The 55,161-nt window shown below is 65.1% G+C and carries 58 protein-coding genes and 1 tRNA gene (1 of these 59 only partly in view); 38 read left to right on the top strand and 21 right to left on the bottom strand.

Translation table 11 applies throughout. The annotated features are described in order from the left end of the window. The 7 genes from ACU0B3_RS10045 to ACU0B3_RS10015 all read right to left on the bottom strand — a co-directional run. A protein-coding gene (locus ACU0B3_RS10045) for a 3-deoxy-D-manno-octulosonic acid transferase (protein WP_446260718.1) crosses the window boundary here: on the bottom strand, positions 1 to 499 show its start. It extends 719 nt beyond the left edge of the window; only the first 499 of its 1,218 coding nucleotides appear in the window; the start codon lies at positions 497 to 499; its stop codon lies off the left edge, out of view. A 6-nt stretch (positions 500 to 505) separates the two neighbouring features. Next, positions 506 to 748 carry a DUF4170 domain-containing protein gene (locus ACU0B3_RS10040; RefSeq protein WP_446260717.1) on the bottom strand — a complete coding sequence of 81 codons (243 nt, stop codon included), beginning with the start codon at positions 746 to 748 and terminating at the stop codon, positions 506 to 508. Between the two features lie 88 nt (positions 749 to 836). After that, positions 837 to 2,090, bottom strand: a complete 1,254-nt coding sequence (locus tag ACU0B3_RS10035) for a helix-turn-helix domain-containing protein (protein WP_446260716.1) — start codon at positions 2,088 to 2,090, stop codon at positions 837 to 839. A gap of 105 nt (positions 2,091 to 2,195) precedes the next feature. Further along, complete coding sequence (locus ACU0B3_RS10030; RefSeq protein ID WP_446260715.1) at positions 2,196 to 2,975, bottom strand: 3'(2'),5'-bisphosphate nucleotidase CysQ; 780 nt, start codon at positions 2,973 to 2,975, stop codon at positions 2,196 to 2,198. After that, entirely contained in the window at positions 2,968 to 4,314 is a 1,347-nt protein-coding gene (locus tag ACU0B3_RS10025; RefSeq protein WP_446260714.1) for a TldD/PmbA family protein, read from the bottom strand. The genes ACU0B3_RS10030 and ACU0B3_RS10025 overlap by 8 nt, the downstream gene beginning before the upstream one ends. Before the next feature lie 46 nt (positions 4,315 to 4,360). Continuing rightward, positions 4,361 to 4,930, bottom strand: coding sequence for a VOC family protein (locus ACU0B3_RS10020; protein ID WP_446260713.1), 570 nt, complete (start codon positions 4,928 to 4,930; stop codon positions 4,361 to 4,363). A 164-nt stretch (positions 4,931 to 5,094) separates the two neighbouring features. Then, entirely contained in the window at positions 5,095 to 6,621 is a 1,527-nt protein-coding gene (locus ACU0B3_RS10015) for a hypothetical protein (protein WP_446260712.1), read from the bottom strand. A 129-nt stretch (positions 6,622 to 6,750) separates the two neighbouring features. Between ACU0B3_RS10015 and ACU0B3_RS10010 the strand changes: the two genes are divergently transcribed. After that, on the top strand, positions 6,751 to 7,500 hold the full coding sequence (locus ACU0B3_RS10010; protein ID WP_446260711.1) for an SDR family oxidoreductase: 750 nt from the start codon (positions 6,751 to 6,753) through the stop codon (positions 7,498 to 7,500). Further along, the gene (locus ACU0B3_RS10005) at positions 7,497 to 8,111 is read left to right on the top strand and encodes an enoyl-CoA hydratase/isomerase family protein (RefSeq protein ID WP_446260710.1); all 615 of its coding nucleotides are present in this window, start codon (positions 7,497 to 7,499) and stop codon (positions 8,109 to 8,111) included. Before ACU0B3_RS10010 ends, ACU0B3_RS10005 begins: the two co-directional genes overlap by 4 nt. Before the next feature lie 56 nt (positions 8,112 to 8,167). Here the strand turns inward: ACU0B3_RS10005 and ACU0B3_RS10000 are convergent, their stop codons facing one another. After that, on the bottom strand, positions 8,168 to 8,485 hold the full coding sequence (locus tag ACU0B3_RS10000; RefSeq protein WP_446260709.1) for an HNH endonuclease: 318 nt from the start codon (positions 8,483 to 8,485) through the stop codon (positions 8,168 to 8,170). Positions 8,486 to 8,572: 87 nt separating this feature from the next. On the opposite strand from ACU0B3_RS10000, the gene ACU0B3_RS09995 reads away from it, so the two are divergent. Then, complete coding sequence (locus ACU0B3_RS09995; protein WP_446260708.1) at positions 8,573 to 9,913, top strand: mechanosensitive ion channel family protein; 1,341 nt, start codon at positions 8,573 to 8,575, stop codon at positions 9,911 to 9,913. A gap of 185 nt (positions 9,914 to 10,098) precedes the next feature. Here the strand turns inward: ACU0B3_RS09995 and ACU0B3_RS09990 are convergent, their stop codons facing one another. Beyond that, positions 10,099 to 11,028 carry an aminotransferase class IV gene (locus ACU0B3_RS09990; protein ID WP_446260707.1) on the bottom strand — a complete coding sequence of 310 codons (930 nt, stop codon included), beginning with the start codon at positions 11,026 to 11,028 and terminating at the stop codon, positions 10,099 to 10,101. 93 nt (positions 11,029 to 11,121) lie between these two features. On the opposite strand from ACU0B3_RS09990, the gene ACU0B3_RS09985 reads away from it, so the two are divergent. Continuing rightward, positions 11,122 to 12,282, top strand: coding sequence for a TIGR03862 family flavoprotein (locus ACU0B3_RS09985; protein WP_446260706.1), 1,161 nt, complete (start codon positions 11,122 to 11,124; stop codon positions 12,280 to 12,282). 132 nt (positions 12,283 to 12,414) lie between these two features. Here the strand turns inward: ACU0B3_RS09985 and ACU0B3_RS09980 are convergent, their stop codons facing one another. Further along, complete coding sequence (locus ACU0B3_RS09980; protein ID WP_446260705.1) at positions 12,415 to 12,633, bottom strand: DUF1127 domain-containing protein; 219 nt, start codon at positions 12,631 to 12,633, stop codon at positions 12,415 to 12,417. Positions 12,634 to 12,864: 231 nt separating this feature from the next. Between ACU0B3_RS09980 and ACU0B3_RS09975 the strand changes: the two genes are divergently transcribed. Further along, positions 12,865 to 14,193, top strand: coding sequence for an NAD(P)-dependent oxidoreductase (locus ACU0B3_RS09975; protein WP_446260704.1), 1,329 nt, complete (start codon positions 12,865 to 12,867; stop codon positions 14,191 to 14,193). Positions 14,194 to 14,242: 49 nt separating this feature from the next. Next, positions 14,243 to 15,544 (top strand): NAD-dependent dihydropyrimidine dehydrogenase subunit PreA, encoded by a 1,302-nt coding sequence (gene preA / locus ACU0B3_RS09970; protein ID WP_446260703.1) that lies wholly within the window; start codon positions 14,243 to 14,245, stop codon positions 15,542 to 15,544. A 60-nt stretch (positions 15,545 to 15,604) separates the two neighbouring features. Here preA and ACU0B3_RS09965 read toward each other — a convergent pair whose 3' ends face one another. Both ACU0B3_RS09965 and ACU0B3_RS09960 read right to left on the bottom strand, forming a co-directional pair. Beyond that, positions 15,605 to 15,844: a hypothetical protein gene (locus ACU0B3_RS09965; RefSeq protein ID WP_446260702.1), complete on the bottom strand. Its 240-nt coding sequence runs from the start codon at positions 15,842 to 15,844 to the stop codon at positions 15,605 to 15,607. Positions 15,845 to 15,878: 34 nt separating this feature from the next. Next, positions 15,879 to 16,487, bottom strand: coding sequence for a TetR family transcriptional regulator C-terminal domain-containing protein (locus ACU0B3_RS09960; protein WP_446260701.1), 609 nt, complete (start codon positions 16,485 to 16,487; stop codon positions 15,879 to 15,881). 174 nt (positions 16,488 to 16,661) lie between these two features. Between ACU0B3_RS09960 and ACU0B3_RS09955 the strand changes: the two genes are divergently transcribed. The 8 genes from ACU0B3_RS09955 to ACU0B3_RS09920 all read left to right on the top strand — a co-directional run bounded on the left by ACU0B3_RS09955 (position 16,662) and on the right by ACU0B3_RS09920 (position 24,146). After that, positions 16,662 to 17,912: a Zn-dependent hydrolase gene (locus ACU0B3_RS09955; RefSeq protein WP_446260700.1), complete on the top strand. Its 1,251-nt coding sequence runs from the start codon at positions 16,662 to 16,664 to the stop codon at positions 17,910 to 17,912. Between the two features lie 310 nt (positions 17,913 to 18,222). Beyond that, positions 18,223 to 19,680 (top strand): dihydropyrimidinase, encoded by a 1,458-nt coding sequence (gene hydA, locus ACU0B3_RS09950; protein ID WP_446260699.1) that lies wholly within the window; start codon positions 18,223 to 18,225, stop codon positions 19,678 to 19,680. 48 nt (positions 19,681 to 19,728) lie between these two features. Continuing rightward, entirely contained in the window at positions 19,729 to 20,130 is a 402-nt protein-coding gene (locus ACU0B3_RS09945) for a hypothetical protein (protein WP_446260698.1), read from the top strand. Further along, the gene (locus ACU0B3_RS09940) at positions 20,130 to 20,903 is read left to right on the top strand and encodes an ABC transporter ATP-binding protein (RefSeq protein WP_446260697.1); all 774 of its coding nucleotides are present in this window, start codon (positions 20,130 to 20,132) and stop codon (positions 20,901 to 20,903) included. The genes ACU0B3_RS09945 and ACU0B3_RS09940 overlap by 1 nt, the downstream gene beginning before the upstream one ends. Further along, on the top strand, positions 20,896 to 21,363 hold the full coding sequence (locus ACU0B3_RS09935) for a GNAT family N-acetyltransferase (protein ID WP_446260696.1): 468 nt from the start codon (positions 20,896 to 20,898) through the stop codon (positions 21,361 to 21,363). The genes ACU0B3_RS09940 and ACU0B3_RS09935 overlap by 8 nt, the downstream gene beginning before the upstream one ends. 88 nt (positions 21,364 to 21,451) lie before the next feature. Next, positions 21,452 to 22,318: an ABC transporter permease gene (locus ACU0B3_RS09930; protein WP_446260814.1), complete on the top strand. Its 867-nt coding sequence runs from the start codon at positions 21,452 to 21,454 to the stop codon at positions 22,316 to 22,318. Continuing rightward, positions 22,315 to 23,139: an ABC transporter permease gene (locus ACU0B3_RS09925; RefSeq protein WP_446260695.1), complete on the top strand. Its 825-nt coding sequence runs from the start codon at positions 22,315 to 22,317 to the stop codon at positions 23,137 to 23,139. Before ACU0B3_RS09930 ends, ACU0B3_RS09925 begins: the two co-directional genes overlap by 4 nt. Before the next feature lie 26 nt (positions 23,140 to 23,165). Beyond that, positions 23,166 to 24,146, top strand: coding sequence for an ABC transporter substrate-binding protein (locus ACU0B3_RS09920; protein WP_446260694.1), 981 nt, complete (start codon positions 23,166 to 23,168; stop codon positions 24,144 to 24,146). Positions 24,147 to 24,168: 22 nt separating this feature from the next. Here the strand turns inward: ACU0B3_RS09920 and ACU0B3_RS09915 are convergent, their stop codons facing one another. Next, positions 24,169 to 24,504 carry a DUF6525 family protein gene (locus ACU0B3_RS09915; protein WP_446260693.1) on the bottom strand — a complete coding sequence of 112 codons (336 nt, stop codon included), beginning with the start codon at positions 24,502 to 24,504 and terminating at the stop codon, positions 24,169 to 24,171. Positions 24,505 to 24,709: 205 nt separating this feature from the next. Here ACU0B3_RS09915 and ACU0B3_RS09910 point away from each other — a divergent pair, with 205 nt between their 5' ends. After that, entirely contained in the window at positions 24,710 to 25,489 is a 780-nt protein-coding gene (locus ACU0B3_RS09910; protein ID WP_446260692.1) for a transglutaminase-like domain-containing protein, read from the top strand. Positions 25,490 to 25,492: 3 nt separating this feature from the next. On the opposite strand, the gene ACU0B3_RS09905 is transcribed toward ACU0B3_RS09910, so the two are convergent. Beyond that, the gene (locus ACU0B3_RS09905) at positions 25,493 to 26,851 is read right to left on the bottom strand and encodes an MATE family efflux transporter (protein WP_446260691.1); all 1,359 of its coding nucleotides are present in this window, start codon (positions 26,849 to 26,851) and stop codon (positions 25,493 to 25,495) included. Positions 26,852 to 27,088: 237 nt separating this feature from the next. On the opposite strand from ACU0B3_RS09905, the gene ACU0B3_RS09900 reads away from it, so the two are divergent. Beyond that, complete coding sequence (locus tag ACU0B3_RS09900; RefSeq protein ID WP_446260690.1) at positions 27,089 to 30,010, top strand: error-prone DNA polymerase; 2,922 nt, start codon at positions 27,089 to 27,091, stop codon at positions 30,008 to 30,010. Between the two features lie 165 nt (positions 30,011 to 30,175). On the opposite strand, the gene ACU0B3_RS09895 is transcribed toward ACU0B3_RS09900, so the two are convergent. From ACU0B3_RS09895 to ACU0B3_RS09885, 3 genes are all read right to left on the bottom strand, one after another. Next, positions 30,176 to 31,078: a DMT family transporter gene (locus ACU0B3_RS09895; RefSeq protein ID WP_446260689.1), complete on the bottom strand. Its 903-nt coding sequence runs from the start codon at positions 31,076 to 31,078 to the stop codon at positions 30,176 to 30,178. Continuing rightward, positions 31,075 to 31,956: a LysR family transcriptional regulator gene (locus ACU0B3_RS09890; protein ID WP_446260688.1), complete on the bottom strand. Its 882-nt coding sequence runs from the start codon at positions 31,954 to 31,956 to the stop codon at positions 31,075 to 31,077. Before ACU0B3_RS09890 ends, ACU0B3_RS09895 begins: the two co-directional genes overlap by 4 nt. A gap of 241 nt (positions 31,957 to 32,197) precedes the next feature. Continuing rightward, entirely contained in the window at positions 32,198 to 32,404 is a 207-nt protein-coding gene (locus ACU0B3_RS09885; RefSeq protein WP_446260687.1) for a hypothetical protein, read from the bottom strand. A gap of 321 nt (positions 32,405 to 32,725) precedes the next feature. Between ACU0B3_RS09885 and ffh the strand changes: the two genes are divergently transcribed. From ffh to ACU0B3_RS09815, 14 genes are all read left to right on the top strand, one after another. Continuing rightward, positions 32,726 to 34,219, top strand: a complete 1,494-nt coding sequence (gene ffh, locus ACU0B3_RS09880) for a signal recognition particle protein (RefSeq protein WP_446260686.1) — start codon at positions 32,726 to 32,728, stop codon at positions 34,217 to 34,219. Positions 34,220 to 34,247: 28 nt separating this feature from the next. After that, a complete protein-coding gene (locus tag ACU0B3_RS09875; protein WP_446260813.1) occupies positions 34,248 to 34,751 on the top strand; it encodes a YeeE/YedE family protein in 504 nt (167 codons plus the stop codon). After that, positions 34,751 to 35,176, top strand: a complete 426-nt coding sequence (locus ACU0B3_RS09870) for a DUF6691 family protein (protein WP_446260685.1) — start codon at positions 34,751 to 34,753, stop codon at positions 35,174 to 35,176. Before ACU0B3_RS09875 ends, ACU0B3_RS09870 begins: the two co-directional genes overlap by 1 nt. Continuing rightward, positions 35,169 to 35,672 carry a GNAT family N-acetyltransferase gene (locus ACU0B3_RS09865; protein WP_446260684.1) on the top strand — a complete coding sequence of 168 codons (504 nt, stop codon included), beginning with the start codon at positions 35,169 to 35,171 and terminating at the stop codon, positions 35,670 to 35,672. The genes ACU0B3_RS09870 and ACU0B3_RS09865 overlap by 8 nt, the downstream gene beginning before the upstream one ends. Then, entirely contained in the window at positions 35,669 to 36,196 is a 528-nt protein-coding gene (locus tag ACU0B3_RS09860) for a GNAT family N-acetyltransferase (protein ID WP_446260683.1), read from the top strand. The genes ACU0B3_RS09865 and ACU0B3_RS09860 overlap by 4 nt, the downstream gene beginning before the upstream one ends. Next, a complete protein-coding gene (locus ACU0B3_RS09855; protein WP_446260682.1) occupies positions 36,193 to 36,489 on the top strand; it encodes a chorismate mutase in 297 nt (98 codons plus the stop codon). The genes ACU0B3_RS09860 and ACU0B3_RS09855 overlap by 4 nt, the downstream gene beginning before the upstream one ends. Positions 36,490 to 36,551: 62 nt before the next feature. Continuing rightward, positions 36,552 to 36,929, top strand: a complete 378-nt coding sequence (gene rpsP, locus ACU0B3_RS09850; protein ID WP_446260681.1) for a 30S ribosomal protein S16 — start codon at positions 36,552 to 36,554, stop codon at positions 36,927 to 36,929. An 80-nt stretch (positions 36,930 to 37,009) separates the two neighbouring features. Then, positions 37,010 to 37,546, top strand: coding sequence for a ribosome maturation factor RimM (gene rimM / locus ACU0B3_RS09845; protein WP_446260680.1), 537 nt, complete (start codon positions 37,010 to 37,012; stop codon positions 37,544 to 37,546). After that, on the top strand, positions 37,539 to 38,330 hold the full coding sequence (gene trmD / locus ACU0B3_RS09840; RefSeq protein ID WP_446260679.1) for a tRNA (guanosine(37)-N1)-methyltransferase TrmD: 792 nt from the start codon (positions 37,539 to 37,541) through the stop codon (positions 38,328 to 38,330). Before rimM ends, trmD begins: the two co-directional genes overlap by 8 nt. Next, positions 38,305 to 39,210 (top strand): ADP-ribosylglycohydrolase family protein, encoded by a 906-nt coding sequence (locus tag ACU0B3_RS09835; RefSeq protein WP_446260678.1) that lies wholly within the window; start codon positions 38,305 to 38,307, stop codon positions 39,208 to 39,210. Before trmD ends, ACU0B3_RS09835 begins: the two co-directional genes overlap by 26 nt. Before the next feature lie 211 nt (positions 39,211 to 39,421). Beyond that, positions 39,422 to 40,180: a TylF/MycF/NovP-related O-methyltransferase gene (locus ACU0B3_RS09830; RefSeq protein WP_446260677.1), complete on the top strand. Its 759-nt coding sequence runs from the start codon at positions 39,422 to 39,424 to the stop codon at positions 40,178 to 40,180. A 168-nt stretch (positions 40,181 to 40,348) separates the two neighbouring features. Further along, positions 40,349 to 40,726 carry a 50S ribosomal protein L19 gene (rplS, locus tag ACU0B3_RS09825; protein WP_446260676.1) on the top strand — a complete coding sequence of 126 codons (378 nt, stop codon included), beginning with the start codon at positions 40,349 to 40,351 and terminating at the stop codon, positions 40,724 to 40,726. Positions 40,727 to 40,740: 14 nt separating this feature from the next. After that, positions 40,741 to 40,962 (top strand): 50S ribosomal protein L31, encoded by a 222-nt coding sequence (rpmE, locus tag ACU0B3_RS09820; protein ID WP_446260675.1) that lies wholly within the window; start codon positions 40,741 to 40,743, stop codon positions 40,960 to 40,962. A 173-nt stretch (positions 40,963 to 41,135) separates the two neighbouring features. Then, the gene (locus ACU0B3_RS09815) at positions 41,136 to 41,945 is read left to right on the top strand and encodes a division plane positioning ATPase MipZ (protein WP_446260674.1); all 810 of its coding nucleotides are present in this window, start codon (positions 41,136 to 41,138) and stop codon (positions 41,943 to 41,945) included. On the opposite strand, the gene ACU0B3_RS09810 is transcribed toward ACU0B3_RS09815, so the two are convergent. Next, positions 41,905 to 42,786, bottom strand: a complete 882-nt coding sequence (locus tag ACU0B3_RS09810; RefSeq protein ID WP_446260673.1) for a DMT family transporter — start codon at positions 42,784 to 42,786, stop codon at positions 41,905 to 41,907. The genes ACU0B3_RS09815 and ACU0B3_RS09810 overlap by 41 nt on opposite strands. A 162-nt stretch (positions 42,787 to 42,948) precedes the next feature. On the opposite strand from ACU0B3_RS09810, the gene ACU0B3_RS09805 reads away from it, so the two are divergent. Continuing rightward, positions 42,949 to 44,259, top strand: coding sequence for an aminotransferase class I/II-fold pyridoxal phosphate-dependent enzyme (locus ACU0B3_RS09805; protein ID WP_446260672.1), 1,311 nt, complete (start codon positions 42,949 to 42,951; stop codon positions 44,257 to 44,259). 136 nt (positions 44,260 to 44,395) lie between these two features. Here ACU0B3_RS09805 and ACU0B3_RS09800 read toward each other — a convergent pair whose 3' ends face one another. After that, the gene (locus ACU0B3_RS09800) at positions 44,396 to 45,172 is read right to left on the bottom strand and encodes an SDR family oxidoreductase (RefSeq protein WP_446260671.1); all 777 of its coding nucleotides are present in this window, start codon (positions 45,170 to 45,172) and stop codon (positions 44,396 to 44,398) included. Between the two features lie 131 nt (positions 45,173 to 45,303). Here ACU0B3_RS09800 and ACU0B3_RS09795 point away from each other — a divergent pair, with 131 nt between their 5' ends. Next, complete coding sequence (locus tag ACU0B3_RS09795) at positions 45,304 to 46,218, top strand: LysR family transcriptional regulator (protein WP_446260670.1); 915 nt, start codon at positions 45,304 to 45,306, stop codon at positions 46,216 to 46,218. Here the strand turns inward: ACU0B3_RS09795 and ACU0B3_RS09790 are convergent. Together ACU0B3_RS09790 and ACU0B3_RS09785 are read right to left on the bottom strand one after the other, a co-directional pair. Then, entirely contained in the window at positions 46,215 to 47,732 is a 1,518-nt protein-coding gene (locus ACU0B3_RS09790; RefSeq protein WP_446260669.1) for a malonate--CoA ligase, read from the bottom strand. The two genes, ACU0B3_RS09795 and ACU0B3_RS09790, sit on opposite strands and share 4 nt — an antisense overlap. A 235-nt stretch (positions 47,733 to 47,967) precedes the next feature. Continuing rightward, positions 47,968 to 48,044, bottom strand: a tRNA-Arg gene (locus ACU0B3_RS09785). Positions 48,045 to 48,330: 286 nt separating this feature from the next. On the opposite strand from ACU0B3_RS09785, the gene ACU0B3_RS09780 reads away from it, so the two are divergent. The 6 genes from ACU0B3_RS09780 to ACU0B3_RS09755 all read left to right on the top strand — a co-directional run. After that, positions 48,331 to 50,523, top strand: a complete 2,193-nt coding sequence (locus tag ACU0B3_RS09780; protein WP_446260668.1) for a YadA-like family protein — start codon at positions 48,331 to 48,333, stop codon at positions 50,521 to 50,523. Positions 50,524 to 50,612: 89 nt separating this feature from the next. After that, positions 50,613 to 51,062, top strand: coding sequence for a hypothetical protein (locus ACU0B3_RS09775; RefSeq protein ID WP_446260667.1), 450 nt, complete (start codon positions 50,613 to 50,615; stop codon positions 51,060 to 51,062). A gap of 73 nt (positions 51,063 to 51,135) precedes the next feature. Beyond that, entirely contained in the window at positions 51,136 to 52,161 is a 1,026-nt protein-coding gene (locus ACU0B3_RS09770) for a LacI family DNA-binding transcriptional regulator (protein WP_446260666.1), read from the top strand. Beyond that, on the top strand, positions 52,158 to 53,363 hold the full coding sequence (locus ACU0B3_RS09765; RefSeq protein WP_446260665.1) for a winged helix-turn-helix domain-containing protein: 1,206 nt from the start codon (positions 52,158 to 52,160) through the stop codon (positions 53,361 to 53,363). The genes ACU0B3_RS09770 and ACU0B3_RS09765 overlap by 4 nt, the downstream gene beginning before the upstream one ends. A 147-nt stretch (positions 53,364 to 53,510) precedes the next feature. After that, complete coding sequence (locus ACU0B3_RS09760; protein WP_446260664.1) at positions 53,511 to 54,860, top strand: aminotransferase class III-fold pyridoxal phosphate-dependent enzyme; 1,350 nt, start codon at positions 53,511 to 53,513, stop codon at positions 54,858 to 54,860. Between the two features lie 218 nt (positions 54,861 to 55,078). Beyond that, positions 55,079 to 55,161, top strand: an 83-nt coding sequence (locus ACU0B3_RS09755; RefSeq protein ID WP_446260812.1) for a transposase, incomplete at its 3' end; no start/stop codon positions are given.

Raw genomic sequence — 55,161 nt, 5'->3', positions numbered from 1 at the left:
CGTTCGCCGTCTCGGTATGGATCGCCGAAAAGTAGCGCAGAAGCGCGCGGGAGACGGAGCTGCGCCAGCGGAGGCCCGGCACAGGCACGCCCTTTTCCATGGCGGCGATGAGGGCCAGCGGCACGCTGCGCTCGGCTGCGGCAGCCAGCGGCGCGGCGACCAGATCACCGCCCATCCACAGCCCCATGTCCGGCGCGAAATGCGTGAGGAAGGCTTTGGCCTCCCTAGAGGTCTCCGGCACTTGGCCGGCGTCAACCATGTCGAGGCCCGCCGGATCGCAGGGCGCGACCTCTGAGGCGCGCGTCAGCACGACGTGGGTGCCGGGACGCAGGGTCATGAGCCGCTGGATCAGGGGGCGGGCAAAGGCGTGGACTTCGGTGAGGCCGATGTGCAGCCAGACCACCTCGCCCGGGGGGCGGGGCGCAAAGCTGTCCGGCCGGGTCTGGTCCTTGCGCCCGCGCAGCGCCAGGTCCGCCGTCAGGGCCAGCGGGTGGCGCATGGCGCGTCAGCCCAGCTCTTCGGTCGGGGAGGCGGGCGCTTCCTCGTCGCGCAGGCGGTGCAGGTGGGCGATGAAGTAGCGCATGTGCGCGTTGTCGACCGTGCGCTGCGCCTCTGCCTTCCACGCGTTATAGGCGGTCTCGTAGTTCGGGAAGATGCCGACGATGTGGATGTCGTCGGTGTCCTTGAACTGCGACTTGGTCGGGTCCGACAGCTCTCCGCCAAAGACGAGGTGCAGGCGCTGGGTCATGGGGTGTCCTTCCGGCTGGGGTTGCCTCCGAGGATTGAGCCGTCCTGCCAGCGGGGTCAAGGGGCGCGCCGCGCGTGGCGCCCCGTGGTCAGAGCGCGCTGAGGGCCGCCCTGACGGTTTGTGCCTCTGCCAGCGCTTCGGGGTTCTCGAGCGTTTCGAGCACGGCGATGGCGTCGAGGCTGTGCCGCAGTCCTTCGGTGCGGATCGCCCGGTTGCCGGAAAGCTCGGTCTGGAGGCGGCAGAGGTTGGCGAGGTGGGTCTGGACCTGTGCCCATGGCGCGGGAGCCGCATCCCGGGTCCAGACGCGCGTCGCGCTCTGGTAGGCGTTGGCGGCCTGACCCAGCATCGCAATGTCCTCGTTCGCCTCGCCGAGCCGCAGGAGGGTGCGCCCAAGCGCGACGTGGACCTCCGCCCAGAGGTCGGGCGTGTCTTCGGCGCTGATATCCTCGATCGCGGCCTCGAGTGCGGCGACGGCTTGGCTCAACATTGCCTCGTCCTGCTGCACACGGCCGAGCGCGCGCAGGATCAGCCCGTGGTCGATCAGCACCGCGCTGTGGTCTTCGGCGGTTTGGCAGAGGGGCAGCGTCTGGCGGCAGAGCGCTTCGGCGAGGGCCAGCCCCTGCGACGTGCCTTGCTCGCGGGCCTCGGCGATCTCGTCGCGCAAAAGCTCGATCAAAGGCGCTTCGGCGTCCACGTCGAGCCGCGCGCGGCGGACTTGCGCGGCCGCGGCGGCGTCGAGGTCGCCCGCCTCGGTTTCCAGATCGCCAAGCGCCGTGAGCAGGTCGTCGAGCCCGTCCTCGGCGGCGTCGCGGGCGGTGATGAGAGTCATGCGGGCGCCGTCCACGTCTCCGGTGTCGCGCTGCGCGGCGCTGGTGGCAAGTGCGCTGGCAGCGGCTTCCTCGAACGAGCCGCCGGCGGGAGCGGCGTCTGAGGCACCGCGCGCCAAAAGGGCGGCATCGAGCGCGGCGAGCGCGGCGTCGAAGTCCGAGGTCGTCACCCGCGCGCGGGTGTAGGCGAGTGCGACGACGAGGCTGCGGCGCAGCTCAAGCTCGGCCTGCAGCGCGTCACGTTCGGCGATAAGCGCGTCGATCTCGACCCGCGAGGGGCGGTTGCCGGGGGCCACACGGGTGGCGTCGATCTCCGCCGGGGGAAGCGCCAGCGCCGCCGCCACGCGCTGCACGGTCTGCTCCTGGGGATTGCCTGTGCGGGCGTTCTCGAGCCGGGAGATGTCGCCCTTGCGCTCGGGCGAGCCAAGGGCTGCTGCGGCGAGATCGCCTTGCGTCAGGCCCTGCGCCGCGCGCGTGCTCTTGATGAGGCGGCCGAGCGCCACTGCGTCGAACATCTGTCTGCTCCGTCTGCCTGTCGGGCGCTGTGCGCGCCTCTGGTTGGTGGCAGGATAGAAACCGTCGCGCCACCTTTCAACACAAGTTAGCCGTTGGGCCGCAACTTATGTCGTCTGGGGTGGCAGACTTGGCAGCAAGGACGGGTGAAGGGCAGGCGCGGCGGCGAGCACGCCCCGCGTCTGCGCGCCGGGAGAGTTGAACCGCAGCGGCGCGCCTGCTGCGTCGGTGACGGTCGCGCCGGCTTCGGCTGCGAGGAGCGCTCCGGCTGCAATGTCCCACTCCCACGTCGGGCGCACGGTCAGCATGGCGTCGAACCGGCCCTCGGCCACCAACGCCATGCGGTAGGCGAGGGAGGGGCGGTGGTGCCGCGTCACGTCCGGCACTCCGGCGGGCCAGAGCGCGGGTTTCATCGCCGGTTTGGTGATCAGGACATCGGCGCCGGGGAGGGTGCTGCACGTGCTGGCCGTCAGAGGCGTGCCGTTGAGCGTTGCGCCTTGGCCGGCGGCGGCGGCGTAGAGCTTGCCGCGCAGGGGGAGGTAGACCACGCCCGCAACGGGCGCGCCGTCTTCGACCACGGCGAGGGAGTGCGCCCAGGTCTGCGAGCCTTCGACAAAGGCACGCGTGCCGTCGATGGGGTCGATGACGAACACGCGGGATTTGGCGAGGCGTGCGGGGCCGTCGTCGCTTTCCTCGCTGAGCCAGCCGTAGTCCGGGCGGGCGTCCTGCAGGTGCTGCGCGAGGTAGGCGTTGACGGCGAGGTCAGCCTCCGTCACCGGGCCCGCGCCGCCGGGTTTGTCCCAGACCTGCGCCTCGGGCCCGGTAAAGCGTGTGGCGATCTCGCCTGCCTGCCGCGCCGCGTCGATGAGCAGGTCGAGGTCAGTCACCCGCGATGGCCATGCCGTCCACGAGGAGCGAGGGCACCACCCGCGACAGGTGCGTCCGCGCGTCGTTGGCGGGAACGATCCGGCCGAGCATATCGCGCAGGTTGCCGGCGATGGTGCCTTCGTTGACCGGGTGGCTGATGACGCCGTTCTCGACCCAGAGCCCCGAGCAGCCGCGCGAATAGTCGCCCGTGTTGGGGTTGATCGTTGCGCCGATGAGGGAGGTCACGATCAGGCCGGTGCCCATGCCCTGGATCAGGTCCTCCCGGCTGGCGCTGCCTTGGGTGAGCGCGAGGTTCCAGGCGGTCGGGCTGGGTCCCGAGCCGGTGCCGCGTGCGGCGTTGCCGGTGGGGGTGAGGCCGAGTTTGCGCGCGGTGGCCATGTCGAGCGTCCAGCCCTGCAGGATGCCGTCCGCGACAAGCGCGCGTTTGGAGCAGGGGAGCCCTTCGCCGTCGAAGGGGCGGGAGGCGGCGGCGCGCGGGCGGGTCGGGTCCTCGATCAGGTCGACCCCGTCCGGCAGGACCCGTTCGCCCATCGCGTCCCTGAGCCACGAGGCGCCCCGGGCGATCTGGCTGCCGTTGATGGCGGCAACGAGGTGGCCGATCAGCGAGGAGGAGATGCGTTCGTCGAACAGGACAGGATAGGTGCCGGTGGGCGGTTTCTTCGCGCCGAGGCGCGCGGCGGCGCGGTGGGCGGCGGTAGTGCCGATCTCGGAGGCTGAGCGCAAGTCTGCGCCGTAGGTCCGGCTGTCGCCGTCGTAGTCGCGCTCCATACCCAGACCCTCGCCCGCGATGGCCGTGCACGAGATGCTTTGCCCGCTGCGCCGGTATCCGGCGGAGAACCCGGCGGAGGTTGCCAGCCAGATGTCCCGGGCCGAATAGCCAGCGGCGGCAGCTTGCACCTGGGAGATCTGGCCTGTGTCGAGGGCGGCTGCCTCGGCAGTCAGCGCGTCCTCTTGCAGCGCAGCGGCGGAGGGTTCTGGACCGGGGTCATAAAGGTCGAGCGGCGTGGCGTCGGTGTCCGTCGCCAAAAGCTCTGCCGGGGCAAGCCCGGCGTAAGGATCTTCCGGCGCCTCGCGCGCCATGGCGACTACGCGTTCGGCAATCTCGGCAAAGGTCTCGGGCCGGGCGTCCGAGGTGGAGGTAACCGCGCTTTTCTGTCCGACAAAGACGCGCAGGCCGAGGTCCGTACCCTCGGCACGTTCGGCGTGTTCGAGTGCGCCGGCGCGGACTTCGATGCTGAGCGCCGTGCCTTTGAGCGCGACGGCATCGGCGGTGTCGGCACCGGCGGATTTGGCGGCAGCGAGGAGGGCGGAGGTCAAGCCTTCGAGCGTGTCTGTCATGCGCCTGACCTAGCCCGCACCCCCCGGTGCCGCAAGGGCGGGGCCTTTACCGGCTGAGCGTGTCGCGCTGGGCCGACAGATCCTCGATCGCTTGGGCGAGGTGCACATCGGCAATGGCCGGGTCCCCTGCCGCGACGCGGATGCGGTGCGCAGCCATCAGAACGTCCGCGTGGGTGTGGCCGGCGGGCGGCTCGAACCGGTAGGAGGCGAGCTCGATCAGCATCCCCAGCGGGTCGCGAAAGTAGATCGAGTTCATGAAGCCGCGGTCCTTTTCCCCCGAATGGCGGATGCCGCGCGCGTCGAGCCGCGCTTTTAGCTGGGAGTACATCGACTGGCTCACGGAAAACGCGATGTGGTGCAGCATCCCGGCCTCTTGCGGCGCTGCCTTGCCCGAGGGTTTGCGCGTCTCGTTGGTAAAGATCGTGATGAGCCGCCCGTCGCCGGGATCGAAATAGAGGTGCCCCTCGTTCGGATCGTCGAGGTTGGGCTGTTCAAAGACAAACGGCATGCCGAGCACGCCCTCCCAAAAATCGATGGAAGTCTGGCGGTCGGCACCCATCATGGTGACGTGGTGCAGGGCCTGACTTTGCAGTTTGGCGGTGGCGGGATTGGACATGGTCTGTCTCCTCTGGATCGTCCTGTGCGTTGCGCGTGAGATAGCAAACGTGCCTCATGTGCGAAATTCGAGAATAGCGCACCAAAAAATTGCAAAATCGCACATATCAGACAGAAAAACGCGCCCCGGTTGGAGCGCGTTCCCTTTTCACGATGTGGCTGCGATCAGCGGATGCGCTGACCGTTGGCCAGGATTTGCCCCTGCTCGTTGAATTCGATCACGCTTTCCAGCACGTCCTCGCCCGCGGGCACGGCAAACATCGACATCATCATGCGCGCGCCCATCGCCTCGTCCTGGCCGACGATCCCCATCGAGATCAGCCGGTCGATCAGACCGTTGGCGCCGGCCAGCTCCAGCTCGATCTCGCCGACGGGCTTGGGGATGCCCTCGTAGGTGTCGAGATCGGTATTGTCGAACATCACCTCGCCAAGCCCTGTCAGGCGCGCGCCGACGGCATCGACCACCATCCGGCTGACGGTGAGCGACAGGACTTCGGCCGGCAGAACTTCGCCGCGCTCCACCGCCATCAGCTGCTCTTCGTCGAAGAGATCGACAAGCACGTTCACCAGCCCGTCGACCTGCAGGTCGATGGTGGCCGGGTCGCGCGGCAGCTGCTGGGCGGGGTCAAAGATCGACCACAGCTCTTCGTTCATCACGAAGTTCGCCAGCGTGATGCCGAGCCCGACGGGTTGCGGCGTGTCGCTCTCGTTCTTGCCGAGAGGCGCGGTCATGTTCAGCCCGAGCGTTTCCAGCGACACATCGATCGGCAGCGGGAAATCGGTCGTCTGCATCTCGACGTTGTACCCGTTCGTCTCGAATCCGTAGGTGATCACCGTGTCCTGCATGGCCGTGCGGAGGCGCGTCCCGGTCGAAGAAGACTGCGCGGTCACCTGCGTGCCCTCGATGTCCGCCGCCAGCGTCGTGCCACCGGCGCCGGTGGTGTAGGTCCCGTCGAACGCCAGATCGCCGTTGAAGAAGGCCATCGGGTCGCTGGCGTCGAATTCGAGCGGCAAGGTAAACGTGCCGTCGAAATTCACGTTCGCCGCGCCGCCTTCCATCTCGAAACGTTCGGGGCTTTCGGGATCCTGGCCTTTGATCACGTAGGCGACGTCGCCCATGTTGATCGTCTGCTCGTAGGACTGCGTGTCGCCTTTCGTGTTGACGGTGGAGCCGTCGAACTGCGAGGCGGTCATCTCGAAGGAGAAGATGCCCGGGACCGCGTTCATGCCCGACACCAGCACTTCGGTCAGCGCCAGGGTCAGCGCGTCCCCGTCGTAGGTCGAGGTCAGCGCATCGGGCGTGCCGGACACTTGCAGGTCGAACGCCTCGTGCGTCAGCGCCATGCCGACCTGCACGGTTTCGCCGTCCACTTCGATCCCGAGGTCGATCGCGGCAGGCGAGGCAAAGGTCATGCCCACCGTTCCGTCCGCGTTCGTGGTGTAGATCAGCGGCGGCAGGGTCATCACCATGTCCGCGTCAGCTTCGGGGATCGGCACGCGCATGGTCACATCGCTGACCGTCAGCACGTCTCCGTCCTGAGTTTCGGTCGCGCTCACCTCGTAGCCGAAGCTTTCGAGGTAGGTCCGGTTTTCGCTCCAGACCTGCGCCGCCGTCAGGTCGGCAAAGGCGGGGGTGGAGCAGGCGAGCGTGGCAAGGGCCGTGGCGCAGAACCGCCGGGTGGGGAAGGTCATGTGGGTGTCCTTTGTGGGATCTGTTCTGCCAAAGGTGTTGGCAGATCGCCCGGGGGTCAAGTAGGGGATTCCAGAGGTGGCAGGGCGCAGGCCCTTGTGCGCCGCGCGTGCCGAGACAGGAGGACAGCTATGACGATGGACGGAAAAACGGTTGTGATCACCGGAGCCTCGCGTGGGATCGGCGCCGAGGCAGCCCGGGTGTTTGCCAATGCCGGTGCACGTGTTGCACTGGTGGCCCGCTCGACGGATGCGGTTGCCGATTTGGCCGGAGAGATCGGGAACCAGGCGCTCGCCATCCCCTGCGATGTCAGCCGGTATCAGGAGGTCGCCCGCGCCATCGCCGCCACCGAAGAGACGTTTGGCGGCGTCGACGTGCTCATCAACAACGCCGGCATGATGGAGCCGATCGCCCATTTGGCAGAGGCCGACCCGGATGCCTGGGGTCACATCATCGACGTCAACCTCAAGGGTGTCTTTTACGGCATGCGCGCCGCCGTGCCCGGCATGATTGCGCGGGGCGGTGGATCGGTGCTGACCATCAGCTCGGGCGCAGCCCACGGCCCGGTAGAGGCGTGGTCGCATTACTGCGCGTCCAAGGCCGGCGCGGCAATGCTGACCCGCTCCCTCGACAAGGAGTATCGAGGCAAGGGCATCCGTGCCATCGGCCTCAGCCCAGGCACAGTTGCCACGCAGATGCAGCGCGAGATCGCGGCCTCCGGCATCAACCCGGTCAGCCAGCTCGACTGGTCCGCGCACATCCCCGCCGACTGGCCCGCCAAGGCGCTGCTTTGGATGGCGGGGCCTGGCGGCGACGCGTGGCTGGGCGAAGAAATCTCGCTCCGCGACGAAGGCATCCGTGCCGCCGTCGGTCTTGAATGATAGACGTCACGGACACAGGCGCGCTGCGCCGGATCACGCTGAATCGCCCGGACAAGGCCAACGCGCTCACTGCGCCGATGCTCGAGGGCTTGATCGAGGCGGTGACGTCTGCGGCAGAGGCGCGCGCGCTGATCCTGACCGGTGCTGGCAAAGTCTTCTCCGCCGGCGCCGACCTCGAGGCCGCACGCGCCGGGCTTGCGACCTCGCCCCTGTGGGAGGAGCTCTCCGGCGCTGTCGCGCAGTCCCGCGCCCTGACCATCGCCGCGCTGAACGGAACCTGCGCGGGCGGCGCGATGGGCATGATCCTGGCTTGCGATCTGCGCGTTGCGGTGCCGGGTGCCAAGCTCTTTTATCCGGTGATGCGGCTCGGCTTTCTGCCGCAGCCCTCTGACCCTACGCGCCTTTCTGCGCTTGCCGGCCCGTCGCGGGCCAGGATGATCCTGATGGCAGGCCAAAAGGTCACCGCCGAAACCGCGCTTGGCTGGGGGTTGCTCGATGCTCTGGCCGATGATCCCGTAGCCGAGGCCGAACGGCTCGCCGCCGACGCGCTTGGCGCGACGGCCGCACATGTTGCCGGGATCAAGGCGCTTTTGCCAAACGGGGATGGGTGAAATCACCCATCCTACGTTTCCGCGCCTCACCCCGTAGGATGGGTGCTTGCACCCATCTACCGCTTGCGGCGGCCCCCTTTGGTTTTCGAGATGAAGTCCGGCGGACGCTTCGCGACCCAGGCGGCGAACTTGGCAAGCCTCGGGTGGCCGCGCAGCGCTTCGGGCGTGTTGAACTCCCGCGCAAGCTCCGCCTCGGTCAGCGTGGCGTGGATCTCCTTGTGGCAGATGTGGTGCAGGAGCACGGTCGGCCCGCCCTTGCCGCCTTTCAGCTTGGGGATCAAGTGATGCAGCGACTGCGGCACGCCCTTGGGGATCGGGCGCCCGCAGAGCGCGCAAGTCGGCGTGTCTGACGCGTTTTCCACATGAATCGACATGATCCGGCGCGGCTTGGCGTCAATCTTTCTTGCGGTCTGTGACATGCTCGATACCATATGTAGCAGCCAGCCCAGGGAACGACGCAGATGGACTTTGACCTCGCCGCACAACCCGAGATCGTCCAGCAGGCGGTCGGCTATGCGCTCCAGTTCTGGGACATTGCCAAGACCTGGCTTTTGAGCCCCGCCGCCTGGTCGCAGTTCGGGTTGATTGCAGGCGCCTTCCTTTTGGCGTGGCTGATCAACCGGAAGGCGCAACCGGCGCTCCATGGGTTCCTGATGCCCGCGCCCGAGCAGACGGGCATCTTTGCCGCGCTGCGCCGGTTCATCGCCAGCTTCCTGCCGCTCTTGCTGCCGCTGCTGGCGTTCGTGTTCACGGCCATCGGGGAGCAGATCGTCCGGTCGATCTTTGAATCGGGCGCCGTGATCGCGTTCGGCAAGCGCGTGTTCCTCTTCCTGGCCGTCCGCGCCTTTGCCCGCGACATGGTCAAGGACAGCTTCCTGCGCCTCATCGCGCGGTTCTTCTTTGTGCCGATGGCAGGGCTCTACGCGCTGGGTATCCTCGATCTGGTGATCGAACGATTGCGCACCACGATCGTGCCGCTTGGCAACATGTCGTTCGACCTCCTTTGGCTGGTGCAATTCGTCGTCGTGGGCGGGCTGATCTTCTGGCTCGGGCGCTGGTCCAACGACCAGTCGGCCGGCCTGATCCAGAAGAATGAAGAGATGCGCCCTGCCCAGCGCCAGCTCGCGGTCAAGGCGACGGAGATCGCGATCTTTGGCGTCGCCTTCCTCGTTCTGATGAACATCATGGAGGTCAACATCGCCTCCCTCGCCGTGCTCGGCGGTGCGGTGGGCGTGGGCCTTGGCTTTGGTCTGCAAAAGATCGCGTCTAACTTTATCTCCGGCGTGATCCTCCTGCTCGAAGGGCAGGCGACGGTGGGCGATTATGTCGAGCTTGATGGCGGTGAGGCCGGCACCATCGTCAAGACCACCGCGCGGGCGATGTTCCTCGAGACCTACGACGGCAAGTGGATCGTGGTCCCGAACGAGGATTTCATCACGACGCGGGTCACCAACTATTCCGACCAGGGACCGTCCAACCGCTACGAGGCGGATTTCAAGGTCAGCTACGAGACCGACATCAACCGCGTGCCGGACATCGTGGAGGCGGCCGTTGCGACGCACCCCGCCGTCCTCTCCGAGCCGATGCCGCCCGATTGCGAGCTGCGCGCTTTTGGGGAGAACGGCATCGAGTTCGCGGTCGAGTTCTGGGTCGAGGGCATCGACGACGGCAAGAACAAGTTCACGTCGGACGCGCTCTTCCTCATTTGGAACGCGCTCAAGGCGAATGGCATCGAGGTGCCGATCCCCCAACGCGCGCTGCACTTTACCGAGGCTGACAAGAAGGCGCTGATGGGGGTTTAGAGATGGTCAGCCATCTAATCTCGCTCAGACCAAAGCGCCCGCCTGACAGGAACCGTCAGGCCGCGCCGACCCGCCCCCGTCAAACCGAAGGTTTGCCTTCAGTAAAACGGGCGGCGCGATTGCGCCACCCCGCGGGTCGGCGCGTGAACAGAAGTCATTTATGAGGGAGACTTTGAGACATTGATTCACCGCTTCTGCTCCGCCACATCTTCCGCAATCAGCGCTTTATAGAGCGCCTGAATGCGCGCCGTAACCGGACGGCTCCCATCCCCGATCGGCTTCCCATCAATGGACGCGACCGGTGTCTGGGCGCCAAAGGTCCCCGTCAGAAACGCCTCGTCCGCATCATAAGTGTCGACCAGCGAAAAGTTGCGCTCGAACACCGGGATGCCGTTCGCGCGGCAAAGGTCGATGACCTTTTGCCGGGTCACCCCGTTCATGCAGTAGTCTCCGGTGGAGGTCCAAACTTCCCCCTTGCGCACGACAAAGAAGTTGCAGGCGTTGGTCGTGTTCACGAACCCATGCGGGTCGAGCATCAGCGCTTCGTCGGCGCCGGCCTGCTCGGCCTGCAGGCAGGCGATCACGCAGTTGAGCTTGGAGTGGCTGTTGTACTTGGCATCCTGGCTCATCGGCAGGCCCCGCACCTGCGGGACCGTGGCAAGGCGAATGCCTGCGCTATGGAGCCTGTCGACAGGCTTCGAGTGCTCCATGATGATGACCAGCGTCGGGCCTGACTGGCTGAGCGCGGGATGCTGGAAGGGGCGGACCTTCACGCCACGTGTGAGCATCAGACGGCAGTGCACGTTCGAGTGCATCCCGTTCGCTGCTTGCGTCGCTTTCAGCGCGGCCGCGATCCCGTCTCTATCCATGCCGACATCCAAAGACACCGCTTTGCAGGCGCCAAAGAACCGGTCCATGTGCTCGTCAAAGAAGGTCCAGACCCCGTCGTAGAGCCGCATTCCCTCCCACATGCCGTCGCCCAGCATGAAGCCGCTGTCGTAGACCGACACCTTGGCCTCCTCGCGCGGGACGATGTCGCCGTTCACGTAGATGAGGATGCCGGCGTTGCGCGGGTCTTCGAGCGCGTCGTGGGTGGAGGGGCGGTCGTCGGTCATGTGCTCTCCTTCGCAATGCCGCCGTTATCGGCGGATCGCGCTGCGTTGCCAACCCAACTGGACGCCTGCGGCACAGGCGCGTAGACCCGGGCGATGGAGAGATCTGCGCTTGTGATCGGAGCCGGCCCGGCGGGCCTGATGGCGGCAGAGGTGCTGGCCGGGGAGGGGTTCGCAGTCACGGTTGCCGACGCGATGCCCTCACCCGCGCGCAAATTCCTGATGGCCGGCAAGTCGGGCTTGAACCTCACTAAGGACGAGTCGCTCGAGGCTTGTCTCGCCGCCTACCCCGATCCCGAGGTGCGCCCGATGGTGCAGGCCTTCGGTCCGGTCGAGGTCATGCATTGGGCGGAGGAGCTGGACCAGCCGCTTTTCACAGGCTCGTCGGGCCGCGTCTTTCCCCGCGCGATGAAGGCGTCGCCTCTCCTGCGCGCCTGGCTGGCGCGGCTCGATACGCTCGGTGTTAGGCTCCAGCGGCGCTGGCGTTGGATGGGCCTTCCGGGGGAGGCGCTGTTCGAGACGCCTGATGGTCAGGTGCGGCTGCAGCCCACCGTGACCGTGCTGGCGCTCGGTGGCGCGTCGTGGAAGAGGCTTGGCTCGGACGGGGCGTGGACGGAGAGGTTCCCCGATGATGCCGCGCCTTTTCAGCCGGCGAATATGGGGCTTTGCCTCGGATGGTCCGACAAGATGGCCGAGCATGTCGGCGTCCCGGTAAAGCCTCTGGCGCTACAGGCAGGCGATGTGCGGGACACAGGCGAGGTCGTCATCACGCAATCGGGTCTCGAAGGGGGCGGCGTCTACGCCGTCTCACGCGCGGTGCGGGAGGGCGCGGCGCTGACGCTGGACCTGCTCCCGGACCTCTCGGAAGGAGCGATCCGACAAAGGCTTGCGCGCAAGCGGGGCAAGGCGAGCCTCTCGACTCATCTGCGTAAGACGCTGAACTTGCCTGCGGTGAAAAGGTCCTTGCTTTACGAGTTTGGTCGGCCTTTGCCAGATGACCTTGCGCCGCTGCTGAAGGCGCTGCCAGTGCGGCACGACGGCTTTCCAGACATCGACGGGGCGATATCCACGGCGGGTGGACTTCGCTTTGACGCGCTGACGCCGGGGCTGATGCTCAAGGATCAGCCGGGCTGGTTCGCCTGCGGAGAGATGCTCGATTGGGAGGCGCCGACGGGCGGGTATCTGATCACCGCCTGTCTGGCGACCGGACGCTGGGCGGCACGCCATGCGGCGGCCTGGACCCAGCGGAACGTCTAAATTAAGCAACCATTGACCTGATAAATTCGAGACGTCTGGTCACGCGCCGCCCGTTTTGCCGAAGGCAAACCTACGGTTTGACGCGGCCTGACGGTTCCCGTCAGGCGGGGGCTTTGATTTAGGCCAATGCGCTTACACGTAGTAGTGGTCGCGGAAGACGTGCCGTGCGATGTCCTCACGCTTGAGTCCGCGGGCGGCGAGTTCCGCGTCGGACATATTGCTGAGCGCTTCGATGCGGCGCGCCTTCTCGGAGGATTCCGAGATCGAGATCAGCCAGTTGCCAAACGCGGAGAGCGCGTTGACGACGACATTGCCCGAGCGATCCGCGGCATTGGAAGAAACATAGGCCATGATCAAGCTCCTAAGTGGCTTTGTGAATTTCGATGTTCCTCAAAGGTAGGGGCATGCTGCAAGCGCGAAAAGGGCCGTCGCTGCAACGCCGCATTGCGCGAGACGCATGGCGGTCTGCCTGCGATTTAGGCAACGGCGTCTCGCAAGATGGCTGCGAATAATTTTACCAGTTGATAAAATTTTGGACCTGAGTCACGGTTCTTGTGTCGATAAGCGAGGCAGGAGGGCGTGATGCCGAACCAACTGAGCGCAGGAATCGTGGCCGGGCGGCTGGCGCCCGAGGAGCTCGATGCGAACTTTGGCGACCTGCATCCGCCCTTGAGCGGTCACGAGGCGCTGGTGGCCGCAGACCGCTGCTATTTCTGCCACGACGCGCCCTGCATTGCGGCGTGCCCGACGGACATCGACATCCCTCTTTTCATTCGCCAGATCGCGACCGGCACGCCCGAGGCGGCGGCCAAGACGATCCTGAGCCAGAACATCCTGGGCGGCATGTGCGCCCGGGTTTGCCCGACCGAGACGCTGTGCGAGGAGGCCTGCGTGCGCGAGGCCGCCGAGGGCAAGCCGGTCAAGATCGGGCAGTTGCAGAGATACGCCACCGACACTCTGATGCAGTCAGGGATGGAGGCTGGCACCCACCCGTTCTCCCGGGCGGCCTCGACTGGGCGCAAGATCGCCGTGGTCGGGGCCGGTCCGGCAGGTTTGGCCTGCGCGCACCGGCTCGCGATGAAGGGCCATGATGTCGTTTTGTTCGACGCCAAGCCAAAGGCTGGCGGGCTCAACGAATACGGCATCGCGGCCTACAAGACGGTTGATGGCTTCGCGCAGGCGGAGGTCGACTGGTTGATGCAGATCGGCGGGATCACCTTGGAATCCGGGAAGGCTTTGGGCCGCGACATCACGCTCGATGGCTTGCGAGGCGATTTCGACGCGGTCTTTCTTGGGCTGGGCCTCGGCGGTGTGAACGCTCTGGGCGTCTCCGGTGACAACAAGGACGGTGTCCGGGACGCGGTCGACTTCATCGCGGATCTGCGTCAAGGCGACTTGTCCGACCTTCCGGTCGGCCGCGACGTGGTCATCATCGGCGGTGGCATGACGGCGGTGGATGCCGCGGTGCAGTCCAAGTTGCTGGGCGCCTTGAACGTGACATTGGTCTACCGCCGCAGCCGCGCGCGCATGAATGCGAGCGTCTTCGAACAGGATCTCGCTGCCTCCAAGGGCGTGCGGATCATCTGCAATGCGCAGCCGGTCGCCGTGCACGGCAACGGCTCGGTGCGCGAGATCGAGTTCGCTTATGTCGGGGATGATCTTTCGGAGACGGGCGAGACGTTCCGGCTGGCTGCCGATCAGGTCTTCCGCGCCATCGGGCAGTCTTTGGAGTTTGACGGGCTGGACCTCGATGGCCGCAAGATCGCTGTGAGCGGTGCGGGCAAGACCTCACTCGACGGCGTCTGGGCCGGAGGCGACTGCGCAGCGGGCGGCGATGACCTGACGGTGACCGCTGTGGCCGAAGGCCGGGATGCGGCCGAGGACATACATGCCACCCTGGGCGCTGGCTGAAGCCGGCCCTCCGGGGGGAGTTTATTTGGGAAGATGAAGGACGTGCGCGATGGCTGATCTGACAAGCGACTTTCTGGGCATCAAGAGCCCGAACCCTTTTTGGCTCGCCTCCGCGCCGCCCACAGACAAGGAGTACAACGTCCGCCGTGCCTTTGAGGCCGGTTGGGGCGGTGTGGTGTGGAAGACGCTGGGGCTCGACCCGCATATCGTGAACGTAAACGGGCCGCGCTATGGCGCGATCTGGGGCGCGGATCGGCGGCTTTTGGGGCTGAACAATATCGAGCTGATCACGGATCGCCCTTTGGAGGTGAACCTCCAGGAGATCAAGGCGGTCAAGCGGGACTACCCGGATCGTGCCATGATTGTCTCGCTCATGGTGCCTTGTGAGGAGGACCCTTGGAAGTTCATCCTCGAAAAGGTCGAGGACACGGGCGCGGACGGGGTCGAGCTGAACTTTGGCTGTCCTCATGGGATGAGCGAACGCGGCATGGGCAGCGCCGTTGGCCAAGTGCCGGAGTACATCGAGATGGTCACGCGCTGGGCCAAGGCCAACACGCGCATGCCGGTCATCGTCAAGCTCACGCCCAACATCACGGACATCCGCAAGCCGGCCGCTGCTGCGCATGCGGGCGGGGCGGACGCGGTGTCGCTGATCAACACCATCAACTCGATCACGTCGGTCAACCTCGACCTCTTTGCGCCGGAGCCGACCATCGACGGCAAGGGCGCGCATGGCGGCTATTGCGGGCCCGCGGTCAAGCCGATCGCGCTCAACATGGTGGCCGAGATTGCGCGTGATCCAGAGTTGCAGGGCTTGCCGATCAGCGGGATCGGCGGGGTTACGACCTGGCGCGATGCAGCGGAGTTCCTCGCGCTCGGCGCGGGCAACGTGCAGGTCTGCACGGCGGCGATGACCTACGGGTTCAAGATCGTGCAGGAGATGATCTCCGGCCTGTCGGACTACATGGATGAAAAGGGTTTTGCGTCGGTCGACGAGATCGTGGGACGGGCGGTGCCGAATTGCTCGGACTGGCAGCACCTCAACCTCAATTATGTCGCGAAGGCGCGGATCAACCAGGACCTCTGCATCTCGTGCGGGCGCTGCTATGCGGCCTGCGAGGACACGTCGCACCAGGCGATTGCGATGTCAGCCGACCGGGTGTTCACCGTCAAGGACGACGAATGCGTGGCGTGCAACCTCTGCGTGAACGTCTGCCCGGTCGAGGACTGCATCACGATGGAGGCGATGACGCCGGGCGAGACCGATCCGCGCACGGGCCGGGTGGTGGAGCCTGACTACGCCAACTGGACCACGCATCCCAACAACCCGGGCGCGCAGGCGGCGGAGTAGGCCCCACATTTTGCTGCGTAAAATGTGGGGTGCACAAAGTTCGGAAGGGCTTTGTGCGGCCTAGCAGAGAATGCGGATCTCGCCGGGATTGCAGATGACGATGTACTGGTCGCCACACTCCACGAGGTGGAACCCGCGCCGTTCGACCTCACGCAGGAGATGGTCGAGGCCAATCTCCCGCTCCACCGCCCTTTTTGACCGGCGCACGATCCCGCCCGTCTGCGCGGCCTTGGCGCCAAAGAGTTGCCGGGTGAACCCACCATTGATCGGGCGCTTCAAATTCTGCTGCAGCATGTTCATGCGAACATGATGCGGAGAGGGGGTGAAGTTCGCGTTAAGGCGTGAGCAGCGCGCGGAACATGCGGTCCACATGTGCGCGTGCGGCGGCCTGCGGGGCATCGCCCGCCAGCACGCGTACCTGCGCGTCGAAATCGGCGTAGTGCTGGGTGACCGACCAGATCGACATCAAGAGATGCGCCGGGTCGACTCGGGCTAAAGCGCCGGCGTCGATCCACGCCTGGATCAGCGCGCATTTGTCGTCAAAGAGCGGCTTGAGCCCGGCCTCCAGATCGGCCTGCATCCGCGGCGCGCCTTGCAGCACTTCACCCGCAAAAAGACGGCTTTCGCGCGGCATCTCCCAGCTCATCTCGAGCTTGCGGTGGATGTAGCCCATCAGCGCCTCGAGCGGGTCGCCGTCCGGGTCCATCTCCTTGAGCGGGGCGAGCCAGATGTCCAACAGACCGTTCAGCAAGGTGCGGTGGATCTCGTCCTTCCCATTGAAATAATAAAGGATATTCGGCTTCGACAGTCCCGCCGCTTCGGCGATCTGGTCAAGCGTGGCGCCGCGAAACCCGTGTGCCGAGAAGACCTCGAGCGCCGCGTCGAGGATCTTGCGCCGGTTCTTGACCTGGATGCGGCTTGGTTTCTTGGCAATCTCGGACACTGACGGGCGTGCCTTTCTTTTGGGCGGTTGCCCGAATCCTGGCTTTCGGCGCAGGCTGCGCCGGTGGGTCTATTCTTGACAGATAAACCGGCACGCGCAATCGTTTACCAAACGGTCAAAAATCTGTCGGCGATGACAGACGCACCAACCCGACGCAGCAAAAGGAGCCACGTCATGGCAGCGCCCGGCGAGAACCTGAAGGTCAACGGCGACCGCCTCTGGGACAGTCTCATGGAAATGGCCAAGATCGGCCCGGGTATCGCGGGTGGGAACAATCGCCAGACGCTGACGGACGAGGACAGCGAAGGCCGGCACCTGTTCCAGAATTGGTGCGAGGACGCGGGCATGACCATGGGGGTCGACGAGATCGGCAACATGTTCGCCCGCCGTGAGGGGACGGACCCGGAGGCGCTTCCGGTCTACGTGGGCTCCCACCTCGACACGCAGCCGACGGGTGGGAAGTACGATGGAGTTCTCGGAGTGCTCGGAGGGCTGGAGATCATCCGCACGCTCAACGATCTGGGGATTAAGACCAAGCATCCCATCGTGGTCACCAATTGGACCAATGAGGAGGGGACGCGTTTCGCCCCCGCCATGCTCGCCTCGGGCGTCTTTGCGGGCAAGCATGACCTCGACTGGGCCAACGACCGCGTCGATGCGCAGGGCAAACGATTTGGCGACGAGCTGGAGCGGATCGGTTGGAAAGGCCCCGAAAAGGTGGGCGATCGCAAGATGCACGCCTTCTTCGAGCTGCACATCGAGCAGGGCCCGATCCTCGAGGCCGAGAGCAAAGACATCGGGGTTGTCACCCATGGTCAAGGCCTGCGTTGGATCGAATGCACCGTGACCGGGAAGGAAAGCCACACCGGCTCCACCCCCATGCACATGCGCAAAAATGCCGGGCGCGGGCTCGCGCTCATCACCGAGCTGGTCCACGAGATCGCGATGAAGAACCAGCCGAACGCCGTCGGCGCCATCGGCCATATCGACGTCTACCCCAACTCCCGGAACATCATTCCCGGCAAGGTCGTCTTCACCGTGGATATGCGCACGCACCTCCTCGATAAGCTCAACGCCATGGTCGACGAGTTCAACGAACGCGCACCCAAGCTCTGCGAAGAGATCGGCGTCGAGTTTGCCTGCGAGATCGTCGGCCAGTTCGACCCGCCCGCCTTTGACGAAGGCTGCGTCAGCGCCATCCGCGAGGCCGCCGAACGGCTGGGGTATTCGCACATGGACATCGTCTCCGGCGCCGGCCACGACGCCTGCTGGATCAACGACATGTACCCCACCGCCATGGTCATGTGCCCCTGCGTCGACGGCCTGTCACACAACGAGGCCGAAGAGATCTCCAAGGAATGGGCGACCGCTGGCACCGACGTTCTGATGCACGCAGTTGTCGAAACGGCGGGGGTCGAGGGGTGAGTGAGCCCGCGCACCCTCGGTCCCTCGCGGCCACGGACGAGGACGTAGACGCAGATCTGGCCCGGCTCGACAGGGAAACACTCGAGGCGGAGGCGCGCAAGTTGCGTCGCGCCATTCGCGCGCACCGCGATGCAAGCGGGCACGATCTGTGCTGGCATTGGCCAGACATGTGGGCGCTTTTGCCCGATACGCCAAGTGTCGCGCACGAGGTGCCGGATTGGCCTCAATTCATGCGAGGATGCGTGCAATACCGCGCCAATCTCGATCAACAGCTAAAGTCTGCGCCGCGGACACAATTGGAGTTTGAGGAATGACCACCAAAGTCATCAAGAACGGCACCGTGTGCACGGCGGACCTGACCTACAAGGCGGACGTGCTTGTCGAGGACGGGGTGATCATCGAGATCGGGCAGGGGCTCAAGGGCGACACCGAGCTGGATGCCACGGGCTGCTATGTCATGCCCGGTGGGATCGACCCGCATGTGCATCTTGAGATGCCGTTTATGGGGACCTATTCCTCCGATGACTTCGAAAGCGGCACGCGGGCGGGGCTTGCAGGCGGGACGACGATGGTCGTGGATTTTTGCCTGCCGAACCAGGGTGAGAGCCTGCTCGACGCGATCAAGCGTTGGGACAACAAGTCGACGCGGGCGAATTGCGACTACTCCTTCCACATGGCGGTGACCTGGTGGGGGGAGCAGGTCTTCAACGACATGGAGACCGTGGTCAAGGATCGCGGGATCAACACGTTCAAGCACTTCCTCGCCTACAAGGGCGCGCTGATGGTGAACGACGACGAGCTCTTTGCCTCGTTCAACCGCCTGTCCGAGCTTGGCGCGATTGCCATGGTGCATGCCGAGAACGGCGATGTGGTGGCCGAGATGACGGCCAAGTTGCTCGCCGAAGGCAACAACGGTCCCGAAGGGCATGCCTACTCCCGTCCCTCCCAGGTTGAAGGCGAGGCGACCAACCGCGCGATCATGATCGCCGACATGGCGGGTGTGCCGCTTTATGTCGTGCACACCTCCTGCGAGGAGGCGCACGAGGCGATCCGCCGGGCCAAGATGCAAGGGAAGCGCGTTTGGGGTGAGCCCTTGATCCAGCACCTGACGCTGGATGAGAGCGAGTATTTCCACGCCGACTGGGACCATGCCGCGCGCCGCGTGATGTCGCCCCCCTTCCGCAACAAGCAGCACCAGGACAGCCTTTGGGCGGGTCTGCAGTCGGGCTCTCTGTCGGTGGTGGCGACGGATCACTGCGCCTTTACAACGGAGCAAAAGCGGTACGGGGTGGGGGATTTCTCCAAGATCCCCAACGGGACAGGCGGGCTCGAGGATCGGATGCCGATGCTCTGGACGCATGGCGTGCGTACGGGGCGCCTGACCCCGAACGAGTTCGTGGCCGTGACCTCCACCAACATCGCCAAGATCCTCAACTGCTACCCCAAGAAGGGCGCGGTTCTGGTGGGCGCCGATGCGGACCTGGTGGTCTGGGACCCGGAGAAATCCAAGACGATCACCGCGTCCTCGCAGCAATCGGCCATCGATTACAACGTGTTCGAAGGCAAGGAGGTCACCGGCCTGCCCCGCTTCACCCTCACCCGCGGCCACGTTGCGGTCCACGACGGCGAGATCCGCACGCGGGAAGGGCACGGGAAGTTCGTGAAGCGGGAACCGGATACGCCGGTAAACAAGGCTTTGTCGTCGTGGAAAGAGCTCACCGCGCCGCAGCCGGTACAACGGACTGGTATCCCGGCGACGGGGGTTTAAGTTCAGATCGTGGCCAGCCCTGTCTATTTTCGCGAGGACCACGTTCAGATGAGCAACCGGCACTTCGCCAATCTACTTGATTTCGCTTTGAAGATCGGGCCGCGTTTCACAGCGTCGGAACAAGACATTCTAGAGTTCCGCCGCATGATGGATCTGCGCGACGATGGGTTCTTTTGGCCAGGGCGCGGGCTTACAATTGAGGAGGATTTCGAAAACTGTGAAGCGCTGCAATTTTGGTCGAAGGTCTTCTTCGAGGTCGCCCAAAGCGTTTTCCTTCGGGAAATCGGAAACCAGAGCAACACGCAATGGCAGACGCAGATGATTTTCTTTGCCATGGGCACGGCAAACCTCTTTCTAAAGGCGGCGCGCATGTCTGGCGAGGTTGGCAAAGCCTGGTTTCCTGAAACAAGAGCGAGCACGGGGAATGCCTCTATCGGAGTGAGACACTGATGGCAGTTATCTCCGCCTCTGACCTCTCCCTCACCTTCCAGACCAATGACGGGCCGGTGCATGCACTCAAGGACGTCGATCTGGAGATTGGGAAGGGGGAGTTTGTTTCCTTCATCGGGCCGTCGGGCTGTGGGAAGACGACGTTTCTGAGGTGCATCGCAGCGCTCGAGGAGCCGACCGGGGGCACGCTCAGCGTCAATGGGATGACCGCGGACGAGGCGCGGAAGGCGCGGGCCTATGGCTATGTCTTTCAGGCGGCGGGGCTCTATCCGTGGCGGACGATTGGGAAGAACATCGCGTTGCCGCTGGAGATCATGGGCTTTTCCAAGGCCGAGCAGCAGGAGCGGACCCAGCGCGTGCTCGAGCTTGTGGAACTCGCCGGGTTCGAGAAGAAGTTTCCCTGGCAGCTTTCGGGGGGCATGCAGCAAAGGGCCTCCATCGCGCGGGCTCTGGCGTTTGATGCGGACATCCTTCTGATGGACGAGCCGTTCGGGGCGCTTGACGAGATTGTGCGGGATCACCTCAACGAACAGCTTTTGGCGCTGTGGCGGCGGACGGAGAAGACAATTGCCTTTGTCACGCATTCGATCGACGAGGCGGTGTTCCTTTCGACCAAGATCGTGGTGATGTCGCCGCGCCCGGGGCGGATCACGGATGTGATCGAGAGCCCGTTTCCTCCGGATAGGGGCCTCGACGTGCGGGAGACGCCCGAATTCATCGAGATCGCCCGACGTGTGCGCGAGGGTCTGCGCGCGGGGACGGTCGATGAGTGAGGCTGTACCAGTGGCCCCGGATCAGGTCCGGGGCGGGCTCATTCCACGGCGCGGGGAGCGGGAGGACATGGCGGCCTGTGCGGCGGTTGTGAACGGCTGGATCGACGCGACGGAGTGGATGCCGCGGGTGTATGATGCTGCGACCATCGAGGGGTTCTTCCGGGATGGCTTCGATAAGCGCGAGTTCTGGGTCCTTGGGGATCCGATCTTTGCCTATGCGTCGTTCAATCCAGAGACGGCGCAGCTGGTTGCTTTGTATTCGGCGCGGACGGGTGAGGGCGCGGGCAAGGCGCTGATGGAAGCTGTGAAGAACGGGCGGGATTGGCTTTGGCTGACGACGCATGAGCCGAACCTTCGGGCGCAGAAGTTTTATGCGCGCGAGGGGTTCGTGGAGGTGTCGCGGCATGATCCCGAGCTGCCTGAGGTGGTGCGGGAAGTGAGGCTTGAATGGTCGCGGTAGGGGCGCTCGTCCGCCCTGCCGGGCGGCCTCGCGGGAGGGCCTCCGGCGGGGATATTTTTAGCCAGAAGAAGCCGGGGGTGGTGCTTTGCTGAGGTCGGTGGGCGCTGTCGTGACCGTTCTGCTGGCGCTGGTGGTGATCTGGTACGCGGCGGCGGTCTGGATGAATTCCGGCTGGGCGCTGGCGCAGGCGGAGCGGCAGGGCGAGGTGCTGAGCTTTGGCGAGGTCGTGGCTGACACGATGGCGCAGAAGCGGCCACGTTTGCCGGCGCCGCATCAGGTCTTTGCCGAGCTTTGGGACAGCACGGTCGAGAAGCGGGTGACCTCGAAGCGCAGCCTCGTGTTCCATGGCTGGATCACGTTGCAGTCGACGCTGTGGGGGTTTGCGCTGGGCACGTTTGTCGGGATCGCTTTGGCGGTGGGTATCGTCTATTCCCGCGTGATGGAGCTTAGCGTGATGCCGTGGGCGGTGATCTCGCAGACGATCCCGATTGTGGCGCTGGCGCCGATGATCATCGTGCTGAGTTCCTCTGCCGGGATCGAGGGGCGGGGTGTACCGAAGGCGATTATCTCGGCGTATTTGTGTTTCTTTCCGGTCCTGGTGGGCATGGTGAAGGGACTGAGGGCGCCGTCGCGAGATCAGCTTGACCTGATGCGGACGTATGGGGCGACTGGCGGCGACGTGTTCTGGAAGCTGCGCCTGCCGGCGTCGGTGCCGTATCTCTTTGCCTCGCTCAAGATCGGGATTGCGGCGGCCCTGGTGGGGACCATTGTCGGTGAGTTGCCGACGGGGGCGATCCGGGGGCTTGGGGCGCGTATCCTCATCGGTGACCAGTTCGGCAATCCGATCATGATCTGGAGCGCGCTTTTTGCGGCGGCGATCCTGGCGGGCGGGCTCGTGATCCTCTTTGGGGTCATCGAGAAGCTGACGCTGCGACGCATGGGGGCGGCGCGATGATCGTTCTGGTGGCCGTTGCGATCTGGATTGCGCTCTGGGCGCTGAATGTGCGTTTGGCGCGGGCGGCGCGGCTGGGATGGCTGGTGCCGGTGCTCTTTGGCGTCGCGGTGCTTGTCCTTTGGGAAGGTGTCGTGCGCGGCTTTGGCATTTCCCCGATCATCCTGCCGGCGCCGTCCCAGGTGGGGGCGACCTTTGCGGCGGAGACGGAGACGCTGTGGCTCGACTTTACGCAGACGGTGGTCAAGGGGGCCTTTACCGGGTTTGCCATTGGCACGGTGGCGGCGTTTGTGGTGGCGATTGCGATGGACCGCTCGCCATTCCTGCAGCGGGGGCTCTTGCCGATCGGGAACTTTGTTGCAGCGCTGCCGATCGTGGGGATCGCGCCGATCCTCGTGGGCTGGTTCGGGTTCGACTGGCAGTCCAAGGCGGCTGTCGTCGTGGTCATGGTATTCTTCCCGATGCTGGTGAACACGGTGGCCGGGCTCAAGGACACGACCGCGATGCAGCGCGATCTGATGCGGACCTACGGGGCGTCGTACGGTGAGACGCTGCTCAAGCTGCGTTTGCCGGCGGCGATGCCGTTTATCTTCAACGGGCTCAAGATCGGGACGACGCTTGCGCTGATCGGGGCGATTGTTGCTGAATATTTCGGCTCCCCGACGCGAGGGATGGGATTCCGCATCTCCACCGAGGTGGGGCGCTTGAACATCGATATGGTCTGGGCCGAGATAGCCGTCGCAGCTTTGGCGGGCTCGATATTGTACGGCGCGATGGTTTTGATCGAACGGCGGGTGACGTTCTGGCACCCTTCGCAACGCTGAAGAGACAACAACAGGAGAGAGAGAAGATGAAACACATTCTGACAGGGGCTGCGTTTGCGATGGCGGCCACGGCGGCGCAGGCCGCGGACGAGGTGACGTTGCAGTTGCAGTGGGTGACGCAGGCGCAGTTCGCTGGGTACTACGTGGCGCTCGAGAACGGGTATTACGGTGAGGAAGACCTCGACGTGACGATCCTGCCGGGTGGCCCGGACATCGCCCCGCCGCAAGTGCTGGCGGGCGGCGCTGCGGACGCGATGCTCAACTGGATGCCGTCGGCGTTGGCGGCGCGCGAAAAGGGTCTGCCGGTGGTCAACATCGCCCAGCCGTTCAAGAGCTCGGGCCTGATGCTGACTTGCTGGAAGGACACGGGCATCACCGGTCCGCAGGACTTTAAGGGCCGCACGATCGGCGTCTGGTTCTTCGGCAACGAGTACCCGTTTCTCAGTTGGATGAGCCAGGAGGGGATCTCCACCGATGGGGGCGAGGACGGTGTGACCGTGCTCAAGCAGGGGTTCAACGTCGATCCGCTGCTCCAGCGTCAGGCGGACTGCATCTCGACGATGACCTACAACGAGTACTGGCAGGTCATTGATGCGGGTGTGAGCCCGGACGAGCTGGTGACCTTCCGCTATGAGGAGCAGGGCGTTGCGACCCTGGAGGACGGGATCTACGTGCTCGAGGACAACCTCGAAGACCCGGCTTTTGTCGACAAGATGGCCCGGTTCGTGCGCGCCTCGATGAAGGGGTGGAAGTGGGCCGAAGAGAACCCGAGCGACGCGGCGATGATCGTGTTGGAGTACGATGAGACCGGTGCACAGACCGAGGAGCATCAGATCCGCATGATGGGCGAGATTGCCAAGCTGACGGCGGGCTCGAACGGCGCGCTGGTCGAGGCGGATTTCGAACGCACCGTGGATTCGCTGCTGGCTGGCGGGTCGGACCCGGTGATCACCGCGCGCCCCGAGGGTGCGTGGACGCACATGGTCACGGATATGGCGCTGAACTAGGGTCTTTCGTCTGATCTGACGATCAAGGCTGCGAAGTCGCTCCGGGATGCCGGGGCGGCTTTTTCGTGTGCGCCTTTATGTTCGCGTGCGGGTGGTTCGCGCCCCAGACTGCGGCCGCGTCCTTGGCGATCAGTCGGTCTTGCAGGGCGTCGAGCGCGCGGAGCGCGGCGGTCGGGCATCCGGTCTGTCGCAGGGCCTTGCCGTAGGCGGCCTTGACGCTGGCCGCGCGCCAGGGGAGCGCGGCGGAGGCGACCCAGCGGCGCAAGTCCGGCGGGAGGCCGTCAAAGCTGCGCATCTTGTCGCCGCGGCGGGGCGACGTCTTGAGGCTGGTGGTGCCGGTGTTGGTCGAGAGGGGCATCGCGTGATCCGCTGGCAGGCTGTACCGATGTTATAACATATCAAAAATGAGGTGAAGACCGGATGATGTGCAGCAGAGCGCAGTCAGAGGGCAAAGACCTGTGGGGGCGTTGTGGAACCTTTGTGCCTTTGCGGCCTTGTTCACGAGTGCACGTGATGCAATTCACGCGATCCATTGCCCCGCTTCTCTGAACTGGTTCTGCCCCATGACCCTCGTGATCGACGTGACCCTTGACTACGCCCTGCCGACGCCAACTGACCTGCTTTTGCAGATCGAGGTGGCGGATGTGCCATCGCAGACCCTGTCAGGCGTTGTGTTCGAAACCTCTGAGCTCGCGCACATGGCACGTGTGCCGGCGGACGAAGGGATCGGGTCACGGGTCTGGATGCGGGCGGAGCACGCTTTTCAGGTGACCTACCACGCGGAGGTGGAGATCGACCGCCCCGATGCCGACCTGCAGGCGTTGCCGCAGACCCCGCCGCATCTCCTGCCGGGGGATGCAGTGCGCTACCTGATGCCGTCGCGCTATTGCCCGTCGGACGAGTTCCAGTCCTTTGTCGCGGCCGAGTTCGGTGAGCTTGAGGGCGGTGCGCGGATCGCTGCGATGCGCGACTGGATCGCGCGGGCCTTCAGCTACGTGCCGGGCTCGAGCAACGCCCAGACGACAGCGCTCGACACCTTCGTGCAGCGGCAGGGCGTGTGCCGCGACTACGCCCATGTGCTTGTGACCCTCGCACGGGCCTCGACCGTGCCTGCGCGGCTGGCCAGCGTCTATGCGCCGGGCGTGACGCCGCCTGATTTCCACGCGGTTGCGGAGGTGTTCCTTGACGGGGCCTGGCGCCTCGTGGACGCGACCGGCATGGCGCGGGCGAGCGAAATGGCGGTGATCGGTGTCGGCACCGATGCGTCGAACGCGGCATTCCTGACGAGCTTCGGGCGGATGGACCTCGTGACGCAGACCGTGTCGGTCACCGAGCGCACCTGAGGGTCAGGCCCTGAGGCCGCCGATCTCGCGCTGCGCCACGCGTGCCGCGATGATCAATGCAAGCACCCAGCCGGTGCTGACGGCGATCCCGATGCCGAGCCAGACGCCCCAGACGTCCATGCCCGCAACTCCGACGAGCAGCCAGACGAAGAAGGCGACGCCGAACCCCTGTCGGTAGATCGAGATCCAGAGCGTCCAGACCGGGCGCTTGAGCGCCTGCAGGAAGGAGTTGATGGCGAAGAGCATCATGTAGAGGATGAAGAGGAAGCTGTCGACGCGCAGGTAGCTGACGCCGACCGCGATCACGTCCGGGTCGTCGGTAAAGATCGACATGGCGAGACCACCCCCGAACCACAGGATCGGAGCCGCGCCGACGGTCATCACAAGGCCGAGCTTCCAGCAGAACCAGAGCGCCTCGCGCACGCGGGCATGATCGTCTGCGCCAAAGTTCTGTGCCGCGATGGGCAGGAGCGCGCCGGTCATGCCAAGCACGGGGAGGAGCAGGATCTGCTCGATCCTCAGAGCGATGCCGTAGGCGGCGATGGCGTGTTCTCCGAACCCTTTGAGGGCGAATTGCACGACGAAGCCTGAGATGAACATGACGATCAGCGCCGAGGCGGTCGGGAGCATCTGCATCCCGATGTCTCTAAAGGCGCCAGGGCTGGGGATCAGCTCGGACCAGCGCGCGCGCTCCATGATCCTGAGGGCCATGACGTTGCGCAGGACGTAGAGCATCACCCCGGTCTGCGAGACCACGGTCGCGAGCGCGATTCCGTTGAACCCGAGGCCGGGGACGACACCGGGAATGCCGTAGATAAAGAGTGGGTTAAGACCGATGTTGGCGACGAAGGCGACCATCAGCGCGCGCTGCAGCGTGACGCTGTCGCCGTGGGCCTGAAGGATGCCGTTGGCCGCGTAGGCGATCAGGAAGCCTGGAAGGGCGGCGAGCAGCCAAAGGTAGTAGCCGTTTGCCGCGTCGCGGTAGCCGCCCGGCTCGGACACCAGCGCGATGAGCTGCGGGCCTGCGAAGAAGCCGATGATGATCAGCAGCAACGTGGCGGTAATCCCGAACGAGATGCCCTGGAGGGCGATGCAGCGTGCGAGGCGGTCGTCTTTCTTGCCGCGGGCGTTGCCGACGAGCGCGCTCATGGCGGCACCTGTGCCAAAGCCAACAGCCATCATGATGAAGAACGCCTGGAACCCGATCGCGAGCCCCGCCTGCGCCTCGGTCGAGAGTTGCCCGGCAAAGTAGACGTCGACCACATTATAGAGCGTCGAGAAGAGCATCCCCATCGCCGCCGGGATCGCAAGGGTGCGGAAGTGGCCCGGGATCGGGCCAGTCGTCAGGTCGTGGTCGCGCATGGGGAGCTTTCGGATGTCCTATGCTATAGCGTTAGCCGGTTCTTGGGTCTGCGTCACCTGCGCTGTTGTTTGAGGGTTGATTGGGGCTCTGCCCCCGCCGACACAAAATCTTCTTGCGAAGATTTGTGTCGCCTCCCCCGGGATATTTTTAGCCAGAAGAAGCTGGGACTTGGCGCTTTGTGGGTGCGGCAGAATGGGACTCCAAAAGAGAACAAAGATAGAACATACTGAGTCTCCATGTTTGCCGAGTTGTCGATCACGTCGAACTTTTCCTTTCTCACCGGGGCCTCGCACCCGGAGGAGTACATGGACCGTGCGGCGCTGATCGGGCTTTCTGCGATTGCGATTGCCGATGAGAACTCGGTCGCCGGGATCGTGCGGGCGCATACGCGGGCGCGGGAGATCGGGCGGCTTGTGCGGGAGCGGCAGGCGTTCGATGCCGAGCACGGGCTGATCGGGCCGCCGAAGCCGGCGCATGTGCCGGAGCCGCCAAGGGCGCCGGTGGGAAATGTGCCGCGGCTGATCCCGGCAGCGCGGCTGACGTTCGAGGACGGGCCGGAGATGACGGTCCTGCCGGTGGATCGGCAGGGGTGGGCGCATTTGTGCCGGCTCCTTTCGCGGGGACGGCTGAGGGCGGAGAAGGGCTCCTGCCATCTACGGCTGACGGATCTGATGGAGTTCGCGGGCGGGCTGCATCTGGTCCTGCACCCTCCGCCGGAGGCGGGGCCGGGGCGCAAGGCGTGGGCCGGGCAGGCGGAGCGGGTGGTGCGTGCTTGTGCGGGCAATGTGCACCTGATGCTGGCGCCGGTCTATGACGGGCAGGACGTGGCGCGGTTTGATCGGCTGGCGGCGCTTGCGGAGCGGATGGGTGTGCCCACGCTCGCCTCCGCCCGGCCCTTGATGCACCACGGGAGGCGGCGTCGCATGGCGGATGTGCTGACGGCGATCCGCACGGGCACCCGGGTCGATGACCTGGGTGCGGCGGCGCTTGCCAATGCCGAGCAGCGCCTGCGGTCGGAGGCGGAGCTGCGGCGGATGCTGGGACCCCATGCCGGGGCGGTGGACCGGGCGGGGGAATTGGCGGCGCGGCTGGACTTTTCGCTCGACAGTCTGCGGTACGAATACCCTTCGGAGGTGAGTGAAGGCGAGACGCCGGAGGCGCGGCTGCGGCGGCTGGCGCATAAGGGCCTCGACTGGCGCTACCCGGGCGGTGCGCCGGAGAAGGTGAAGAAGCTGCTCGAGCACGAGCTGACGCTGATCGCCAAGCTCAAGTACGAGCCTTACTTCCTCACCGTGCGCGACGTGGTGCATTTTGCCCGGTCGCGGAACATCCTCTGCCAGGGACGCGGATCGGCGGCGAACTCGGTCGTGTGCTACTGCCTTGGCGTGACCTCCGTGTCGCCGGAGATCGGGACGATGGTGTTCGAGCGGTTTGTCTCCGAGGCGCGGGACGAGCCGCCCGACATCGACGTCGATTTCGAGCATGAGCGGCGCGAGGAGGTGATCCAGCACATCTACCAGCGCTACGGGCGGGAGCGCGCGGGGCTTTGTGCGACGGTGATCCACTACCGGGGGAAGCGGGCGATCCGCGAGGTGGGCGCGGCGATGGGGCTGACGCAGGACACCATCTCGGCGCTGTCGTCGCAGCTTTGGGGGTTCTTCTCCACCAACGGCCTTGAGGACGCACGCATGCGGGAGATCGGGCTCGACCCCGCCGACCGCCGTCTGCGCCAGACGTTGGAGTTGGTCTTCGAGATCAACGGCTTTCCCCGGCACCTGTCGCAACACGTGGGCGGGTTCATCATGACCGAGGGGCGGCTCGACGAGCTGGTCCCGATCGAGAACGCCACGATGGAGGACCGCACGGTCATCTGCTGGGACAAGGACGACATCGACAGTCTCGGCATTCTCAAGGTCGACGTGCTCGCGCTGGGCATGCTCACCTGCATCCGCAAGGCGTTCGATCTTTTGCAGATGCATCATCAGAAGGACTGGACGTTGGCGACGCTGCCACCCGAGGACCCGGTGGTCTACGACATGATGTGCAAGGCGGACACGATCGGCGTTTTCCAGATCGAGAGCCGGGCGCAGATGAACTTCCTGCCCCGGATGAAGCCGCGCAATTTCTACGATCTGGTGATCGAGGTGGCGATCATCCGGCCGGGTCCGATCCAGGGGGACATGGTGCATCCCTACATTCGGCGTCGGAACGGGGAGGAGGAGGTGTCGTTTCCCTCGGACGCGCTGGGCCAGGTTCTGGGCAAGACGCTGGGCGTGCCGCTCTTTCAGGAGCAGGCGATGCAGATCGCCATCGTCGGGGCGGGGTTCACGCCGGAGCAGGCGGACCGGCTGAGGCGCGCGCTCGCGACGTTCAAGAAGCACGGCCATGTCGGGGAATTCCGCACGCTCTTTATGCGGGGGATGAAGAAGAACGGGTACGACGAGGACTTTGCTGCGCGCTGCTTTGGCCAGATCGAGGGGTTCGGCTCGTATGGGTTTCCCGAGAGCCACGCCGCCTCCTTTGCGCTGCTGGTCTACGCGAGTGCGTGGATCAAGTGTCACCACCCGGGCATCTTTGCCTGCGCGCTGCTCAACTCGCAGCCGATGGGATTTTACGCCCCGGCGCAGATCGTGCGGGATGCGCGCGAGCACGGGGTGGAGGTGCGCCCCATCAGCATCAATGACAGCTACTGGGACAACGTGATGGAGCCGGACGGCCGCGGCGGTCTCGCCCTGCGGCTGGGGTTTCGGCAGATCAAGGGGCTCAAGGAGGAGGACATCGCCTGGATCACTGCCGCGCGGGGCAACGGGTATCTCGAGGTCGAGGATGTCTGGCGCCGTGCGGGTGTGGGTCCGGCGGTGTTGACCCGGTTGGCGGAGGCGGATGTGTTTGCCGACATTGGCCTCAACCGGCGGGAGGCTCTTTGGGCGGCGAAAGCCTTGATGTCTGACGCGCCTTTGCCGCTCTTTTCAGGTGACCTCGGTGGGGAGATGATCCATGAGCCCGCTGCCTTGCTCCCGGAGATGACGTTGGGGGAGCAGGTGGTGGAGGATTTTGTGGCGATGCGCATGACTTTGCGGGCGCATCCGATGGCGCTGCTCAGGCATATTGTGACGCCGGGGGCGTCTAGGGTGGAGGAGTCATTGACCTCATTATGACTCGCTCAGATCAAAACGCCCGCCTGACGTTCACGTCAGGCCGCGCCGACCCGCCCCCGTCAAACCGAAGGTTTGCCTCCGGCAAAACGGGCGGCGCGATGCGCCACCCCGCGGGACGGCGCGTGAACTTTCGTTCTTCTTGGAAACAAGTCAATTGTTCCTACTCTAAGTAGTCCGTCGCATATCTCCATCTGGAGCCAGCAGCAGCACCACCAGCGACAGCGCGGTCAGCGCGACACCTCCCAGCACAACCACCGGCGGGACGGGATTGCCGAGGCCAATTTCCCAGAGCAAAACCCAGGACGGCGTCAAATACGTGTAGGCCATCACCTTGGCCGCGGGCAGGCGCAGCGTTGCGTAGTAGATCAGCACAAACGTCGAGGCGCTCGCAAAGATCGAGGTGTAGAGGATCGTCACCCAGACCACGCGCGGCAAAGCCAGCCAGTCGGTCTCGAGGATGGCCTCCGCCCCCAGCACCGCCTGCACAGCCGTCCCCGCCAAGAGCACGCCCAGCGTGTACCCAAACGGCGACGCACCCCGGTTCAGCATTCGCGCCAGCGGGATGTAGAGCGCATGCGCCACCGCTCCGACGAAAAAGATCAACTCACCGCGCCCGATGTCGAACCGCATCAGCGCGCCTAGGTCTCCGCGAAAGACCACCCAGATCGCACCCGCTGCGCCGATCGCCAGAGCGAGCGCCATCAGCGGCGTCGTGCGCTGGCGCAGCAGCAGCCAGCCAAACCCCGCCGCCATCACCGGTGTCAGGGTAAAGACAACCGCCGTGTTCACCGGCTCGGCATATTTCAGCGCCTCGAACATCAGCACGAAGTAGCTCGAAAAGAGCCCGCCCAAGAGCACGAACCGCCAGGGCGCGACAAAGTCCGCCCGCGTCATCGTGCCGGTCAGCACTCCCAAGCTCGCCACCACCACCGCTGCAATCGCAAAGCGCGACGCGTTAAGCGCAATCGGCGCGATGTCATACGCCACGATCCGCCCCAGTGAGAACGACCCGGCGATCAGCAGCGAGAACGCGAGCATCGCCAGATGCCCGCGATGCGCCTCGCTCATGCGTCCTTCCAGTTGCGCGCCTGCGCCTTGAGATGCGTGAGCAGCGCCTGCACCTTGGCCGTGCGGTGCAAATCCACGTGAGTCACCAGCCAGGTCGGCACCGTCCAGCTGTCCTCCGGCTCGAGCACCTGGATCAGCTCAGGCTGGCGCGACGCGGCATACATCGGGAAGAACCCGATCCCGATCCCCGACTCGACCGCTGCCTCGAGAACACGCATGTCGCCGCTGGTAAAGGTGATCCGCTCGTCCGGCACATGCGCCCTCAGCCACCGCGAAAAGGGCGCACGAAAGCCTGGATCGTCAAAGGAGACGAACACGTGCTCCTTGAGGTCCGCATAACTCTTGGGCAGCCCGTGCTTGTCCGCATAGGCCCGCGTCGCATAGAGCGAAAAGGCGATCTGAAAGAACGGCTGGACCACGTTGTCCGGCTGATCCGGCGGGTTGCCGGCACGGATCGCCACATGCGCTTCACCGTATTCCAGCCGAAAGAGGCGCGAGCCCGTCAGGTACTTGAGCGTCACGTCCGGGTGCGCGTCCTGAAACGCGCCCAGCACCGGCACCAGCTGCGGCGCCATGCTCTCAACCGAGGTGACGACCAGCTCGCCGGCCACGTCCGCGCCGCGTCCCTTGATCCGGTTGACCAGCTGGCTCAGCTGATCGTCCGTCGCCTGTGCCACGCGCAGCAGATCGTCTCCGGCCTCGGTCGAGGTGTAGCCCCGCGCGTGCCGCTGAAAGAGCTTGGCTCCGAGCCGCTGCTCGAGCGCGTCGATGTGGCGGATCACCGTGGCGTGGTGCACCCCCAACGCGTCTGCCGCGCCAGACACCGTGCCCATGCGCGCGACGTGGTAGGCCGTGCGGATCTCATCCCAGCTGTCCATTGGCATGTCCTCTCAGCGCTGTGCACATCTGCACACATGCCACAGACTTACCGCGCTCGCGCACTACGTCGCAAGACACGAAACCGTGGCGACATCATGGCCAACGGCACCGCGGCACGAAATAAATCTGACGGGAGAATGGAGGCCAGCCTCTCAAAAGCGGCACCCAGAAACGAGGACGGGCGGCCAGGTCATCCCAGCCGCCCGTCAAAACTCAACTCAAAAGTGAGTGTATTCGAAATCAATCGGTGCCGGAAGCAGCCGCAATGCCGGCGACCACGAGGATCGCGCCAAGTGCGAGAACTGCGGGCGAGATCGACGATTCTGCAGCAACCACTGCAGGCACGAACGGATCCGCTTCGATGATGACTTCGTTTTTGCCGCCGGCGAAAGCGGAGCTTGCGCCAACTGCTGCGATCAGCGCAGCTGCAGTCAAAGTGCGTTTCACGTTAAAACTCCTTCACGCTCTACAGAATCAGTATCTAGCACAGGGTATTTCACTGTGCGATGCGTTTTCTCACTTTTTCTGCGGCTGCATTGCGCGATTTATCGCCTATTCCCAAGGCACTTGCCCTAAGCGCCCCCGCCAATTGACACATAGGGCGCGCCTTGGTAGCAGCCACGTCAATCCCCGGTCGGTGCATCCGTCCGGTCCCGGCCCATTCGGGATCGCCACCAGTCAGCGCGTTGCGCCCACTGGTGCGTTTGTCGTTTGGACCCCGGCTGCCCATATAGGGCCATGTGAAACAACGAAAAAGGCGCCCGCGCCATGTTTGAGAACCTGTCCGACCGCCTCTCCGGCGTCTTCGATCGCCTGACCAAGCAAGGCGCGCTGAGCGAGGATGACGTCAAGACGGCCCTGCGCGAAGTGCGCGTCGCCCTGCTTGAGGCGGACGTGTCGCTGCCGGTTGCACGCGACTTCGTCAAGGCCGTCCAGGCCAAGGCAACCGGCCAGGCGGTGACCAAATCGGTGACCCCAGGGCAACAGGTCGTAAAAATTGTGCACGATGAGTTGCAACATGTGCTCGCCGGTGACGGTGAGCCTGGCGCGCTCAAGATCGACAACCCGCCCGCGCCGATCCTCATGGTCGGTCTGCAGGGCTCGGGCAAGACGACGACCACCGGCAAACTGGCCAAGCGCTTGACGGAGAAAGAGGGAAAACGCGTCCTGATGGCGTCCCTCGACATCTACCGTCCGGCGGCGATGGACCAGCTCGCGGTGCTCGGCATGCAGATCGGCGTCGACACGCTGCCGATCGTCAGAGGCGAGTCGGCCGTCCAAATCGCCAAGCGCGCCAAGACCCAGGCAAGCCTCGGCGGCTACGACGTGGTCCTCCTCGACACCGCCGGCCGTCTGCAGATCGACCAGACCCTCATGCAGGAGGTCGAAGACGTCCGCGACGCGGTCCAGCCGCGCGAGACACTTCTTGTCGTTGACGGCCTGACGGGCCAGGTCGCCGTTGAGGTCGCCGAGGAATTCGACGGGAAGATCGGCATCTCCGGCGTCGTTCTCACCCGGATGGACGGCGACGGCCGCGGCGGTGCCGCCCTCTCGATGCGCGCTGTCACCGGCAAACCGATCAAGTTCGTCGGCGCCGGCGAAAAGATGGACGCGCTCGAAACCTTCGAGCCCGAACGCATCGCAGGCCGCATCCTCGGCATGGGTGACATCGTCGCCCTCGTCGAAAAGGCGCAGGAAACCATCGAGGCCGAGCAGGCCGAAAAGATGATGCGCCGCTTCCAGAAGGGTCAGTTCAACATGAACGACCTGCGCTCCCAGCTCGAGCAGATGCTCAAGATGGGCGGGATGGAGGGGATGATGTCCATGATGCCCGGCATGGGCAAGATGGCCAAACAGGTCGAGGAAGCCGGCTTCGACGACCGCATCATCCGCCAGCAGATCGCCCTCATCCAGTCGATGACCAAGAAAGAGCGCGCCGCGCCGCAAATCCTCCAGGCATCCCGCAAGAAACGCATCGCTCGCGGCGCCGGCATGGAGGTGAGCGACCTCAACAAGCTCCTGAAAATGCACCGGCAAATGTCCGACATGATGAAGAAGATGGGCAAGATGGGCAAAGGCGGCATGCTCAAACAAGCCATGCGCGGCATGATGGGCAAAGGCGGCGCCATGCCCCCAGGCATGGACGGCATGGACCCCAAGGCGCTCGAACAGGCGGCCAAGCAAATGGGCGCCGGTATGCCCGGCCTCGGCGGCGGCATGGGCCTGCCCCCCGGCCTCTCCGGCTTCGGCAAGAAGAAGTGACGCCAGACATGCCGCGCTCAGTCCTTCTCTGGTTCCCAAATACCTCCGCCGGAGGCTCCCACCGCGCGCACCTGCGCGCCGGTCTTCTGCGAGGATTGCCCGCATGATCCAGACGGAGTGGATTTTCGGTCTGCTTGGCGGGCTGGTGATCGGCAGCGCCGCTGCGCTATTTTTGCTGCTGAACGGTCGCATTATGGGTGCGTCCGGCTTGCTGGGCGGTTTGATCGACGGCAGCGCGCGGCACGATGCGCGTGTTCGCCTGGCCTTTGTCGCCGGTCTGATCGTGGTGCCTGCGGTTATGGCCGCCACCATAGGAGTCGCGCCGACGCACGTCGCAACCAATCCAGTGCTTTTGATCCTTGCCGGGCTTTGCGTGGGGATAGGCACGCGGCTCGCCAACGGTTGCACGTCCGGCCATGGCGTCTGCGGGATCTCCCGGCTGTCGTGGCGCGGGATCGTGGCCACGCTGTGCTATCTCGGGGCCGGTTTTGCGGTCATGGCCTTGGCACGTCACGGGCTTGGGGTGATCTGATGCGCAGCGTGGTGGCACTTTTCTGTGGTGGATTATTTGGCGCGGGCCTGACGGTTTCAGGCATGACCAACACGACCAAGGTGCAAGGATGGCTGGATCTGTCCGGGGAATGGGATCCTACGTTGGCATTCGTGCTTGGCGGGGCGATCGTGCCGATGCTGGTCGCCTGGGCGGTCGCGCGCCGACGGACCAGAGCGGTGCTCGGATCACCCCTTCCGGGGCCGGCAGACCCGGTGATTGACCGCAGGTTGATGGGCGGGTCGCTTCTTTTTGGCACCGGCTGGGCGCTGGTGGGGTTGTGTCCTGGCCCAGCGATGGCGGTTCTGGGGTTCGGCGGCTGGCCGGCCTTTTTGTTTTTCGCCGCGATGGTGCTTGGCATGATGGCCAAGCCAAGGCTGTTTGCCGAGCGGGTGCGCCATGCTTGAGACCCAGAACCTCACGCTCCGCAAACCCGGCCCGCAGGACATCGACGCCGCCGTGGCGTTCTTCACCTCGGACCGCGCGCAATACGTCGGCGGCCCGCACACGCCGGGCATGGCCTGGCGCCATTTCGCCGCCGAGGTCGGGCACTGGGATCTCAGGGGCTACGGCATGTGGGCCTTTTGCCGCAAAGGGACGGACGACGCCCTCGGCCTTGTCGGCCCGTGGTATCCAAACGACTGGCCAGAAACGGAAATCGGCTGGATGGCCTTTGCCCACGCCGAGGGCAAAGGGCTTACGTTCGAGGCTGCAAATGCCGCCCTCGACCACGCCTACGGCACCCTCGGATGGTCCACCGCGGTCAGCTATATCGACGCGCGCAACACGCGCTCGATCGCCCTCGCCGAACGCCTCGGCGCGACGGTCGATCCGTATGCGCCCCAGCCGAAACCGGACCTGCCCTGCCTCGTCTACCGCCACCCGGTGAGGACAGCCGCATGACCGTTACCTTCACCGTCCCCGAGGTCACGACAGACCGCCTGCGCCTGCGTGCGCCAAAGGCGAGCGACCTCGACGCCTACGCCGCCTTCCGCGCCTCCGAGCGGTCCAAGACCGTCGGCGGACCCTACCCGGCGCACACCGCCTGGAGCCAGCTGGCAAACCTGATCGGTCACTGGGTGCTGCGCGACTACGGACGCTGGATGATCGCGGACAAGGATACGGACGCGCCGCTCGGCGTCTCCGGCCTCTACTATCCCGCCGACTGGCCCGAACCCGAACTCGCCTGGTCCGTCTTCGAAGCCGCCGAGGGCAAGGGCATCGCGTTCGAGGCCGCCACCGCGGCCCGCGCCTACGCCTACGAGACGCTTGGCTGGACCCGCCTTATCTCCTGCGTCGATCCGGCCAACACCCGCTCGGTCGCGCTTGCGCGCCGCATGGGCTGTGTCGAAGAAGACGCGTTCGAACACCCCGAATACGGCACATTGCACATCTGGCGCCACCCCGCCCCCGAGGAGCTGACATGACCGACACGACCCAGCGCGCCGCGGAGGTGCTCAAGGAGCACCGCGCCTCCATCGACCGGCTCGATGCGATCCTCGTCTACACCCTGGGCGAGCGGTTCAAGCACACCCAGGCGGTGGGCAAGCTCAAGGCGTCACACGACCTTCCACCCAGCGATCCGGCGCGTGAAGCGAACCAGATCGCGCGGCTCGAAGATTTGGCAAAGGAGGCCGACCTCGACCCCGAATTTGCCAAGAAGTTCCTGAACTTCATCATCGCTGAAGTCATTCAGCATCACCAGAAACATCAATCTTAACAGACCTGTAGGGTGGGCACCTGCCCACCTTACGCAAGCCAGACATCAGGAGAACAAGACCCATGGCCATGAAAATTCGTCTCGCCCGCGGCGGCTCGAAAAAACGCCCCTTCTACCGCATCGTCGCAGCCGACAGCCGCATGCCGCGCGATGGCCGCTTCATCGAGAAGCTCGGCACCTACAACCCGCTCCTGCCCAAGGACAGCGAAGACCGCGTCAAGATGAACATGGAGCGCGTCCAGCACTGGCTCGACCAAGGCGCGCAGCCGACCGACCGCATCCAGCGCTTCCTCGAAGCCGCCGGCACGATGGAGAAGAAAGAGCGCAACAACCCCAAGAAAGCCGAGCCCGGCCAAAAGGCCAAGGACCGCGCCGAAGAGAAAGCCGCCAAGGCAGCAGAGGCCGCCGAAGCGCCCGCTGAGGAAGCCGCCGCCGAATAAGGCGCGCGCTCGAACACGTGACGCCCCGGGCCTGACCCGGGGCCTCCCAACCCTTTGCGCAACTTCGAACGCGGCTGCCCATGCCAATCGACCCGCTTCAGGACCACGTCTGCGTCGCCGCGCTTAGCGGCGCCTTTGGCGTGCGCGGCGAGGTCCGGCTCAAGAGCTTTACCGCCATCCCCGAGGACGTCGCCGCCTACGGCCCGCTCCACACCGAAGACGGCAAGCACAGCTATACCGTTGGCATCGTGCGTCAGGTCAAAGGCGGCTTTGCGGTCCGCCTCGGCGGTGTCCTGACCAAGGAAGACGCGGACGCGCTCAAGGGGGTGCGCCTCTACGCGCCCCGCGCGGCATTGCCGTCCCTGCCGGACGATGAATTTTATCACGCCGATCTGATCGGCCTCGATGTGCATGACACTGGCGGGGCGCGGATCGGGCGGATCAAGTCGGTGCAATCCAACGGCGCCGACGACTTACTTGAAGTGCACGGACCAGGGCTCAAGGCGACCGTGCTCGTTCCCTTCACCCGTGAGGCGGTCCCAACGGTTGACCTTTCGGCCCGGCGGGTGATCGTCGATCCGCCGCTAGGTCTTTTCCCGGACGACGGGGATGAGTGACACCCCGCGCTCGTTCGGGCGCAAGTCGATCCGCGCGAGCCTTGTTCCGCAGGACCTGATGGCCCCCAGCGCGCCGCGCGCGGGTGTCTGGACGGCGCGCGTCATCACCCTCTTTCCTGAACTCTTTCCCGGCGCGCTGGGCGCCTCGCTGACAGGCCGTGCGCTGGACGAGGGGAAGTGGGCGCTGGTCCCCCACGACCTGCGCCAGCACGGCATCGGCCGGCACCGCAACGTCGACGACACGCCTGCAGGTGGCGGGGCCGGCATGGTGCTGCGCGCGGACGTGGTGGATGCCGCGCTCAAGGCCGTGCAGAGCGATGGCCCGGTGCTCTACCTCTCCCCCCGAGGCGCGCCTTTCACCCAAGCCAGGGCGCAGAGCCTATCGCAAGGCCCCGGGGTCACGCTCCTCTGTGGTCGTTTCGAGGGGGTCGACCAGCGTGTGCTCGACCACCACGGGATCGAGGAAGTCTCGATGGGTGACTACGTGCTGACCGGTGGCGAGCTGCCCGCGATGGCGCTGATCGACGCTGTCGTGCGGCTCTTGCCGGGTGTGCTCGGCAATGCCGCCTCCACCGAGGAGGAGAGCTTTTCCGCCGGCCTCCTCGAGCATCCGCATTACACCAAACCCGCCACCTGGCAGGGCCGTCCCATCCCGGATGTGCTGATGTCGGGACACCACGGCGAGATCGCGAAATGGCGCAAGGCGGAGGCCGAAAGCCTGACCCGCACCCGGCGCCCGGACCTTTGGAGGGCCTACGATGCAGATGACACCCAAGGCGACTGACATGTTGCTGGGCGCGCTGGTGGCGGATGCCGCGGCGCGCGGGCTGCATTGGCTCTACGATCCGGCGCGCATCGCCGAGGTGGCAGAGTCCCACGGCAGCGCCGCCTTTGTCCCGATCGACCACGCGCATTACGCCGACGTGCCGGGCGTGGCCGTGCATGCGCCCGGCACGGACGGCCAGCAGACGCAGTATGGTGAGGTCCTCTTGACCGCGCTACGCGTCGTGCGGGCCAAGGGCGGGTTCGACGTCACCGCGTTTCAGGACGCCTATGCCGCGCATTTCGGGCCCGGTGGAACCTATGTCGGGTATATCGACCGGCCGACGCGCGGCACGCTCGACAACCTGCACCACGCTGTCACCGATCCCTCGGGCGTTGACGACGACCAGCTGCCGGCACTCGCCACCTTGCCCGCCGTGCTGGCTGCGCATCATGGTCAGGCGGAGGTTATGACGACGGCGCAGCAGGCGATCCGGGTGACCAACGTGCATGAAGCGGCGGAGCGCTACGGGGCGGTGGCGGTGGGCTTGCTCTCGGCGCTTTTGGACGGCACGTCGCTCAAAGACGCGCTCGCGTCAGCCGCCGCGGGTCAGGGTGATCTCGAGACCGCGCTGGGCGCGGAGGAGGCAGACTCGGTCGCATATGGAGAGACCACAGGCCGCGCGTGCCACCTGCATCAGGGCGTGCCGCTCGTGTTCCACATCCTCACGCGGTCCGGTGACTACGCCGAGGCCGTCGAGCGCAACATCCGCGCGGGCGGCGACAGCGCGGGCCGGTCGATCCTGCTCGGCGCGGCCGCGGCGCTGGCGTGCGGCCAGGCGTCGATCCCGACGGACTGGATCCGCGCAACCCATGCCGCAAACGAGGTAAAGGGCGCCTAAAGAGGGCGGCGTTTAGCCTTTTACATCCGCACCGGAAATTCACGCGCCGTCCCGAGGGGTGGCGCGGCCTGACAGTGCCTGTCAGGCGGGCGATTTAATCAGGCGGTGTGTATGCGGTGTAGCGCAGCCTACCGGAGACCAAACCTCCGAGCTTGCTTTTTGCGGCCCCCGTGGGAATGGTAGCTGCATTTCCAGCACGCGGGCATTTGCGATGTTTTACGGCACGTTCAAAGACGAAGCGCAAAAGCAGAAGTTCCGCGACGCGCTCAAGCTCTTCGAGCAGGTGTTCGGCCCGGTCTTTGCTTCCGACAACCTGATCGGCCTGCAACGCACCGCGGGCTTTCGCCAGGACCCCGCCTTTGCCGAAGCCGTCCGCGCCAACGCCGAAAACGCGCAGGAGCGTTCGCTGATCTGGCGGCTACACTCGCTGGTATGGGCGGGACAGCACGCGCTCAGCCTGCCCGCAGGGGACATCGTGGAATGCGGCGTGTGGAAGGGGTACTCGATGGGTGTGCTGGCGCACTTCCTCGGGTTCGCGGACGTGGACCGCACCATGTACCTCTACGACACGTTCGAAGGCATCCCCGAAGCGTATAACTCTGAAAAACGGTCGAACGCCGTATACGAGGCGCAGAACCGCGAGACCAAGACGATCTACGATCACTGCGTCGAGCGCTTTCTGCCCTATCCCAACGTTAGGATCGTGAAGGGCATCGTGCCCGACACCTTTGCGGAGGCATGCCCGGACCAGATCGCGCTCTTGCACATGGATCTGAATTCCTCCGCCGCCGAGATCGCCGCGCTCGAGGTGCTCTTTGACCGGCTGGTGCCGGGCGGGATCATCCTTTTTGATGACTACGGCTGGACCGGGTACCAGAGCCAGAAGAAGGCCGAGGACGCCTGGCTCGCCGAACGCGGTCACCACATCATGGAAATGCCGACCGGGCAGGGGCTTTTGATCAAGCACTAAAGGGCGCCTCGCCCCTTGATCGACGCGCCTGCCTGCCGTACAGGGGCGCATCCGAGGCGGTCCGGCGGCGAGTCGGCACGCCCTGGTGCATTGCAAACAACAGCTGCCTGGCGCGGGCTGGGTAGACATCTCCGCGGGCAAACCGCGACGACAAAAAGGAGTGGTCCCATGGACCTGATCGCAACGCTCGAAGCCGAACAGGTGAAAGAGCTGGGGAAAGACATCCCCGATTTCAAAGCCGGCGACACCATCCGCGTCGGCTACAAGGTGACCGAAGGCACGCGCAGCCGGGTGCAGAACTACGAAGGTGTCTGCATCAGCCGCAAGAACGGCGAAGGCATCGCCGGCTCGTTCACCGTCCGCAAGATTTCTTTTGGCGAAGGTGTGGAACGTGTGTTCCCGCTCTATTCGACCAACATCGAGTCGATCGAGGTGGTGCGCCGCGGCCGTGTGCGCCGGGCCAAGCTCTACTACCTCCGCTCGCGCCGCGGTAAATCGGCACGTATCGCCGAAGACACCGGCTACAAGCCCAAGAAAAACGCCTGAGAGGAGCGGTAGCGATGAAAAAAGATACCCATCCCGACTACCACGTCATCGACGTCAAGATGACCGACGGCACGATCATCAAGATGCGCTCGACCTGGGGCAGCGAAGGCGACACGCTCTCGCTCGACGTCGACCCGACCGTGCACCCGGCATGGACCGGTGGCGGCACCCGCCTGATGGACGCCGGCGGCCGCGTCTCCAAGTTCAAGAAGAAATACGAAGGGCTCGGCTTCTAAAGCCCCGCCTTTCACGACGACCCCCAAGGCCGCCCCCGGGCGGCCTTGTGCGTTTTGGGACTCACCCGCGCGCAAAGGCTCTTCAACGCTGCAAGCCCTCTTTCCCGGTAGGGCGCGCCACCATATACTGCGCTCCAGCGGATCTTCCGCGCTAGGGGAAGGGCAGGCAGCGCATGGCGCATATCATCGTCGTCGGAAACGAAAAGGGCGGTGCGGGCAAGTCGACCGTGTCGATGCACGTCGCGACCGCGCTGGCGCGCATGGGTCACGAGGTCGGCGCGCTCGACCTCGATCTGCGGCAGAAAACCTTTGGCCGCTATGTCCAGAACCGGCAAGCCTACTGCGCCGAGCACGAGCTGTCTCTGCCGATGCCGCGCTACACCGATCTGCCGAACATCGACCCGGCCACGCTGGGCCCGGGCGAGAACATCTACGATCACCGTCTGTCTGCAGCCGTGGCAGCGCTCGAGGAGGACAGCGATTTCATCGTGATCGACTGCCCCGGCTCGCACACTCGGCTGAGCCAGGTCGCCCACTCGCTAGCGGACACGCTGGTCACGCCCCTCAACGACAGCTTCGTGGATTTCGACCTGCTCGCCCGCACCGACGGCAGCGCGGACAAGGTCGAGGGACCGTCGGTCTACGCCGAGATGGTCTGGAACGCGCGCCAGCTTCGCGCGCAGGCCGGCCTCGAGCCGATCGACTGGATCGTGCTGCGCAACCGCCTCGGCGCGCAGAACATGGTGAACAAGCAAAAGATGGAGAAGGCCGTCGACACCCTCGCCAAGCGCATCGGCTTTCGCACTGCGCCCGGCTTTCACGAGCGGGTCATCTTTCGCGAACTCTTCCCGCGCGGCCTGACGCTGCTCGATCTCAAGGACATCGGCGTCAAGCAGCTCAACATCTCGAACGTCGCTGCCCGCCAGGAGCTGCGTGATCTGGTCAAGGCACTCGAACTGCCGGGCGTGACCGCCGATTTCTGAGCGCCGCAAGGTTCGACACCGCGAGCGCCGCAATCACCACCGCGCCACCTGCAATCGCCCAGCGTCCCGGCGCCTCCCCGATGACGGCCCAGACCAGCACGGGCGCCAGCACAGATTCCAGCAGGATCAGTAGCGCAACCTCCGCCGACGTGATGTACCGCGGACCCAGCGCCAGCCCCGTCGCACTGACCGTGATAAAGACGCCGTGCAGCGCCACATACCGCCACTGATCGTCCGGCACCGCCCAGGGATCGACAAACGGGATCAAGGCGGCAGAGCTCGCGAGATACGCCACCGCAACACCCGGCACCATCGACACTGCCCGTGCCTGGCGCGCCGCCGTCAACCCAGCCGCAAAGAGCGCCGCGACACACAGCGCCAGCACATCCCCCGACCAATGCGCGCCCTCGGTCTCCCCCGAGCCGTAGGCGATCAGCGCCAGCCCCGGCACCACGGCAGCCATTGTCCATAGCATCCGCCGCGAGATCGGCTCGCCAAGGAACAGCCGGCTGAACACGGCCGCAAAGATCGGCATCGCCGCGATGATAAAGACGACGTTGGCCACCGACGTCGACTTGACCGCCAGCACAAAGAGGATGCCGCTCCCGCCCGCCGCCGCCATGTAGAGCCACGCCGGAGGCCCCGCGCGCAGCACCCGGCCAAAGGCGCCCGGACCCATCAGGATCAGCACCGACAGAACCAGCCCGGCTCCCGAAGTGATCCCGCGCCAGAACGAGACCGTCAGCCCCGGCGCCTCGATCAACTTGATGAACAGCGCATCCGGCACAACGCAAAGCACGCCCACCAGCGTGATCAACAGCCCCTTGCCCTGCTCGGTCATGTGGTGGTCCGTGTCTTACTTCTCACCCGCGGATAGCTGCCTGCCGCCTGTGCCGAGGTCAAGCCTTGGCTGGGGCGTGCATACGATACGTCGAAACAGAACAAATCCACTTTGCCTCGCCCCACGATACCCGTCAGATTGGCGCGAAACGGAGGATACCAGATGACGCTTGCTCACCGCGCTTGGGTGCCGGATGCCTGTGAAACCCGCGTGCAGGCGATCGCCAAATCCACGACCCGCCAAAGCTCGACGGATGTGCTTGACCGGATCGAGCGTCTCGCCGAGCAGAACCGCACCATCCATGAGCAAGAGTGCTTCAACCTCAATCCGGCCACCAATGTGATGAATCCACGCGCCGAGGCCCTCCTGTCCGCTGGCCTGGGATCGCGGCCATCCCTCGGGTATCCGGGCGACAAGTACGAGATGGGGCTGGAGGCGATCGAAGAGATCGAAGTCATCGCCGTCCAGCTCTGCGCAGAGGTCTTTGACGCGCGGTATGCCGAGGTACGGGTGCCATCCGGCGCGCTCGCCAACCTTTACGGCTTCATGGCGACATGCCAGCCGGGCGATACGATCATCGTGCCGCCGGCCTCGATCGGCGGCCACGTGACCCACCACGCCGCCGGCTGTGCCGGGCTCTTCGGTCTGCACAGCGTCGAGGCGCCGGTGAACGCCGACGGGTACACGGTCGACCTCGGCGCGCTGCGCGCCCTTGCGCGCGAAGTGCGCCCCAGGCTGATCACGGTGGGCGGCAGCCTCAACCTCTTTGAACACCCGGTCGCCGAGGTGCGTGCCATCGCGGACGAGGTCGGGGCGCAGGTCCTTTTCGACGCCGCGCACCAGTGCGGGATCATCGCCGGACGCGCCTGGTCCAACCCGCTGGCCGAAGGCGCGCACCTCATGACGATGAGCACGTACAAGAGCCTCGGCGGACCCGCGGGCGGCTTGATCGTCACCAATGACGCCGACATCGCCCGCAGGCTCGACACGATTGCCTTTCCGGGCATGACCGCCAATTTCGACGTGTCCAAAACGGCAGCGCTGGCGGTGACGATGCTCGATTGGCAGGATTTCGGCGCGGCCTATGCCGCTGAGATGATCGCCATGTCACAGGCGCTGGCAGAGGCGCTGTCAATCCGTGGCGTGCCGGTATTTTCAGGCGCGCAGGGCTTCACCGCCTCGCATCAATTCGCCATGCTGGCCGGTGAGTTCGGCGGAGGCCAGGCCGCATCCAAGCTTCTGCGCAAGGCGGGTTTTCTTGCCTGCGGGATCGGATTGCCAACAGCCCCCGTCAGAGGTGACATGAACGGCCTGCGCATCGGCACGCCCGAACTCGTCCGGTGGGGGATGACCGCATCCGATGCAGCGCAGCTGGCGCACCTCATCGTCGAGGGACTCGAAGGCCACCCAATCGCAGCCGAGGTCGCGGCCTGGCGGCAAACCTTCGACACGCTGCACTTCGTGCACAAATAGGCGCTCCCAGCCACCACGTCCTGTTTTCACCGCACACCATCAAGCTTCTTCTGGCTGTAAATATCCCCGCCGGAGGCCATCTCGCGAGGCCGCCCGAAAGGGCGGACGAGCCGGCTTTGCCGAATGAGCGAAAATCTTAGTCCGGCGGCATCCCAATCGCCTTCCGCCCCTCCGCGACCTTCAGCGAAAAGTCCGTCCCGAGCCACGGATCGGCGTCCGGCGTCGTGAGAAACGCGATGGCCTTGGCGACCCAGTCTGCCGAGATATGCGCCTCCCACGGCAGCTGGCTGACGGGGTTTAGGCCGGAGGCGCGGATCTCTTCCTGCATAGCGGTCGCGACGGTGCCCGGCGACAGGCCGATGACCCGAACGCCCCGATGGTGTGCCTCCCGATGCGCCACACCGGTCAGGCGCAGGACGGCGGCTTTCGAGGCGCAATAATGCGACCAGCCTTCGAGCGCGGAGTTTGCCGCGCCAGACGAGATGTTGACGATCGTCCCGCCACCAGCGCTCGCCATCACCGGTATTGCGTGACGCAGGCCGTGATAGACGCCCTTGACGTTCACATCGATGACGCTGCCCCAAGCTGCGGGATCGCTGTCCTCGATCCGTGTTATCGGGTCGATCAGCCCGGCATTGTTGACAAGGATGTCGAGCCGTCCCGTCGCCTCCATCGCGGCGCTGACCAGTGCCGACACGTCGTCTGATTGTGCCACGTCGGTTGCAAGGGCGGTCGCTATGCCACCCTCGGACACGATCTCGCGCGCAATTTCTGCGATGCCACTCTCGCTGCGCGCCGCAAGGAAAACATGTGCGCCGAGGCGTGCCAGATGGCGGGCGGTTTCCGCGCCGATCCCGCGGGACGCGCCAGTGATGATGGCCGTCTGGCGGGAGAGATCGGGGGAGGTCGTCATGTGCATGTCCTTTGCTTTGGCGTTGATTGCGACTCGACACGTCCCAGAATTAATTCAGGCTTAGATCGCGATAAATCTGGCCGTAGGGCAAAGTGTCGTGCATAACACGCATGAATAGATAAAGACCGATCATGGATATCGCGCTTCTCAGAACCTTTGCCGGGGTCGCGCGCGCAGGCTCCTTCGCGGCGCATGCGCGGGAGGTGGGGGTCGATCCCTCCTCCATCTCGCGGCAGGTGGCGCAGCTCGAGGCCGCGCTGGGTCTGACCCTTTTCGAACGCACGACGCGGCGGCTTTCTCTGACCGAGGCCGGGCGGCTGTACCTCGAAGCGATCCGCGGACCGCTCGACGCGCTCGAAGAAGCCGCCGATGTCGCCCGCGATGCGGTCAGCGTTCCGTCCGGGGTGCTCCGGGTCACGGCCTCCGTTGCGTTCGGAGAGCGGTGGCTCATTCCAAGGCTCGCCGCATTTCGTGCCGACTACCCGGAGGTGCAGCTTGAGCTGCATCTGACGGACGGAATTGTCGACCTGTCGGACGGCTCCGTCGACGTGGCCTTGCGGCTGGGTCCGCGCATCGAAGGCGCGCTTGTCGCGGCCAAGCTCTTTGACACGCGCTATCGTGTGGTCGCCTCACCAGACTACCTCGCGCGCGCCGGGCACCCGCATACCCCGGAGGAGCTGCACAAGCACGATGGCCTTCTCTTCAGCCTGCCTGGATTCCGCGAGATCTGGCGGCTGCGCCCGCGTGCAGGCGGCCCGGTGATCGAAACGTTGCCGCGCCCGGCCATGACCATCTCGAACGCGCTGGCCCTGCGCCGCGCGATGCAGGGCGGGATAGGGGTGGCGCTCCTTGCCGATTGGACAGTGTCGGACGATCTTGCCAACGGCAGCCTGATCGACCTTTTCCCGCAGCACGATGCCAGTGCCGGGGAGTTCGACAGCGCGGCATGGGTCGTCTACCCCTCGCGCGGGTACATGACCGCGCGCCTGCGCGTGTTCATCGACCACCTGCGCACGGTTGCCAACGCGAAACCCGAAAGGCGCTAGGTCGAGGCAAAAGCGTCCTTGTGCATCTCTCGCAGGACGTTCTTTTGCACCTTACCCATCGTGTTGCGCGGGAGTTCTTCGACGAGCAGCAGCGCACGCGGGTGTTTGAAGCGGGCGAGGGCGGCGGCGGTCGCCTCCTTGATCCTGGCAAGATCCGGCGTCTCGCCTTCGGCAGGCACGATCAGGCCCAGGACCGTCTCGCCGAAATCGGCATGCGGCACACCTATGACGGCGCTTTCCAGCACGCCCGGCTGCGCGTCGAGCACCAGCTCGATCTCCTTGGGGTAGATGTTGTACCCGCCCGAGATGATGAGGTCCTTGTCCCGCCCGACGATCTGCAGATAGCCATCCGCGTCGACCAAACCGAGATCACCCGTGAGAAAGAACCCGTCCTCGCGCAGCTCTGCGGCGGTCTTTTCCGGCATCTGCCAGTAGCCTTTGAAGACGTTGGGACCGCGGACCTCGATCTGGCCGACGTTTCCGGGGCCCAGCGTCTCACCCGTCTTGGCGTCCGTGACCTTGACCTCTACCCCCGGGAGCGGCAGCCCGACCGTTCCCGGTATGCGCGCGCCGTCGTAGGGGTTTGACGTGTTCATGTTGGTCTCGGTCATCCCGTACCGCTCGAGGATGCGGTGCCCTGTGCGCGTCTCGAACTGGACATGCGTTTCAGCAAGGAGCGGCGCAGAGCCTGAGATAAAAAGGCGCATGTGCTCGGTCAAATCCCGCGTGAACCGCGCGTCACCGAGAAGGCGCGTGTAGAACGTCGGCACCCCCATCATCGACGTGGCCTCGGGCAGCCACGCGATCATCGCATCAAGGTCGAATTTCGGCAGAAGGATCATCGATCCGCCCGCAGCGAGCATCACATTCGTCGCAACAAAGAGGCCATGCGTGTGAAAGATCGGCAGCGCGTGCAAAAGCACATCGGCCTCTGTGAACTGCCACAGATCTGCCAGCGTCACCGCGTTCGACAGCAGGTTCTCCTGCGTCAGCATCGCGCCCTTGGACCGGCCTGTCGTGCCCGAGGTGTAGAGGAAGGCTGCGAGGTCCTCCGAGCTGCGCGGCACGGTGTCGAAGGCGCGCGGCATGGCGGAGGACGCCTCCATCAGCGTGCCGCTGCCATCCGCGTTCAGCGTCATCACCGCAGCGCCGAGCGTGCCGGCAAGCGTCGTCAGCTCGCTGGCGTTCCTTTGGTCACAGACGATCAGCGCCGCGCCGCTGTTCTCGACAAAGTACGACAGCTCACCGACGGTATAGGCCGTATTGAGCGGGATGAAGATCAGGCCCGACTGCACGCATGCTGCATAGACGGCGAGCGCTTCGGGCGACTTGTCGACCTGGACTGCCACCCGGTCTCCGGCCTTGAGCCCGTGCGCGGCCAGCGCATGCGCGATTTGTGCCGCTATGGTCAGAAAAGCGTCGTGCGAGATGACCCGTCCATCTGGCAGCTTGAGAAAGGGCGTATCCTTGCCTGCATGCACTCCAAACAGGCCGTCGTAGAGCGGATTTGGCATCGGTCTATCTCATTTCCTCGGCAGGCGGCGTCACGGGCGCCGCGCAGTCGTGACCCTCGTGCATGGCAGAGGAGGGCGTCCTATGTGGCTACGAGCTTTGCGGGGCTTGATTCAACCGTCGAAGCGTCGAATGCATCATAAAAGCACGCCTTGCGGTGCCGACGGAGATCCACGAGCCTTTTGTCCGGCGTATTGACGTGCGCTAGCAATGTTCTCTGGCGTCGCCGAAAACCCATGGCGACCCCGGCAGGATTCGAACCTGCAACCTGCCCCTTAGGAGGGGGCTGCTCTATCCAGTTGAGCCACGGGGCCGACGGGTGTGTCCTAGCCGTCGCGCGTTCGACTGTCACCTCGCAATTTGCAAAGGCTCTTTGCGGTTTGTGGACCTGTCATGGAAGCCGCCGGAATTGAACACTTTGTAAAGCTCTGCGAGTAAATTCGAAACTTTTGAAATTCGCCTGCGTTCCTGCACCAGGGCGCGTGCGAGGCTTTGTCTCAAGAAGCCGAAAGATCGCGGAACGTCCATTCAACAGGGGAATGACGATCAATGAGAGCTTTCGACTTTGGACAATCACGCGCATTGCTGGCAACGACATCGTTGATCACGCTGACCATGAGCGCGGGGCTTGCCTTCGCCGACGCAACGGCGCCTTGCAACACCGGCGCGGGAACGAACTCCACTGAATGCGGCGTGAACACAACTGCCGATGGCGATTTCTCAGTTGCAGTGGGTGACGGGGCCAGCACCGACGCCACCGCCACGGACGGCGTCGCGGTCGGCGCGGTGGCAACGGCAACGGGTCCGTCTACAACGGCAATTGGCGGTGAGACCGTTGCGACCGGGCCGGGTACAACGGCAATTGGCTGGCAGTCGCAAGCGACAGGTGAGCGCGCGCAAGCGCTTGGTCACCTGGCGACGGCCCAAGGCGTAAGGTCGTTGGCTGTCGGCGAGAACGCCGACGCTCAGTCGGACAACGCAACGGCGATCGGTAACGAAGCCATTGCGAACGGAATTGACGCAATCGCGCTTGGTGACACCTCTGTTGCGACGGGTCCGTCCACGACCGCTGTCGGCGGTGAGACTATTGCAACCGGGCCCGGCACCACCGCAATTGGGTGGCGCTCCGAGGCAACCGCTGAGCGTGCGCAGGCGCTGGGGCATTTGGCGACAGCGCAAGGTGAGCGGTCGCTCGCAGTTGGTGAAAATGCGGATGCGCAGTCCGATTTATCGACAGCTATCGGTAACGAGGCCATTGCAAATGGTATCGACGCTCTCGCGTTGGGCGACACGTCTGTCGCGACGGGTCCCTCGACCACGGCCATCGGCGGCGAGACTGTTGCCACCGGCCCCGGCACCACCGCAATTGGTTGGCAGTCGCAAGCCACGGGTGAACGCGCGCAGGCGTTCGGGCACCTCGCGACGGCGCAGGGTGTTCGGTCGCTTGCGGTTGGTGAGAACGCGGATGCGCAGTCCGACAATGCGACGGCGATTGGCAATGAGGCTATTGCGAACGGTGTCGATGCGATTGCGCTAGGCGACACATCGGTAGCAACCGGTCCGTCCACGACGGCGATTGGTGGTGAGGCAGTTGCGACAGGGCCAGGCACCACAGCCATCGGTTGGCAGTCTCAGGCGACAGCTGAACGTGCGCAGGCGTTCGGTCACCTAGCGACAGCGCAAGGCGTGAGATCACTCGCAATTGGCGAAAACGCAGACGCTCAATCGGACAATGCCACGGCGATTGGCAATGAGGCTATTGCGAACGGTGTCGATGCGATCGCGCTGGGCGACACGTCGGTAGCGACCGGTCCGTCCACGACGGCCATCGGTGGCGAGACCGTTGCGACCGGCCCAGGCACGACTGCCATCGGCTGGCAGTCGCAGGCAACCGGCGAGCGGGCGCAGGCGTTCGGTCACCTCGCCACAGCGCAAGGCGTGAGATCACTCGCAATTGGTGAAAACGCGGACGCTCAATCTGACTTCGCTACAGCGATCGGCAACGAGGCCATCGCAAATGGCATCGACGCCATTGCGCTGGGCGACACCTCTGTCGCCACCGGGCCGTCCACGACGGCTATTGGCGGAGAAACCATCGCAACCGGACCGGGCACCACAGCGATCGGCTGGCAAGCCATGGCGACGGCCGAGCGCGCGCAAGCCTTCGGGCACCTGGCGACCGCATCGGGCGTGCGCTCCACGGCAGTTGGCGAGGCCGCGGTGGCGAGTGGCGCAACGTCGCTGAGCTTTGGCAACCTGTCGGTCGCATCGGGTGACAACTCGGTCGCGATTGGCAACGGAGCGCAGGCGACGCGCGACAACCAGGTCAGCATCGGCACATCTTCGAACACCTACACGCTGTCCGGCATTGCCTCCGCTGAAAGCACCGCCGCGCAATCCGGCGAGGTGGGGCTGGTGACGTCCGACAGGACAGGCAACCTGGCGGTCATCAGCAGCGGGATGACGGCGTCCGAGCTGGCAAACCTCAGCACGGGCGTTGCGGCCAATACCGCCGCCGCGCGCGCCAACGCCAACGAGATCAGCCGCAACCGCTCCCGCATTGCCGACAACAAGGAGGGGATCGCGATGGCCATGGCCATGTCCGCGCCGTACGTGCCGGGCGACAGCACCTTTGCCTTTACCGGCAGCCTCGGTCACTTCGAGGGCAGCAACGCAATGGCGCTCAACATGGGCGTCCGGGTGAGCCCGACGACCCAGTTCGATGCGGGCGTGAGCTACGGACTTGATCGCGACCAGTTCGGTGCACGACTGGGTGTCACCTACGCATGGTAAGAGCCGGACGTTTGTTGGAAAAAGTGTCGCGCGGCGCTCGCGCGGCACTTTTTCTATGCGCGTTGGGCGTGGTGTTCGCGGCGCCGGCGATGGCACAGCAACCGTCCAGCGTTGACCGAAGTTTCGCGACGGCGCTGATCCGCGATATCCTGACGGCGATCAATCATGGGAACTGGACGGGGAACTACACGGTGCTGCGCGACTATTCCTCGCGCGACTTTTCGGACCGCAACGATCCGACCCGGCTTGCTGGACTGTTTGCTCCAGTGCGGGAACGCGGGATCGACATGCTGCCGATCCTTGTCACCGAGCCCGAGATCCTGAGCGTACAGACGGCGCGCCGCGACACACAGATGCGGTTGACCGGGTACTTTCCGTTGCAGCCGGAGCATATCAGTTTCGACCTGGTGTTGGTGCAGGAGAACCGCCGTTGGCTGCTTCTCGAGGTCTCCGTCGGGGCGTTCGACCCTATCCCGCCGCAACCGGCTCGGCAAACCGCGCCGAATGCAGCGCCTCCATCGGACTCGGGTTCGGACTGAGGCCACGCCTTGCGCCTTTGCATCGCCGCGCCTAGTGTGCGGCGACAGCTTTTTTTCAGGATGCGCCAAGGCCTTGACCGCAAACGACAACCGCCCCCTGACGCTGCGCGATGTCTCCGAGGCGTCCGGCGTGTCCGAGATGACCGTCAGCCGCGTCCTGCGCAACAAGGGTGACGTGAGCGCCGCCACCCGCCAGCGCGTGCTGACCGCCGCCAAGGACCTCGGCTACGTGCCGAACAAGATCGCCGGCGCGCTCGCCTCGTCCCGGGTCAACCTGGTCGCGGTGATCATCCCTTCCCTGCGCAACATGGTGTTCCCCGAAGTCCTCGCCGGCGTCTCTCGCGTGCTCGAAGGCACCGAGTTGCAGCCGGTGGTGGGCGTCACCGACTACATGCCCGAGAAAGAGGAACAGGTCCTCTACGAGATGCTCTCATGGCGCCCCTCGGGCGTGATCATCGCGGGGCTGGAGCACACCGAGGCGTCCAAGGCGATGCTGCGCGCCGCCGGCATCCCGGTGGTCGAGATCATGGACACCGACGGCACGCCCGTCGACAGCGCCGTCGGCATCTCGCACCGCCGCGCGGGCCGGCAAATGGCGCAGGCCATCGTAAAGGCGGGCTACGAGCGGATCGGGTTTCTTGGCACCAAGATGCCGCTCGACCACCGCGCCCGCAAACGCTTCGAGGGATTCACCGAGGCGCTCGCCAAGGAGGGCGTGGAGGTGGTCGACCAGGAGTTCTACTCCGGCGGCTCCGCGCTCAAGAAGGGGCGGGAGATGACCCGCACCCTGCTCGAACGCGACCCCGAGCTCGACTTTCTCTACTATTCCAACGACATGATCGCGGCCGGTGGGCTGCTCTACATGCTCGAGCAAGGCATCGACATCCCCGGCCAGATCGGCATGGCGGGGTTCAACGACGTCGAGCTGCTCGATGGCTTGCCGCGCCGGCTCGCCACGATGGACAGCTGCCGCGATGAGATCGGGACCAAGGCCGCCGAGATCATCGCGCGCCGCGTCGCCGACCCTAAGGCCGAGGTCGAGCGCATCGTCGAGCTGACACCTAAGATCGACGTGGGTGACACGCTCAAACGCTGGTGAGTGTCCCAATCCTCGACAATCGCTCCGCAAGGGCGCATTTCCTGCACGCGCACGCCTTGGCCGAGGCACCCACCGGCGGCACTGACCCCGCGAGCCTGCACGCGCTGATCCACCGACTGGGGTTCGTGCAGGTCGACAGCGTGCGCACCGTCGAGCGCGCGCATGACATGATCCTCTTTGCACGGCGCCCGGCCTACCGGCCAAGGCACCTGCCGCGCGTGATCGAGAAAGAGCGCCTCCTTTTCGAGCACTGGACCCACGACGCGGCTGTGATCCCCGTCGACTTCTTCGCGCTCTGGCGGCTCAAGTTCGCCCGCGATGCCGCCCGGATCAGCGCCAAATGGGACGACTGGCGCGGACCCGAATACAAGGCGCTCCTCGACCGCGTCTACGCCTTTGCCGAAACCCACGGCGCTTGCAACGCCGACGACCTCGGCACCACCGCAACCAAGGGCGGAGGCTGGTGGAACTGGCAGCCGGAAAAGACCGCGCTCGAGTACCTCTGGCGGTCAGGCAAGCTCACGATCTGCCACCGCACGAACTTCCGCAAGCATTACGATGTGACTGAACGCGTGCTGCCCGGCCCCGCGTCCACGCCAAACCTGACGCCCGAAGAGACCATCGACCGCCTCAACTGGCTCGCACTGGAGCGCCTCTCTTTCGCCACCTCCGGCGAGATCGCCGCCTTCTGGGACATCGTCACACCGCAAGAGGCCAAGGCATGGGTGCAGCACAACCTCCGCACCGGCGCCCTCCGCGAGGCCGACATCACCCTCAATGACGGCAGCCTCCGCCGCGTCGTCAGCGTGCCAGACCTGCCAGACCGCGACCCACCGCAAGTCACCCAGCGCATGCGCGTCCTCAGCCCGTTCGACCCAGCGTTGCGAGACCGCAAACGCGCCGAACGGCTCTTCGGCTTTTCCTACCGGATCGAAATCTTCGTCCCTGCCCCCAAACGCACCTACGGCTATTACGTCTTCCCCCTCCTCGAAGGCGACCGCCTCGTCGGCCGCATCGACATGAAGACCAATCGCGACACGGACAGTCTCCACGTCACCGCCCTCTGGCCTGAACCGCCCGTCCGCTGGACCAAGGCCCGCCAGACCAAACTCGAAACGGCCCTCGCCCGCACCGCCCGCTTTACCGGCGTTTCCGGCGTCACCTTTGCAGACAACTGGCTCCGCGCCCCAATCCTCGCCTGACCCGCGTCCTTCTTCTGGCGATAAATATCCCGGGGGTGTGGGGGCGGGCCCCCACTCTTACCCTGCTCACAAGTCGCACCAGCCACCCTTGCACGAACCGCCCAAAGGCGTAGCATCGCGCGACACACCGGCCCGGAGGCATGCCCGATGAAAGACGACAACTTCCTGCGCGAGAACAACGCCCGCCACCTCTGGCACCCAATGGGTCATCCGGGCGCGCTGCAGGAGAATCCTCCGACGATCTTCACCGGTGCCGAAGGCGTCTATCTGCACGACCTTGACGGCCACTCCGTGATCGACGCGGTAGGCGGGCTCTGGTGCGTTAACCTCGGCTACTCCAACGAGGCGCTCAAACAGACGATCGCTACCCGCGTCCACCAGCTGCCCTATTGCTCGAACTTCGGCGGCTCGACAAACGACGCGGCCATCGAGGCATCCTTTGCCGTGCGCGAGTTCTTTGCCGAGGACGGCATGGCCCGTGTCTTTTTCACCTCCGGCGGCAGCGACGCCGTCGACACTGCGCTCCGCCTCGCCCGCCAGTACCACCGCCTGCGCGGAGAGCCTGGGCGGACCAAGTTCCTGAGCCTCAAGAAAGGCTACCACGGCACCCACTGGGGCGGCGCGTCGGTCAACGGCAACAACCGCTTCCGCATCAATTACGAGCCGCTCTTGCCCGGGTGCTTCCACTTGCCGGCGCCCTACACCTACCGCAACCCGTTCGACGAGAGCGACCCCGAGCGCCTCGCCGACCGCATCGTCGCCGCCATGGCCGACGAGATCGCCTTCCAGGGCGCAAACACCATCGCCGCCTTCATCATGGAACCGATCCTCGGCGCGGGCGGCGTGCTGGTCCCGCACGAGAGCCTGATGCCGCGCCTGCGCGATCTCTGCGCGGACCACGGCATCCTCTTTATCGCGGACGAAGTCATCTGCGGCTTCGGGCGCACAGGCGCGTGGACCGGCTCGCGCCGCTTTGGCGTGAAACCCGACATGATGACCGTCGCCAAGGGCATCACGTCAGCCTACTTCCCGGTCGGCGGCTGCCTCGTCTCCGACCAGATCGCAGACGTCTTCGAGACGTCAAACGCCGACGGCGCGATCTTCACCGGCTATACGTACTCCGCCCACCCCGTGGGCGCAGCTGCCGTCGTCACGTGCCTTGCCGAAACGCTCCGCCTCGACACCAAATCCAACGCCGGCCCGCGCGGCACCCAGCTCTACGAAGGCGCTTTGCGCCTACAGGAGAAATACGACTTCATCGGCGACGTCCGGGGCGGCGTCGGCCTGATGTGCGGGATCGAGCTGGTCTCGGACCGCGCTGCCAAGACACCCATGGACATGGACACGATGACCCGCGTGCACAAAGCCGCCTACGAAGCCGGCACCAACACGCGCCTCGGCATGAACAATATCCTCATGTCCCCGCCGCTCGTCATCTCCGAGGCCGAAGTCGCCCAGATCATCGACAACCTCGACACGGCCTTTGCCACGGTGTAACCCCTTAGTCTGGTTTGTTTTGAGCCAAATGAGCCAGCGTCGCAGTGTCCTCGCTCGCCTTATCCTCTTGAACTCCCGAAAAGACGCCGCGCAGGATGAAGATAGTGATGGCTGCAAGGGCGAGAACAGGCGTGCCAAAAATTGCGATCTGAGCTGTGAAGTGCCCCTAGATTTGTAGACGCTTTGCTTGGTAATTTTGGAAGCAAAGGACGACGCAAATGTCAGGGCAAATTCGTTACTCAGATGAGTTCAAGATCGACGCGGTGGCGCAGGTCACGGAGCGTGGATATTCGGTCAAGGA

The organism is Pseudaestuariivita sp. (assembly GCF_052825805.1).
The sequence above is the reverse complement of the archived record's forward strand: the minus strand, read 5'-3'. Positions and strand labels throughout refer to the sequence as shown.

Coding starts and splice junctions, on each gene's coding strand:
- ACU0B3_RS09855 (WP_446260682.1), top strand. CDS start 36,193: ATGACCGACACGACCCAGCGCGCCGCGGAGGTGCTCAAGGAGCACCGC.
- ACU0B3_RS09910 (WP_446260692.1), top strand. CDS start 24,710: ATGACCCTCGTGATCGACGTGACCCTTGACTACGCCCTGCCGACGCCA.
- ACU0B3_RS09795 (WP_446260670.1), top strand. CDS start 45,304: ATGGATATCGCGCTTCTCAGAACCTTTGCCGGGGTCGCGCGCGCAGGC.
- ACU0B3_RS09775 (WP_446260667.1), top strand. CDS start 50,613: ATGGCACAGCAACCGTCCAGCGTTGACCGAAGTTTCGCGACGGCGCTG.
- ACU0B3_RS09900 (WP_446260690.1), top strand. CDS start 27,089: ATGTTTGCCGAGTTGTCGATCACGTCGAACTTTTCCTTTCTCACCGGG.
- ACU0B3_RS09965 (WP_446260702.1), bottom strand. CDS start 15,844: ATGAACATGCTGCAGCAGAATTTGAAGCGCCCGATCAATGGTGGGTTC.
- ACU0B3_RS09890 (WP_446260688.1), bottom strand. CDS start 31,956: ATGGACAGCTGGGATGAGATCCGCACGGCCTACCACGTCGCGCGCATG.
- ACU0B3_RS09945 (WP_446260698.1), top strand. CDS start 19,729: ATGAGCAACCGGCACTTCGCCAATCTACTTGATTTCGCTTTGAAGATC.
- preA (WP_446260703.1), top strand. CDS start 14,243: ATGGCTGATCTGACAAGCGACTTTCTGGGCATCAAGAGCCCGAACCCT.
- ACU0B3_RS09830 (WP_446260677.1), top strand. CDS start 39,422: ATGTTTTACGGCACGTTCAAAGACGAAGCGCAAAAGCAGAAGTTCCGC.
- ACU0B3_RS10025 (WP_446260714.1), bottom strand. CDS start 4,314: ATGACAGACACGCTCGAAGGCTTGACCTCCGCCCTCCTCGCTGCCGCC.
- ACU0B3_RS10010 (WP_446260711.1), top strand. CDS start 6,751: ATGACGATGGACGGAAAAACGGTTGTGATCACCGGAGCCTCGCGTGGG.
- hydA (WP_446260699.1), top strand. CDS start 18,223: ATGACCACCAAAGTCATCAAGAACGGCACCGTGTGCACGGCGGACCTG.
- ACU0B3_RS10000 (WP_446260709.1), bottom strand. CDS start 8,485: ATGTCGATTCATGTGGAAAACGCGTCAGACACGCCGACTTGCGCGCTC.
- ACU0B3_RS09895 (WP_446260689.1), bottom strand. CDS start 31,078: ATGAGCGAGGCGCATCGCGGGCATCTGGCGATGCTCGCGTTCTCGCTG.
- ACU0B3_RS09915 (WP_446260693.1), bottom strand. CDS start 24,504: ATGCCCCTCTCGACCAACACCGGCACCACCAGCCTCAAGACGTCGCCC.
- ACU0B3_RS09865 (WP_446260684.1), top strand. CDS start 35,169: ATGCTTGAGACCCAGAACCTCACGCTCCGCAAACCCGGCCCGCAGGAC.
- trmD (WP_446260679.1), top strand. CDS start 37,539: ATGAGTGACACCCCGCGCTCGTTCGGGCGCAAGTCGATCCGCGCGAGC.
- ACU0B3_RS09800 (WP_446260671.1), bottom strand. CDS start 45,172: ATGACGACCTCCCCCGATCTCTCCCGCCAGACGGCCATCATCACTGGC.
- ACU0B3_RS09985 (WP_446260706.1), top strand. CDS start 11,122: ATGGAGAGATCTGCGCTTGTGATCGGAGCCGGCCCGGCGGGCCTGATG.
- ACU0B3_RS10020 (WP_446260713.1), bottom strand. CDS start 4,930: ATGTCCAATCCCGCCACCGCCAAACTGCAAAGTCAGGCCCTGCACCAC.
- ACU0B3_RS09905 (WP_446260691.1), bottom strand. CDS start 26,851: ATGCGCGACCACGACCTGACGACTGGCCCGATCCCGGGCCACTTCCGC.
- ACU0B3_RS09870 (WP_446260685.1), top strand. CDS start 34,751: ATGCGCAGCGTGGTGGCACTTTTCTGTGGTGGATTATTTGGCGCGGGC.
- ACU0B3_RS10005 (WP_446260710.1), top strand. CDS start 7,497: ATGATAGACGTCACGGACACAGGCGCGCTGCGCCGGATCACGCTGAAT.
- ACU0B3_RS09940 (WP_446260697.1), top strand. CDS start 20,130: ATGGCAGTTATCTCCGCCTCTGACCTCTCCCTCACCTTCCAGACCAAT.
- ACU0B3_RS09995 (WP_446260708.1), top strand. CDS start 8,573: ATGGACTTTGACCTCGCCGCACAACCCGAGATCGTCCAGCAGGCGGTC.
- ACU0B3_RS09925 (WP_446260695.1), top strand. CDS start 22,315: ATGATCGTTCTGGTGGCCGTTGCGATCTGGATTGCGCTCTGGGCGCTG.
- ACU0B3_RS10035 (WP_446260716.1), bottom strand. CDS start 2,090: ATGTTCGACGCAGTGGCGCTCGGCCGCCTCATCAAGAGCACGCGCGCG.
- ACU0B3_RS09980 (WP_446260705.1), bottom strand. CDS start 12,633: ATGGCCTATGTTTCTTCCAATGCCGCGGATCGCTCGGGCAATGTCGTC.
- ACU0B3_RS10040 (WP_446260717.1), bottom strand. CDS start 748: ATGACCCAGCGCCTGCACCTCGTCTTTGGCGGAGAGCTGTCGGACCCG.
- ACU0B3_RS09920 (WP_446260694.1), top strand. CDS start 23,166: ATGAAACACATTCTGACAGGGGCTGCGTTTGCGATGGCGGCCACGGCG.
- ACU0B3_RS09935 (WP_446260696.1), top strand. CDS start 20,896: ATGAGTGAGGCTGTACCAGTGGCCCCGGATCAGGTCCGGGGCGGGCTC.
- ACU0B3_RS09790 (WP_446260669.1), bottom strand. CDS start 47,732: ATGCCAAATCCGCTCTACGACGGCCTGTTTGGAGTGCATGCAGGCAAG.
- ACU0B3_RS09990 (WP_446260707.1), bottom strand. CDS start 11,028: ATGACCGACGACCGCCCCTCCACCCACGACGCGCTCGAAGACCCGCGC.
- rpsP (WP_446260681.1), top strand. CDS start 36,552: ATGGCCATGAAAATTCGTCTCGCCCGCGGCGGCTCGAAAAAACGCCCC.
- ACU0B3_RS09835 (WP_446260678.1), top strand. CDS start 38,305: ATGCAGATGACACCCAAGGCGACTGACATGTTGCTGGGCGCGCTGGTG.
- rimM (WP_446260680.1), top strand. CDS start 37,010: ATGCCAATCGACCCGCTTCAGGACCACGTCTGCGTCGCCGCGCTTAGC.
- ACU0B3_RS09815 (WP_446260674.1), top strand. CDS start 41,136: ATGGCGCATATCATCGTCGTCGGAAACGAAAAGGGCGGTGCGGGCAAG.
- ACU0B3_RS09760 (WP_446260664.1), top strand. CDS start 53,511: ATGAAAGACGACAACTTCCTGCGCGAGAACAACGCCCGCCACCTCTGG.
- ffh (WP_446260686.1), top strand. CDS start 32,726: ATGTTTGAGAACCTGTCCGACCGCCTCTCCGGCGTCTTCGATCGCCTG.
- rplS (WP_446260676.1), top strand. CDS start 40,349: ATGGACCTGATCGCAACGCTCGAAGCCGAACAGGTGAAAGAGCTGGGG.
- ACU0B3_RS09975 (WP_446260704.1), top strand. CDS start 12,865: ATGCCGAACCAACTGAGCGCAGGAATCGTGGCCGGGCGGCTGGCGCCC.
- ACU0B3_RS09805 (WP_446260672.1), top strand. CDS start 42,949: ATGACGCTTGCTCACCGCGCTTGGGTGCCGGATGCCTGTGAAACCCGC.
- rpmE (WP_446260675.1), top strand. CDS start 40,741: ATGAAAAAAGATACCCATCCCGACTACCACGTCATCGACGTCAAGATG.
- ACU0B3_RS09955 (WP_446260700.1), top strand. CDS start 16,662: ATGGCAGCGCCCGGCGAGAACCTGAAGGTCAACGGCGACCGCCTCTGG.
- ACU0B3_RS10015 (WP_446260712.1), bottom strand. CDS start 6,621: ATGACCTTCCCCACCCGGCGGTTCTGCGCCACGGCCCTTGCCACGCTC.
- ACU0B3_RS09860 (WP_446260683.1), top strand. CDS start 35,669: ATGACCGTTACCTTCACCGTCCCCGAGGTCACGACAGACCGCCTGCGC.
- ACU0B3_RS09810 (WP_446260673.1), bottom strand. CDS start 42,786: ATGACCGAGCAGGGCAAGGGGCTGTTGATCACGCTGGTGGGCGTGCTT.